34 protein-coding genes and 3 pseudogenes (1 of these 37 cut by a window edge) are annotated in these 47,668 nt (G+C 69.6%); 19 read left to right on the top strand and 18 right to left on the bottom strand.

Going from position 1 to position 47,668, the window contains the following annotated elements:
* Nucleotides 1-133 precede the first annotated feature (133 nt).
* Nucleotides 134-1,043, bottom strand: a pseudogene (locus tag ACGFU7_RS29040) (aldo/keto reductase).
* Between the two features lie 42 nt (nucleotides 1,044-1,085).
* On the bottom strand, nucleotides 1,086-3,701 hold the full coding sequence (locus ACGFU7_RS29035) for a SpoIIE family protein phosphatase (protein WP_393699550.1): 2,616 nt from the start codon (nucleotides 3,699-3,701) through the stop codon (nucleotides 1,086-1,088).
* 414 nt (nucleotides 3,702-4,115) lie between these two features.
* Between ACGFU7_RS29035 and ACGFU7_RS29030 the strand changes: the two genes are divergently transcribed.
* The 9 genes and pseudogenes from ACGFU7_RS29030 to ACGFU7_RS28990 all read left to right on the top strand — a co-directional run.
* On the top strand, nucleotides 4,116-9,545 hold the full coding sequence (locus tag ACGFU7_RS29030; protein ID WP_393699548.1) for a HAMP domain-containing protein: 5,430 nt from the start codon (nucleotides 4,116-4,118) through the stop codon (nucleotides 9,543-9,545).
* A gap of 244 nt (nucleotides 9,546-9,789) precedes the next feature.
* Nucleotides 9,790-10,467 (top strand): two-component system response regulator, encoded by a 678-nt coding sequence (locus ACGFU7_RS29025; RefSeq protein ID WP_393699547.1) that lies wholly within the window; start codon nucleotides 9,790-9,792, stop codon nucleotides 10,465-10,467.
* 252 nt (nucleotides 10,468-10,719) lie between these two features.
* Nucleotides 10,720-13,500, top strand: a complete 2,781-nt coding sequence (locus tag ACGFU7_RS29020) for a DNA translocase FtsK (RefSeq protein WP_393699546.1) — start codon at nucleotides 10,720-10,722, stop codon at nucleotides 13,498-13,500.
* Between the two features lie 204 nt (nucleotides 13,501-13,704).
* On the top strand, nucleotides 13,705-14,505 hold the full coding sequence (locus ACGFU7_RS29015) for a helix-turn-helix domain-containing protein (RefSeq protein ID WP_393699544.1): 801 nt from the start codon (nucleotides 13,705-13,707) through the stop codon (nucleotides 14,503-14,505).
* Nucleotides 14,506-14,651: 146 nt separating this feature from the next.
* Nucleotides 14,652-16,136 carry a 30S ribosomal protein S12 methylthiotransferase RimO gene (rimO, locus tag ACGFU7_RS29010; protein ID WP_393699543.1) on the top strand — a complete coding sequence of 495 codons (1,485 nt, stop codon included), beginning with the start codon at nucleotides 14,652-14,654 and terminating at the stop codon, nucleotides 16,134-16,136.
* Nucleotides 16,133-16,945 (top strand): CDP-diacylglycerol--glycerol-3-phosphate 3-phosphatidyltransferase, encoded by an 813-nt coding sequence (gene pgsA, locus ACGFU7_RS29005; RefSeq protein WP_393699541.1) that lies wholly within the window; start codon nucleotides 16,133-16,135, stop codon nucleotides 16,943-16,945. Before rimO ends, pgsA begins: the two co-directional genes overlap by 4 nt.
* Nucleotides 16,942-17,451 (top strand): CinA family protein, encoded by a 510-nt coding sequence (locus tag ACGFU7_RS29000; RefSeq protein ID WP_393699540.1) that lies wholly within the window; start codon nucleotides 16,942-16,944, stop codon nucleotides 17,449-17,451. Before pgsA ends, ACGFU7_RS29000 begins: the two co-directional genes overlap by 4 nt.
* A gap of 109 nt (nucleotides 17,452-17,560) precedes the next feature.
* Entirely contained in the window at nucleotides 17,561-17,944 is a 384-nt protein-coding gene (locus ACGFU7_RS28995) for a helix-turn-helix domain-containing protein (RefSeq protein ID WP_018105285.1), read from the top strand.
* 395 nt (nucleotides 17,945-18,339) lie between these two features.
* Nucleotides 18,340-18,540, top strand: a pseudogene (locus ACGFU7_RS28990) (hypothetical protein); the annotation flags it as partial.
* A 211-nt stretch (nucleotides 18,541-18,751) separates the two neighbouring features.
* On the opposite strand, the gene ACGFU7_RS28985 reads toward ACGFU7_RS28990, so the two are convergent.
* The 3 genes from ACGFU7_RS28985 to ACGFU7_RS28975 form a co-directional block, all read right to left on the bottom strand.
* Nucleotides 18,752-19,516 carry an SDR family NAD(P)-dependent oxidoreductase gene (locus ACGFU7_RS28985; protein WP_393699538.1) on the bottom strand — a complete coding sequence of 255 codons (765 nt, stop codon included), beginning with the start codon at nucleotides 19,514-19,516 and terminating at the stop codon, nucleotides 18,752-18,754.
* 36 nt (nucleotides 19,517-19,552) lie between these two features.
* A complete protein-coding gene (locus ACGFU7_RS28980) occupies nucleotides 19,553-20,353 on the bottom strand; it encodes a DNA-formamidopyrimidine glycosylase family protein (protein ID WP_393699536.1) in 801 nt (266 codons plus the stop codon).
* A gap of 145 nt (nucleotides 20,354-20,498) precedes the next feature.
* Complete coding sequence (locus ACGFU7_RS28975) at nucleotides 20,499-25,169, bottom strand: DEAD/DEAH box helicase (protein WP_393699535.1); 4,671 nt, start codon at nucleotides 25,167-25,169, stop codon at nucleotides 20,499-20,501.
* An 81-nt stretch (nucleotides 25,170-25,250) separates the two neighbouring features.
* Here ACGFU7_RS28975 and ACGFU7_RS28970 point away from each other — a divergent pair, with 81 nt between their 5' ends.
* From ACGFU7_RS28970 to ACGFU7_RS28960, 3 genes are read left to right on the top strand one after another with little or no spacing between them, the layout of a single operon-like run.
* Nucleotides 25,251-26,123 carry an AraC family transcriptional regulator gene (locus ACGFU7_RS28970; RefSeq protein ID WP_393699534.1) on the top strand — a complete coding sequence of 291 codons (873 nt, stop codon included), beginning with the start codon at nucleotides 25,251-25,253 and terminating at the stop codon, nucleotides 26,121-26,123.
* Nucleotides 26,124-26,133: 10 nt separating this feature from the next.
* Nucleotides 26,134-26,937, top strand: coding sequence for an AzlC family ABC transporter permease (locus ACGFU7_RS28965; protein WP_393699533.1), 804 nt, complete (start codon nucleotides 26,134-26,136; stop codon nucleotides 26,935-26,937).
* Nucleotides 26,934-27,239, top strand: a complete 306-nt coding sequence (locus ACGFU7_RS28960; RefSeq protein ID WP_393699532.1) for an AzlD domain-containing protein — start codon at nucleotides 26,934-26,936, stop codon at nucleotides 27,237-27,239. Before ACGFU7_RS28965 ends, ACGFU7_RS28960 begins: the two co-directional genes overlap by 4 nt.
* Before the next feature lie 63 nt (nucleotides 27,240-27,302).
* On the opposite strand, the gene ACGFU7_RS28955 is transcribed toward ACGFU7_RS28960, so the two are convergent.
* The gene (locus tag ACGFU7_RS28955) at nucleotides 27,303-28,640 is read right to left on the bottom strand and encodes an MFS transporter (RefSeq protein ID WP_393699530.1); all 1,338 of its coding nucleotides are present in this window, start codon (nucleotides 28,638-28,640) and stop codon (nucleotides 27,303-27,305) included.
* Entirely contained in the window at nucleotides 28,637-30,028 is a 1,392-nt protein-coding gene (locus ACGFU7_RS28950; protein WP_393699528.1) for an alkyl sulfatase dimerization domain-containing protein, read from the bottom strand. Before ACGFU7_RS28950 ends, ACGFU7_RS28955 begins: the two co-directional genes overlap by 4 nt.
* 149 nt (nucleotides 30,029-30,177) lie before the next feature.
* On the opposite strand from ACGFU7_RS28950, the gene ACGFU7_RS28945 reads away from it, so the two are divergent.
* On the top strand, nucleotides 30,178-31,410 hold the full coding sequence (locus ACGFU7_RS28945; protein WP_393699527.1) for a PucR family transcriptional regulator: 1,233 nt from the start codon (nucleotides 30,178-30,180) through the stop codon (nucleotides 31,408-31,410).
* A gap of 21 nt (nucleotides 31,411-31,431) precedes the next feature.
* Here ACGFU7_RS28945 and ACGFU7_RS28940 read toward each other — a convergent pair whose 3' ends face one another.
* Nucleotides 31,432-32,346: a hypothetical protein gene (locus tag ACGFU7_RS28940; RefSeq protein WP_393699525.1), complete on the bottom strand. Its 915-nt coding sequence runs from the start codon at nucleotides 32,344-32,346 to the stop codon at nucleotides 31,432-31,434.
* Between the two features lie 79 nt (nucleotides 32,347-32,425).
* Here ACGFU7_RS28940 and ACGFU7_RS28935 point away from each other — a divergent pair, with 79 nt between their 5' ends.
* Both ACGFU7_RS28935 and ACGFU7_RS28930 read left to right on the top strand, forming a co-directional pair.
* Nucleotides 32,426-32,620 (top strand): DUF3046 domain-containing protein, encoded by a 195-nt coding sequence (locus ACGFU7_RS28935; protein ID WP_383970450.1) that lies wholly within the window; start codon nucleotides 32,426-32,428, stop codon nucleotides 32,618-32,620.
* A gap of 181 nt (nucleotides 32,621-32,801) precedes the next feature.
* Complete coding sequence (locus ACGFU7_RS28930) at nucleotides 32,802-33,968, top strand: AI-2E family transporter (protein ID WP_393699563.1); 1,167 nt, start codon at nucleotides 32,802-32,804, stop codon at nucleotides 33,966-33,968.
* 24 nt (nucleotides 33,969-33,992) lie between these two features.
* Here ACGFU7_RS28930 and ACGFU7_RS28925 read toward each other — a convergent pair.
* A pseudogene (locus tag ACGFU7_RS28925) lies at nucleotides 33,993-34,361 on the bottom strand (short-chain dehydrogenase); the annotation flags it as partial.
* Nucleotides 34,362-34,712: 351 nt separating this feature from the next.
* Here ACGFU7_RS28925 and recA point away from each other — a divergent pair.
* Both recA and recX read left to right on the top strand, forming a co-directional pair.
* Nucleotides 34,713-35,840: a recombinase RecA gene (recA, locus tag ACGFU7_RS28920; protein ID WP_393699523.1), complete on the top strand. Its 1,128-nt coding sequence runs from the start codon at nucleotides 34,713-34,715 to the stop codon at nucleotides 35,838-35,840.
* A gap of 3 nt (nucleotides 35,841-35,843) precedes the next feature.
* Nucleotides 35,844-36,575 (top strand): recombination regulator RecX, encoded by a 732-nt coding sequence (recX, locus tag ACGFU7_RS28915; RefSeq protein WP_393699522.1) that lies wholly within the window; start codon nucleotides 35,844-35,846, stop codon nucleotides 36,573-36,575.
* Between the two features lie 32 nt (nucleotides 36,576-36,607).
* On the opposite strand, the gene ACGFU7_RS28910 is transcribed toward recX, so the two are convergent.
* Complete coding sequence (locus ACGFU7_RS28910; protein WP_393699520.1) at nucleotides 36,608-37,252, bottom strand: hypothetical protein; 645 nt, start codon at nucleotides 37,250-37,252, stop codon at nucleotides 36,608-36,610.
* Nucleotides 37,253-37,679: 427 nt separating this feature from the next.
* Here ACGFU7_RS28910 and ACGFU7_RS28905 point away from each other — a divergent pair, with 427 nt between their 5' ends.
* On the top strand, nucleotides 37,680-40,256 hold the full coding sequence (locus tag ACGFU7_RS28905; protein ID WP_393699518.1) for an FtsX-like permease family protein: 2,577 nt from the start codon (nucleotides 37,680-37,682) through the stop codon (nucleotides 40,254-40,256).
* 73 nt (nucleotides 40,257-40,329) lie between these two features.
* Here ACGFU7_RS28905 and ACGFU7_RS28900 read toward each other — a convergent pair whose 3' ends face one another.
* The 8 genes from ACGFU7_RS28900 to ACGFU7_RS28865 form a co-directional block, all read right to left on the bottom strand.
* Nucleotides 40,330-40,737, bottom strand: coding sequence for a rhodanese-like domain-containing protein (locus tag ACGFU7_RS28900; protein ID WP_393699517.1), 408 nt, complete (start codon nucleotides 40,735-40,737; stop codon nucleotides 40,330-40,332).
* Nucleotides 40,734-41,252: a cysteine dioxygenase gene (locus ACGFU7_RS28895; RefSeq protein WP_393699515.1), complete on the bottom strand. Its 519-nt coding sequence runs from the start codon at nucleotides 41,250-41,252 to the stop codon at nucleotides 40,734-40,736. Before ACGFU7_RS28895 ends, ACGFU7_RS28900 begins: the two co-directional genes overlap by 4 nt.
* Nucleotides 41,253-41,355: 103 nt before the next feature.
* Nucleotides 41,356-41,427 (bottom strand): putative leader peptide, encoded by a 72-nt coding sequence (locus ACGFU7_RS28890; protein ID WP_309544753.1) that lies wholly within the window; start codon nucleotides 41,425-41,427, stop codon nucleotides 41,356-41,358.
* Nucleotides 41,428-41,474: 47 nt separating this feature from the next.
* Nucleotides 41,475-43,088 (bottom strand): FAD-dependent monooxygenase, encoded by a 1,614-nt coding sequence (locus ACGFU7_RS28885; protein ID WP_393699514.1) that lies wholly within the window; start codon nucleotides 43,086-43,088, stop codon nucleotides 41,475-41,477.
* Between the two features lie 239 nt (nucleotides 43,089-43,327).
* Nucleotides 43,328-44,239 carry an amino acid ABC transporter permease gene (locus tag ACGFU7_RS28880; protein WP_393699513.1) on the bottom strand — a complete coding sequence of 304 codons (912 nt, stop codon included), beginning with the start codon at nucleotides 44,237-44,239 and terminating at the stop codon, nucleotides 43,328-43,330.
* Nucleotides 44,236-44,901, bottom strand: a complete 666-nt coding sequence (locus tag ACGFU7_RS28875; protein ID WP_393699511.1) for an amino acid ABC transporter permease — start codon at nucleotides 44,899-44,901, stop codon at nucleotides 44,236-44,238. The genes ACGFU7_RS28880 and ACGFU7_RS28875 overlap by 4 nt, the downstream gene beginning before the upstream one ends.
* A 74-nt stretch (nucleotides 44,902-44,975) precedes the next feature.
* Nucleotides 44,976-45,821 (bottom strand): glutamate ABC transporter substrate-binding protein, encoded by an 846-nt coding sequence (locus ACGFU7_RS28870; RefSeq protein WP_393699510.1) that lies wholly within the window; start codon nucleotides 45,819-45,821, stop codon nucleotides 44,976-44,978.
* A gap of 69 nt (nucleotides 45,822-45,890) precedes the next feature.
* Nucleotides 45,891-46,676, bottom strand: a complete 786-nt coding sequence (locus ACGFU7_RS28865; RefSeq protein ID WP_393699509.1) for an amino acid ABC transporter ATP-binding protein — start codon at nucleotides 46,674-46,676, stop codon at nucleotides 45,891-45,893.
* Nucleotides 46,677-46,993: 317 nt separating this feature from the next.
* Here ACGFU7_RS28865 and ACGFU7_RS28860 point away from each other — a divergent pair, with 317 nt between their 5' ends.
* A protein-coding gene (locus tag ACGFU7_RS28860) for a response regulator transcription factor (protein WP_393699508.1) crosses the window boundary here: on the top strand, nucleotides 46,994-47,668 show its 5' portion. It continues 18 nt past the right edge of the window; the window shows 675 of its 693 coding nt (coding positions 1-675); its start codon is at nucleotides 46,994-46,996; the stop codon falls past the right edge of the window.

Here is a 47,668-nt window from a genome sequence, read left to right as displayed (position 1 = left end):
AACGCTCGGCTGGGAAACCCCAGCCGAGCGCCTGTCTAAACTGCTCGCGGCCTGATCAACCGACCACGTGTTGCAACGACCCCTCGAATTCGCCCTCGGCGGGGGCCTTTCGCATGTCGCGATGCTTTCACGCTCACTGCCCGCCCGCGTGGTGCGAATCGAGACGGGCGAGCTCGTCTGCTGAGAGGCGCAAGGCACCTGCAGCCACATTCTCTACCAGGTGGTCCGGATTACCAGTGCCGGGGATGGCCAGCACGTGCGGGCCCTGATGCAGCGTCCATGCCAGCCGGACCTGTACTGCCGTTGCTCCGTGCGCGCGGGCGATGGCGAGCAGTTCGTCTTCTCTGGCGCCCATGGTGCTTGCGCCCTCCGCGCGTCCCTCGCCGGCGATGGCGAAGAAGGGGACGAACGCGATGCCCTGCTCTCCGCAGCTCCGCAGGATGTCGTCCGTGCCCGCGCTGCGGGAGTCGAGGCCGTAGCGGTTCTGCACACAGACCACCGGGGCGATGGCCTGGGCTTCGGCGAGGTGTTTGCCCTTGATTCCGGAGATGCCGAGGTGGCGGATGAGGCCGGCGTCACGGAGCTCGGACAGGGCGCCGAAATGTTCGGAGAGCGAGCCCTGGCCCATGAGGCGGAGGTTCACCAGGTCGAGGTGGTCGCGGCCCGGCTGGCGCAGGTTCTCCTCGACCTGGCCGCGCAGCTCGTCCGGTCTCGCGGGGGCGATCCAGGCGCCCGACGGGTCCCGTCGGGGACCGAGCTTGGTGGCGCTCACCAGGTCCTCGGGATACGGGGCGAGCGCCCGGTTGATCAGCTCGTTGGCGGACCGCAGCGACGAGAAGTAGAACGCGGCGGTGTCGATGTGGTTCACACCGAGCTCGATCGCGCGCCGGAGCACGCTGATGGACTGTTCGCGGTTGCTCGGGGTGCCGAGGTCGAAGGCGGCGCTGCCGGTCAGGCGCATCGCGCCGTAGCCGAGCGGTTGACTGTCAGGTCGCCGAGTCCCACGTACCCGCGGCCGCTGCGGTGATCGTCTCCGAGGTCATGGGCCGGAGTGTCGCAGAGGTTCCGGCCCCGATGAAGTGGGGTCAGGCGGTGGGCGGTTCGGGGACGCGCATGGCGAGGATGGCCATGTCGTCGGAGGCCGGCTCGGCGGCGAAGCGCTCGACCGCCCGCAGGATGCGTGCTGCCACCGCGCCGGCGGTGAGACCGGTACAGGTGGCCAGGACATCTGCCAGGCCGTCGTCGCCGAGCATGCGGGTGCCCTCACGGCGTTCCGTGACGCCGTCGGTCACGCACAGCAGGACATCGCCCGGGGCGAGGGTCACCGTCTGCTCGTACAGTTCGAGGTCCTCGATGACGCCCAGCAGGGGCTGGGGTTCGGCCGCTGCTTCCACCGAGCCGTCCTGGCGCAGACGCAACGGCAGCGGGTGTCCCGCGCAGACCACCTTCAGGAGTGCGCTGCCGTCCTCCTGGGGCCACAGTTCCCCGTACAGGAGGGTCAGGAAGCGGCTGCGGGCGCCCTCGTCCAGGATGGCGGCGTTGAGTCGCTCCAGAACGGCCGGGCCGCCGAAGCCTTCGCGGGCGAGGAGGCGCAGGGCGTGGCGGGCGAGGCCCGTGACGGCCGCGGCCTCCGGGCCCGTACCGCAGACGTCACCGATGGCGAAGCCGTAGGCGCCGTCGCGGATCGGGAAGACGTCGTAGAAGTCGCCGCCGACCTCGTTGCCCTCGCCCGCCGCGCGGTAGATGACCTCGATCTCGACATTGGGGACCTCGGGCAGTCCCGGCGGCAGCAGGCTGCGCTGCAGGGACTGGCTGATCGCCATGCGCTCCGAGTAGAGGCGGGCGTTGTCGAGGGCGAGGGCGGCACGGCGGGAGAGGTCCTCGGCCAGTTCCAGGATTTCCTGGCGGAAGTGGTCGTCGGAGGGCTTCCCGAGCGTGAGCATGCCGATGACACGGTTTCGCGCGACGAGTGGCAGGACCACCGTCTCTCCGCCCACCGCGGCCGCGGTGGCGAGCGTCGTACGGATGCCGGAGCCGAGCCCGCCGGGATCGCCGAGGCCGAGCGTACGCATCGAGGTGCGCAGGGCCGCCTGGTGGGCGGCCTCGGACGGGGCCGCCCAGACACGGGCCCCTGGGGTCGGTACGGGGTCCGGGGGAGCGATCTTGGAGAGCAGGGCCTTGAGGCCGTCGATGAGCTCCTCGTCCTCGTGCAGCACATAGGAGAGGTACGGCTCCGAGGACTGGTCGGCGATCGTGTAGACGGCGCACCAGGTGGCCAGGGTGGGGACCGTCATCTGGGCCATCAGCGCCAGGGTCTGGTCCCGGTCGAGGGTGCCGGCGAGCAGGTCGGAGGCCTCGACGAGGAAGGAGAGGGAACCGCGGCGCAGGCGTTCCAGCTCGCCCAGGCGGGCCGATTCGACGGCCAGCGCGATGCGGTCCGCGGCGAACTGGAGGCGCAGGGCCTCCTCGTTGGAGTAACGCCCGGATGCTTCCGCGGCGACACCCAGCGAGCCCGTGAGACGGCCTTCGACCTTCAGCGGGACGGTGACGACGGAGCGCATCCCCGTGCCGCCGAGCAGGGGGACGGCGCCGGGCACGTTGTCGAGGTCTTCGTGGACGGCGGGCATCCGGGCGGAGCCGTAACGTCCGGTACCGGCCTCCACCGGAACCCGGGCGAAACGCTGGCGGGCGGAGGGCAGACCGGTCGTGGCCCGCACCTCCAGTTCCGTTTCGTCGTCCGTCGCCAGGAGCAGGAAGGCCGAATCGGCGTCGAGCATGTCGCGCGCCCGCTCGACCGTGCGCTGGAGCAGGCCGTCGAGGTCGTCGGGGGCGGGGGAGCCGATGAAGATCTCGAACGGGTCCGTCTTGTGGCTCTCGGCGTTCGTGTCGGTCACCGGTGTGCGTACCGGGGACTGGAGTACGGCGCGTTCGTAGTCGCGGACGAGCAGACAGACCGTGGACGGTTCGCCGTGGGTGTCGCGGACCCGGAGATGTGAGGCGTAGACGGGGATGGTGCGGCCGTCGGCACCCCGGATTCCGTAGCTGCCCTCCCAGCGCGAGAGCTGCAGTGCGTCCACGATGCCCGTGTTGGTGCCGGGCGTCTGCGGCCAGGCGGTGAAGTCGGTGAGCTGTTTCCCGGTGACCTGGTCCGCGGCGTACCCGAAGAGGAACGCGGCGTCCTCGTTCCAGGCGGCGATGGAACCGGTGCTGTCGATCTGGACGACGGCCACCCGGACGCGCTCGTCGGTGACCGGGAGCAGGCCGACCGGGAGCAGGGGACCGGCGGAGCGGATGCCCACCGGGCGCTCGGGAAGATGGAGCTGGAACCAGACATGTTTGTGGGTGGGCGAATACTCGACGCCCCACCGGGAAGCGAGGGCCGCGCAGAGCAGCAGTCCGCGGCCGTTCTCACGGTCCGGGCTGCCGAAGTCCAGACCTGTGCTCTGGAGCGGGATCTCACGTTCCGGATAGTGGTCGGAGACCTCGATCCGGACGCCGTCCTCCGTACGCAGGCACAGCACGTCCGCGGCGGTGCCGGCGTGCACCACCGCGTTGGTCACGAGCTCGCTGGTGAGGACGACGGCGTCGTCGACGACATCCGTGTATCCCCACCCCTGGAGGGTGTCACGGACAAAGGCGCGGGCGGTCGCGACGGAGCGCCCGACCGGGTCGAAGGTGGCAGCCGCGCGCGCGGTGATCACAGCACTCCCCATATGGTGTCTCGTCGCTTCCCCGAGTCCTGTGCCCGTTTCTCGCCGCTTCGATTCGCCTGCCAGGCTAGACGCTCGGTCTCGGTGTCGGGTACACGAGGGCCGACTTCGGGCAGGAACGACCAGGAACGGGCAGGTGACCGGACAAGTGTGGGCTTTCCAACAGGGGGATGTGGGGCAACCGTTGGAGGCCGCACCCCGATTGGTTCGGGCCTGGTACGTTTCAACGATTTGACGTCCGCATGGTCACCCGTCGACGGTGGGCAGTGGCGGTGAGCCAATGAGGAACTGGGCAAGCTCCCAGATAAGGCCCGAGCGATACGGTCAACCCCTGCGGGAGGGATCACGGTGGAGTCTGGCGTGGCGGCGCGGGGAACAGGCACGCGCACAAAAGGCGGACAGTCCGTGAAAAAGCAGCGCAATGGAACCATCGACGTCGACGCGGCAGCGTTCAACAGACTGTTGGCAGGCCTGGTGGCGATGCGCGACGGGAACTTCCGCAGGCGCCTGACCGTCTCGGGCGACGGCGTGATGGCGGAGATCGCGGCAGTCTTCAACGAAGTCGCCGACCGCAATCTCCATCTCACCGGTGAGCTGGCCCGCGTGAGGCGGGTGGTCGGACGCGAGGGGAAGCTCACCGAGCGGCTGGAGACGGGCGCCTGTGAGGGCTCCTGGGCCGCCGCGATCGACGCCTCCAACGAGCTGGTCGACGATCTGGCACGTCCGGTCTCAGAGGTCGGGCGGGTGCTGTCGGCGGTGGCCGACGGTGATCTCGAACAGCGGATGGAGCTGCGGTCGCACACGGCCGACGAGACGGTTCGGCCGCTGCGTGGCGAGTTCCTGAAGGTGGCCCGTACGGTCAACAACCTGGTCGACCAGCTGTCGGCGTTCACCGAGCAGGTGACGCGGGTCGCGGTCGAGGTGGGTACCGAGGGCAAGCTGGGCGGGCAGGCCCAGGTGCGCGGGATGTCCGGGTCGTGGAAGGACCTCACGGACTCCGTGAACACCATGGCGTACCGGTTGACCGCGCAGGTGCGGGACATCGCCCTGGTGACGACGGCGGTCGCCAAGGGTGATCTGTCGCGGAAGGTCACCGTCCATGTGGCCGGCGAGATGCTCCAGCTGAAGAACACCGTCAACACGATGGTCGACCAGCTGTCGTCGTTCTCCTCCGAAGTGACCAGGGTCGCCCGTGAGGTGGGTACGGAGGGCGAGCTGGGCGGGCAGGCGACCGTGCCCGGTGTGGCCGGGGTATGGAAGGACCTCACCGACTCCGTCAACACGATGGCCGGGAACCTGACCTCCCAGGTGCGCGGGATCGCCGAGGTGACCACGGCCGTCGCCAACGGTGACCTGTCCCAGAAGGTCACGGTGAGCGCCCGCGGCGAGGTCGCGCAGCTGGCCGAGACCATCAACCAGATGACGGAGACGCTGCGGACCTTCGCGGACGAAGTGACCCGGGTGGCCAGCGAGGTCGGTGGCGAGGGTCTGCTCGGCGGCCAGGCACAGGTGCCGGGTGCGGCGGGGACCTGGAAGGACCTCACCGACTCGGTGAACACGGTCTTCCGGAACCTGACGACGCAGGTGCGGGACATCGCGCAGGTGACCACGGCGGTGGCCAGCGGTGACATGACGCAGAAGGTCACCGTGGATGTGGCCGGCGAGATGCTGGAGCTGAAGAACACCGTCAACACGATGGTGGACCAGCTCCAGTCCTTCGGTTCGGAAGTGACCCGGGTGGCCCGGGAGGTCGGCGTCGAGGGCCGGCTGGGCGGTCAGGCCGAGGTGCCGGGTGCGGCGGGGACCTGGAAGGACCTCACGGACTCGGTGAACACGGCGTTCCGGAACCTGACGGGTCAGGTGCGCGACATCGCGCAGGTGACGACGGCGGTCGCCAATGGTGATCTGTCGCAGAAGGTCACCGTCGATGTCGCGGGCGAGATGCTGGAGCTGAAGAACACCGTCAACACGATGGTGGCGCAGCTGTCGTCCTTCGCCGACCAGGTCACGCGGATGGCGCGTGACGTGGGCACGGAGGGCCGCCTCGGTGGCCAGGCGCGGGTCGACGGCGTTTCCGGTACGTGGAAGGAGCTCACCGACTCCGTCAACTTCATGGCGGGGAACCTGACCTCCCAGGTGCGCCAGATCGCGCAGGTGACGACGGCGGTGGCGCGGGGCGACCTGTCGCAGAAGATCGATGTGGACGCGCGGGGCGAGATCCTGGAGCTGAAGAACACCATCAACACGATGGTCGACCAGCTCTCCGCATTCGCCGACCAGGTGACCCGGGTCGCCCGCGAGGTGGGCACCGACGGGCGGCTCGGCGGGCAGGCGCAGGTGCCCGGCGTGGCCGGTGTGTGGCGTGATCTGACCGATTCGGTCAACGGCATGGCAGGCAACCTCACCGATCAGGTCCGCAGCATCGCCCAGGTCGCGACTGCGGTGGCGCGGGGCGACCTGTCGCAGAAGATCGATGTGGACGCGCGGGGCGAGATCCTGGAGCTGAAGAACACCCTCAACACGATGGTCGACCAGCTCTCGAACTTCGCGGAGCAGGTGACCCGGGTCGCCCGCGAGGTGGGTACGGAAGGCATGCTCGGCGGCCAGGCCGAGGTGCAGGGTGTGTCCGGTACGTGGAAGGACCTCACCCAGTCCGTCAACGGCATGGCGAACAACCTGACCCTGCAGGTCCGTAACATCGCCGAAGTCACCACCGCGGTCGCCAAGGGTGATCTCTCCAAGAAGATCACGGTGGATGCCAAGGGCGAGATCCTCGAACTGGTCACGACCGTCAATACAATGGTCGACCAGCTGCTCAACTTCGCCGACGAGGTGACGCGGGTCGCGCGTGAGGTGGGTACCGAGGGCATCCTGGGCGGTCAGGCGCGGGTGCGTGGTGCGACCGGTATCTGGAAGGACCTCAGCGACAACGTCAACCTGATGGCCAACAACCTGACCAGTCAGGTGCGGAACATCTCCCGGGTCTCGTCCGCGGTCGCCAACGGTGATCTGACGAAGAAGGTCACCGTCGAGGCGCGCGGCGAGGTCGCCGAGCTCGCCGACACCGTCAACACGATGGTGACGACGCTGTCCTCGTTCGCCGACGAGGTGACTCGGGTCGCCCGCGAGGTGGGTACGGAAGGCGAGCTGGGCGGCCAGGCACGCGTTCCGGGGGTTTCCGGTACGTGGAAGGACCTCACCGAGTCCGTGAACTCGATGGCGTCCAATCTGACGGGTCAGGTGCGGCAGATCGCCACGGTCACCACGGCCATCGCCAAGGGCGACCTCACCAAGAAGATCGACATCGACGCACGCGGTGAGATCCAGGAGCTGAAGAACACCATCAATACGATGGTCGACCAGCTGTCCTCGTTCGCCGAGCAGGTCACCCGGGTCGCCCGCGAGGTGGGCACGGAGGGGCAGCTGGGCGGCCAGGCCAGGGTCCGGGACGTCGACGGCACCTGGCGCGACCTCACCGAGTCGGTGAACGAGATGGCCGGGAACCTCACCCGCCAGGTGCGGGCCATCGCGGCCGTCGCCACCGCGGTGACCCGCGGCGATCTCAACCTCAAGATCGATGTGGACGCGGCCGGCGAGATCCAGGCCCTGCAGGACAACATCAATACGATGATCGCCAACCTGCGCGACACCACGGCCACCAACAAGGAGCAGGACTGGCTCAAGGGCAACCTCGCCCGGATTTCCGGTCTGATGCAGGGGCGGCGCGATCTCGATGACGTGGCCTCGCTGATCATGAGTGAGCTGACCCCGGTCGTCTCCGCGCAGCACGGTGCGTTCTTCATGGCCATGCCGACCGGTGACGCCGACGCGGTGGGATCGGACAGCGACAAGGACAGCTCGTACGAACTCCGTATGAGGGGCAGCTACGGATACTCGGCGGGATCGATGCCGACATCCTTCCGGCCTGGTGAGACGCTCATCGGCACGGCTGCGGAGGAGAAGCGGACCATCCAGGTGGACAACGTTCCGCCGGGATATCTGAAGATTTCCTCCGGGCTCGGCGAGGCACCGCCCGCGCATGTGATCGTGTTGCCGGTGCTCTTCGAGGGGAAGGTTCTCGGCGTGATCGAGCTGGCCTCCTTCCAGCCGTTCACCCATATCCAGCGGGACTTCCTCAATCAGCTCGCCGAGATGATCGCGACGAGCGTCAACACCATCAGCGTCAACACGACGACCGAGAAGCTCCTTGAGCAGTCGCAGGAGCTGACCGAGCAATTGCGGGACCGTTCACAGGAGTTGGAGAACCGGCAGAAGGCGCTTCAGGCCTCCAATGCCGAACTGGAGGAGAAGGCCGAGCTGCTGGCCCAGCAGAACCGCGACATCGAGGTCAAGAACACCGAGATCGAGGATGCCCGGCAGGTCCTGGAGGAGCGCGCCGAGCAGCTCGCGGTCTCGATGCGTTACAAGTCGGAGTTCCTGGCGAACATGTCGCACGAGTTGCGTACTCCGCTCAACTCGCTGCTCATTTTGGCCAAGTTGCTGGCAGACAACGCCGAGGGAAATCTCTCGCCGAAGCAGGTTGAGTTCGCCGAGACGATCCATGGGGCCGGTTCCGATCTGCTTCAGCTGATCAATGACATTCTCGATCTGACGAAGGTCGAGGCGGGCAAGATGGACGTCAGCCCGACCCGAATCGCGCTTGTCCAGCTGGTCGACTATGTGGAGGCGACATTCCGGCCGCTCACCGCGGAGAAGGGACTCGATTTCTCCGTACGGGTCTCGCCGGAGCTGCCCGCGACACTGCACACGGACGAACAGAGGCTGCTGCAGGTGCTGCGCAACCTCCTTTCCAATGCGGTGAAGTTCACCGACAGCGGGGCGGTCGAGCTGGTGATCCGGCCCGCCAACGAGGATGTGCCGAACGCCATTCGTGAGCAGCTCCTGGAGGCCGGCTCGCTGCGTGACGCCGATGCCGATCTGATCGCCTTCTCGGTCACCGACACCGGTATCGGGATCGCGTCCAGCAAGATGCTGGTGATCTTCGAGGCGTTCAAGCAGGCGGACGGTACGACCAGTCGCAAGTACGGCGGTACGGGGCTCGGCCTGTCCATCAGCCGGGAGATCGCCCGGCTGCTGGGCGGCGAGATCCACGCGGCGAGCGAGCCGGGCCGCGGCTCGACGTTCACGCTGTATCTGCCGCTGCACCCGAGTGAGTTGCCGCCGCAGGGCTATCCGCAGATCGGTCCCGGGCCCATCGAGGCGCACGGTGCCGCAGTCGAGGAAGGTCTGCTTCCGGAGGCCGGTCCGGGCGTTGACTCGACAGCCACCGTGCACGATTCGGCCGGTGCCGCCGGGCTGATGCGGCGTCGCCGCAAGACCCTGGGGAGCACGGAGCGGCGCCCCGCGCTGCCGCCCCGCGCCGCCTTCCCGGCTGCTCCGCAGGAGCCGTGGACGCTCGGCGGGCAGGAGGAACCGGAGGTCCGCAGGATGTTCCGGTTCCACGGCGAGAAGGTGCTGATCGTCGACGACGACATCCGTAACGTCTTCGCGCTCACCAGCGTGCTGGAGCAGCACGGTCTTTCGGTGCTGTACGCGGAGAACGGACGTGTGGGCATCGAAGTCCTTGAGCAGCACGACGATGTGACGGTCGTACTGATGGACATCATGATGCCGGAGATGGACGGCTATGCCACGACGACGGCGATCCGCAGGATGCCGCAGTTCGCCGGGCTGCCGATCGTCGCGCTGACCGCGAAGGCCATGAAGGGTGACCGGGAGAAGGCGATCGAATCCGGCGCTTCCGACTATGTCACCAAGCCTGTCGATCCTGATCATCTCCTTTCCGTTATGGAGCAGTGGATGCGCGGAGAGTGATCATTAATTGTGAGAATCGCGATGAGTTGATGATCGGCTGTGCTCGCAGGAGTGTGAGAAGGCGCTGTACGGGGAACCTTCTGGTCCCCCACCGCGTTTCTGCTGTGTGCACAGTGACATCGCGGTGACAGGGTGTGGTGACGGGCGGGGTGCGGCTACCATGACCGGCACAAGGACGGACGGCGTAAGGGAGTCGTCCCCTGGGGCGGCGCCCGGTGCAATTCCGGGGCGAGGAGGACGGGCCATGGTGCAGAAGGCCAAGATCCTCCTGGTCGATGACCGGCCGGAGAATCTGCTGGCGCTGGAGGCCATCCTCTCTGCGCTCGATCAGACACTGGTACGGGCATCGTCAGGGGAGGAAGCGCTCAAAGCGCTGCTCACGGACGACTTTGCGGTCATTCTGCTGGACGTCCAGATGCCGGGCATGGACGGTTTCGAAACCGCCGCGCACATCAAGCGGCGGGAACGGACCCGGGACATCCCGATCATCTTCCTCACCGCGATCAATCACGGTCCGCATCACACCTTCAGGGGTTACGCGGCGGGCGCGGTGGACTACATCTCGAAGCCGTTCGACCCGTGGGTGCTGCGGGCCAAGGTCTCGGTCTTCGTCGAGCTCTACATGAAGAACTGCAAGCTGCGTGAGCAGGCGGCGCTGCTGCGGCTCCAGCTGGAGGGCGATACCAACGGCGGCGCGGGCCACGAGAAGGAGCCCGCAGGACTGCTGGCCGAGCTCTCGGCGCGACTCGCGGCCGTAGAGGAACAGGCCGAAGCGCTCTCCAAGCAGCTCGACGACGAGTCGGCGGACGCCGCGGCCGTGGCCACCGCCGCCCATCTGGAACGCAAGCTGACCGGCCTGCGCCGGGCACTGGATGCGCTGGAGCCCGGAACCGGAAGCGGCGCGGCCGTCCTTCCCTCGTAACGCCGCACTGCCGCACGACTCCATGGCGGGGTGCAGTCCGGAGGTACGACCTCCGGTCGAGGAGCGGGCGGTTGTCCGGACGCTCGGCCCAACTGCCCCGCCGTCTCGGCCGCTCGGCGGTTCGGCGGCAGAGGCATCCCGCGGTGCGGCGGCGTGAGGGCGCGTCAGTTTCCTGCCTCTGTACAGCGACACGGTCGGGTGAAGCGGCAGTCGCACGTGTTCACGGACGTCGACACCGGTAACCTCGGCACCATGGCCTCACGTACGTCCGGCAAGGGTTCCCAGGGCACGGCGGGCACCGCGAAGCGCGTCGGCCGTACCGCGGGGCCGGCCAAGAAAGCCACGCCCGCCAAGAAGACCGCTGCGAAGAAGACCGCGCCCGCGAAGAAGGCCCCTGCCAAGAAGGCGGTGGCCAAGAAGGCGGCCGCGCCCAGACCCGCTCCGTCGCCCACCGGCGGTGTGTACCGCGTGGTGCGCGCCGTCTGGCTCGGTGCGGCCCACGCCGTCGGCGCGATGTTCCGCGGCATAGGGCGCGGCGCCAAGGGACTCGATCCCGCGCACCGCAAGGACGGCATCGCGCTGCTGTTGCTCGGTCTCGCGCTGGTTGTCGCCGCGGGGACCTGGTCGAATCTGCGCGGGCCCGTCGGCGACCTCGTCGAGATGCTCGTCACCGGAGCCTTCGGCCGGCTCGATCTGCTCGTACCGATACTGCTCGGCGCCATCGCCGTACGGCTGATCCTCTACCCGGAGAAGCCCGAGGCCAACGGCCGCATCGTCATCGGGCTCTCCGCCCTGGTCATCGGGGTGCTCGGACAGGTTCACATCGCGTGCGGATCGCCCGGGCGGGGGGACGGCACCACGGCGATGCAGGACGCGGGCGGGCTCATCGGGTGGGCGGCCTCCAAGCCGCTGGTCTACACGATGGGCGAGGTCCTCGCCGTACCGCTGCTGTTGCTGCTCACCGTCTTCGGACTGCTGGTCGTCACCGCCACCCCGGTGAACGCCATTCCGCAACGGCTCCGGCTGCTCGGCACCAAGCTGGGCATCCTCGACCCGGTGTACGACCCCGAGGCGGACGAGGAGAACGACGACGAGCGCTACGACGACCAGTGGCGCGAGGCGCTGCCCGCCCGCTCCCGCCGCTCCTCCGCACGCCGCTCCGAAGCGCCCGCGGAGTACGACGCCGAGCAGGCGGAGGCCGACGCGCTCTCCAAGCGCCGCAGGCCGCGCAGGCCCTTCGTGCAGCCTGCGATGAACCGCACCATGGACGCGGTGGATGTCGCCGCCGCGGCGGCCGCCGCGCTCGACGGAGCCGTGCTCAACGGCATGCCGCCCTCGCCGATCGTCGCCGACCTCACCCAGGGCGTCTCCGTCGAGCGCGAACGCCCGGGCACGCCGGTGCCGGGCGCCAGGGAGAGCGAACCCGCCACCGGGGGAGGGAAGCCGGAGAAGGGGGCGGTGCCCTCGGGCGGCGTACCCGATCTGACGAAGCCCGCGCCCGACCGGTCACAGTCCCAGCCGCTGCCGGCCCGCGCCGAACAGCTGCAGCTCTCCGGCGACATCACCTACTCGCTGCCCTCGCTCGACCTGCTGGAACGCGGCGGGCCCGGCAAGACCCGCAGCGCCGCCAACGATGCGATCGTCGCGTCCCTGACGAACGTCTTCACCGAGTTCAAGGTCGACGCCGCCGTCACCGGCTTCACCCGCGGACCGACGGTCACGCGGTACGAGGTGGAGCTCGGCCCCGCAGTGAAGGTCGAGCGGATCACCGCGCTCGCCAAGAACATCGCGTACGCCGTCGCCAGTCCCGACGTCCGGATCATCTCCCCGATCCCGGGCAAGTCGGCGGTCGGCATCGAGATCCCCAACACCGACCGGGAGATGGTCAACCTCGGCGATGTGCTGCGCCTCGCGGACGCCGCCGAGGACGACCATCCGATGCTGGTCGCGCTCGGCAAGGACGTCGAGGGCGGCTATGTGATGGCCAACCTGGCGAAGATGCCGCATGTGCTGGTGGCCGGTGCGACCGGTTCCGGCAAGTCGTCCTGCATCAACTGTCTGATCACCTCGGTCATGGTGCGGGCGACGCCGGACGACGTACGGATGGTGCTGGTCGACCCCAAGCGCGTCGAGCTGACCGCGTACGAGGGAATCCCGCACCTGATCACGCCGATCATCACCAACCCCAAGCGCGCCGCCGAGGCCCTCCAGTGGGTCGTACGGGAGATGGACCTCCGGTACGACGACCTCGCCGCCTTCGGGTACCGGCACATCGACGACTTCAACCAGGCCGTCCGCAATGGCAAGGTCAAGCCGCCGGAGGGCAGCGGGCGCGAGCTCTCGCCGTACCCGTATCTGCTGGTGATCGTCGACGAGCTGGCTGACCTGATGATGGTCGCTCCGCGTGATGTGGAGGACTCCATCGTCCGTATCACCCAGCTGGCCCGCGCCGCCGGTATCCACCTGGTGCTCGCGACCCAGCGGCCCTCGGTCGACGTCGTCACCGGTCTGATCAAGGCGAATGTGCCCTCCCGGCTCGCCTTCGCGACCTCTTCGCTGGCCGACAGCCGCGTCATCCTCGACCAGCCCGGCGCCGAGAAGCTCATCGGAAAGGGTGACGGTCTGTTCCTGCCGATGGGGGCCAACAAGCCCACTCGTATGCAGGGTGCCTTCGTCACCGAGGACGAGGTCGCGGCCATCGTCCAGCACTGCAAGGATCAGATGGCGCCGGTCTTCCGTGAGGACGTGGTGGTCGGCACCGCCAAGAAGAAGGAGATCGACGAGGACATCGGCGACGACCTGGATCTGCTCTGCCAGGCTGCCGAACTGGTCGTCTCCACCCAGTTCGGGTCCACATCGATGCTTCAGCGCAAGCTGCGGGTCGGCTTCGCCAAGGCCGGCCGGCTGATGGACCTGATGGAGTCCAGGAACATCGTCGGGCCGAGCGAGGGATCCAAGGCGCGCGATGTCATGGTGAAACCGGACGAGCTGGACGGGGTGTTGGCACTGATCCGCGGGGAAACCGCTTCGTAGGAGAAGTGAGGGCAACCGTTTCGTCGGGTCGTACGTCAAGTTGAAGGGAGGGACGGCAGGATTGTCCTTCTCGGGGCAGCCCCGAGAATCGGACGGCGTTCGAGTCCGATGGCGTACAAAGTCCTTCCTCCCGGTTGCCCCACCCTTTCGTACCCCCCCTAGACTGAACACCCAGCAGGTGGCTCACGCTCGAAAGGCGCCCCCGTGTCCATCGGCAACTCCCCCGAAGACGACCGGCCTTTGATCGGTCGAGTGCTTCAGCAGGCTCGTATCGGCGCAGGTCTCACGGTCGAAGAAATCAGTTCGTCCACCCGGGTGCGCATCCCCATCGTGCACGCGATCGAAGAGGACGACTTCTCCCGCTGCGGCGGCGACGTGTATGCGCGCGGTCATATCCGTACCTTGGCGCGTGCCGTCGGGATCGATCCGGAACCGCTGGTTTCGCAGTACGACGCCGAGCACGGCGGCCGTCCCGCACCCACGCCCGCGGCGCCGCTGTTCGAGGCCGAGAGAATCCGTTCCGAACCCCGCCGGCCCAACTGGACGGCGGCCATGGTCGCGGCGATCGTCGCCGTCGTCGGTTTCGTCGGCTTCACATTCTTCAAGGGCGGCGACGACGGCTCCACGACCACACAGGTCGCGGAGGGCTCGACGCCCAACACGAAGAGCCCCAAGCCGAAGACCAGCAAACCCGTCGACCCCAAGCCGGCGCCTTCCGACAGTGCCATCGCCGCGGCACCCAGGGACAAGGTGACGGTGAAGCTCAGCGCCAGCCAGGGCAAGAGCTGGATCTCCGCCAAGGATCACAACGGTCGGCTGCTCTTCGACGGTCTGCTGTTGCAGGGCCAGTCCAAGACCTTCCAGGACCAGGAGCGGGTCGACCTCGTCCTCGGCGACGCCGGGTCCATCGAGCTCTTCGTGAACGGCAAGAAGGTCGAGGACAAGTTCCAGCCGGGCCAGGTCGAGCGGCTCTCGTACACGAAGGGCGACCCGGCGGTCGGCTGACCCGTACACGCACAGTTTCCCCAGCGGCATCAGCAACACGGCGAGCGCCCGGCAATCCTGCCGGGCGCTCGCCGCCTTTGTCACTCGGTGTGATGGTGGAACCCTGCACGGCAGGGCGAGTGCCGGGACAAAGTAGTCTTGAGCCCATGCCCGAACGCCGTACCGTCGCCCTTGTCACTCTTGGCTGCGCCCGTAACGAGGTGGACTCGGAGGAGCTCGCAGGCCGCTTGGCAGCGGACGGCTGGGAGCTCGTCGAGGATGCCTCCGACGCGGATGTCGCCGTCGTCAACACCTGTGGATTCGTCGAGGCCGCCAAGAAGGACTCCGTCGATGCCCTGCTCGAAGCCAATGATCTGAAGGACCACGGCAGGACCCAGGCCGTGGTCGCCGTCGGCTGCATGGCCGAGCGCTACGGCAAGGACCTCGCCGAGGCCCTGCCCGAGGCGGACGGTGTCCTCGGATTCGACGACTACGCCGACATCTCCGACCGCCTCCAGACCATCCTCAACGGCGGCATCCACGCCTCGCACACCCCGCGCGACCGCCGCAAGCTCCTGCCGATCAGCCCGGCCGAGCGGCAGGACGCCGCCGTGGCCCTTCCGGGGCACGCACAGGAGGCCGCACCGGCCCCCGCCCCCGAGGACCTCCCGGACGGAGTCGCTCCGGTCTCCGGGCCGCGGGCGCCCCTGCGCCGGCGGCTGGGCACCAGCCCCGTCGCCTCCGTGAAGCTCGCCTCCGGCTGCGACCGCCGCTGCTCCTTCTGCGCCATCCCGTCCTTCCGCGGCTCCTTCATCTCGCGCCGCCCCTCGGACGTGCTGGGGGAGACCCGCTGGCTGGCCGAGCAGGGCGTGAAGGAGGTCATGCTGGTCTCCGAGAACAACACCTCGTACGGCAAGGACCTCGGCGACATCCGGCTGCTGGAGACGCTGCTGCCGGAGCTCGCCGACGTCGAGGGGATCGAGCGGATCCGGGTCAGCTATCTGCAGCCGGCGGAGATGCGGCCGGGCCTCATCGACGTACTGACCTCGACCCCGAAGGTCGCCCCGTACTTCGACCTGTCCTTCCAGCACTCGGCACCCGGCGTGCTGCGGGCGATGCGCCGCTTCGGTGACACCGACCGCTTCCTGGAGCTCCTGGACACCATCCGCAGCAAGGCGCCGCAGGCCGGTGCCCGCTCCAACTTCATCGTGGGCTTCCCCGGCGAGACCGAGGCCGACCTGGCGGAGCTGGAGCGCTTCCTCACCGGCGCCCGGCTCGACGCCATCGGCGTCTTCGGCTACTCCGACGAGGAGGGCACCGAGGCGGTCGGTTACGAGAACAAGCTGGACGCCGACGTCATCGCGGAGCGGCTCGCGCACATCTCGCAGCTGGCCGAGGAGCTGACCTCGCAGCGTGCCGAGGAGCGCCTCGGGGAGTCCCTGCAGGTGCTGGTGGAGTCCGTGGACTCCACCGAGGACGAGCCGCGGGCGGTGGGGCGCGCGGCGCACCAGGCACCCGAAACGGACGGCCAGGTGCTCTTCACCGCACGCGAGGGCCTCGTGCCCGGCCGTATGGTCGAGGCAAAGGTTGTGGGCACCGAAGGAGTGGACCTGGTGGCCGAGTGTTCCGAGCTCGTGGAGGCGGCCAGATGACGGGAGTCCCGGCATCCGCGGCAGGCGGCTCCGGCGCGAAGCCGGTCCGCGGCGGCAAGCTGGGTACTGCGGCCGTCAATCAGGCCAGCCTGTGGAACATCGCCAATCTGCTCACCATGCTGCGGCTGGTGCTGGTGCCCGGGTTCGTGATGCTGCTGCTGCACAACGGCGGCTACGACCCGGCCTGGCGGTCGTTCGCCTGGGCGGCGTTCGCCATCGCCATGATCACCGACCTGTTCGACGGTCATCTCGCGCGCACTTACAACCTGGTCACCGACTTCGGGAAGATCGCCGACCCGATCGCGGACAAGGCGATCATGGGTGCGGCGCTGATCTGTCTCTCGTATCTCGGTGATCTGCCCTGGTGGGTCACGGGCGTGATCCTCTTCCGCGAGATCGGCATCACGCTGATGCGGTTCTGGGTGATACGGCATGCGGTGATCCCGGCCAGTCGCGGCGGGAAGATGAAGACCCTGGCACAGGGGACGGCCGTCGGGATGTACGTCCTGGCGCTGACCGGTCCACTTGCCACCCTGCGCTTCTGGGTGATGGCGGTGGCTGTCGTGCTGACGGTCGTCACGGGGCTCGACTATGTGCGCCAGGCCGTCGTGCTGCGCCGCAAGGGGCTCGCGGCCGAGCGGGCTGCTGCTGTTGCGGAGGCTGCTGGAGGGTCTGGGGTGTCTGAGGGGGCTGGATCGTCCGGGGCGCCTGGGGGGTCTGGAACGGCTGGGGCGTCCGGGGCTGCTGAGGGTGCGGGGCCGGTCTCCGGGGCCTCGGGTGCCCGTGGTTCGGCGGAGGCCGAGCGGTGACTGCCGCGGCCCGGGTGCTGGAGCTGCTCGTGGAGCGTGGTGAGACTCTCGCCGTCGCCGAGTCGCTGACCGGTGGTCTGGTCGCGGCGGAGCTGACTTCCGTACCGGGTGCCTCGAACTCCTTCCGCGGGTCCGTGACGGCGTACGCAACGCCCCTGAAGCGGGAATTGCTGGGGGTGGACGGCGCCCTCCTGGCGGAGCGCGGTGCGGTCGACCCGGAGGTGGCGCGGCAGATGGCGGCAGGTGTGCGCCGTGCTCTCGGGGCAGACTGGGGTATGGCCACCACCGGGGTCGCCGGCCCCGAGCCGCAGGACGGCAAGCCCGTCGGCACGGTCTATGTTGCGGTGGCCGGGCCGGACGGCGCGGAGAATGTGACCGCGCTGCGATTGAACGGCGGGCGTGCGGACATCCGTAGAGAGAGCGTACGGAGCGTGCTGGCATTGCTCGCCGCCGAACTCGGCAAGAATGCAAGCGCACAGGATACGGAACAGAACGGGGGGAATTGATGTTTGCAGCCCTGAGTGAACACGACATCGCTCCCCGCACGGCCGCGGCGCAAGGCGGTACGGTGGGGCGTGAAGGATGCGGCTACGCGGTCCGAGGAGGGAGCCACCGATGATTCTGCTCCGTCGCCTGCTTGGTGACGTGCTGCGTCGGCAGCGCCAGCGCCAAGGCCGTACTCTGCGCGAAGTCTCCTCGTCCGCCCGAGTCTCGCTCGGCTATCTCTCCGAGGTGGAGCGGGGGCAGAAGGAGGCATCCTCCGAACTGCTCTCCGCTATTTGCGACGCGCTTGACGTACGGATGTCCGAGCTCATGCGTGAAGTGAGCGATGAGCTGTCGCTGGCCGAACTGGCCGAGTCGGCAGCAGCCAGCGATCCGGTGCCTGTGCCGGTACGCCCAATGCTCAATTCCGTCTCCGTGACGTCGGTGGCAGGTGTGCCGACGGGACGGGTGACCATCAAGGCGCCCGCGGAAGCGGTGGATGTCGTCGCCGCCTGACCCGCGTGGTCCGGTGTGCAGCGGAGCCCCGGTCGGCCCCTCAGGGGGCGGCCGGGGCTTCTGCGTGGCCCGGGGCGGGTGGGCGTGGTCCGTTCTGGATGCGGCTCGGGAGTGTCTGGGCGAGACTGCGAGTAAGAGGCATCGATCAGGAAGATCACGGGGCCTGACACGGTCTGACGTGGCCTGATGTGTCTCGATGCGGCCTGATGAGGCCTGCGCTGGGGGTGCTCTGAGTGCCTCTGGCCCAAGGTGGAGCCGTGATCCGGAGCAAGCCCGGATGTCCCGGGCGGAGAGCGCACAACGGTCTGCGGCAGCGCACTGCGCGCCGGTGGTGCACCGGTGCGCCCTCCCGCCGGGCGAGCGGGCCGGACTAGGTTCGGCCGGAGGAGGCAGCCATGGTACGGCGATGGGTGCCGGCGCTCGTTCTCGGCGGGGTGTGGTGGTGGGCCGTGCTGCGGCTCGTGCTGGAACCGGCCCATGCGGGGCTTGTCGAGGGTGCGGTGGCGGCGGGCGGATGGGGGCTGAGCCTCCTGCCCGTGCATGCGGCCGCGACCGCCGGTCCGGCGGGAGTGAGCGGGGCGGATGCGGATACGGGGCGGTGGTCCGCTCTTGGGATGCGGTGGGCGGGCTGGTGCTCCAGCGTCGGGTTGCGGTGCGTGGGGCGGTGGTTCCCTGTTGTGACGCGCTGCGTGGAGCGGTGGTCCGCTGTTGTGACGCACCACGGGAGTCGGTGGTCTGCTGTTGTGACGCGTTGCGTGCGCGGGTGGTCAGTTGTCGGTATGCGGCGCGGTGGCCGGGCCTGGCGGACTACCAGGGCATGGCTACGCCGCCGTTCGGGCGGAGGATCTGACCGGTCATGAAGGCCGACGCATCGGATGCGAGATAGAGCAGGGTGTGGGCGACGTCCTCGGGCTCGCCGACCCGGCCGAGTGGGGAAATCCGCGCCATCGTGGCCTCCGCCCGGTGTTGCTGTTCCGCGTCGTGGCGAGCGGTCATGGGCGTACGGATCCAGCCCGGGGCGACGGCGTTGACGCGGATGGAATGAGGCCCCAGCTCGGTCGCGAGGGTCTTCGTCAGCTGGACGACCGCCGCTTTGGCCGCGCTGTAGCAGAGCAGCCCCGGGCTCGCGGCGTCGACGGCTCCCGAGGCCATGGTGATCAGCGAGCCGGGTGAGCCGCGCTCGATCATGCTGCGGGCCACTTCCTGACAGGCGTACAGAACGCCCTTGAAATTGACTGAGAGGACGCGGTCGAGATCGTTGTCCGCGGTCTCCAGGACGCTGCTCGTATGCATGATCCCGGCAACGGCGGCCAGGATGTCGAGGTCGCCCGCGGCGGCCACCGCGGCCCTGATCCGACTGCGGTCGGTGACATCGAGGGTGTGGATGTGGGATGTACCACCCGCTTCGGCAATCAGGTCCCGGGTCTCCAGCAGGCCCTTCTCGTCGCGGTCCGCGCAGTGCACGGTGGCGCCCGCCGCTGCGAGCAGGACGGCGCCTGCGCGGCCAATGCCAGCCGCCGCGCCGGTGATGAACGCGGAGCGGCCCGTGAGGTCGTACGCGGTGAGGGACATGACCGGACGGTACGTCCGGATCTGACGGACCGTCAACTAGCTTGTGGGGCCCGATTGGCAGCGCGGGCACCAGTAGGTGGGGCGGGCGTCCTGATCGGCCGTGCGGATGGGCGTGCCGCAGCGCAGGCAGGGCCGGTCGGTCCTGCCGTAGACCCAGAGCCGTTCGTTCGCGCCGTATCCGCGGGGCGCTGTGCTGGTGGTCGTGCGCATGGGGCGGTCGCGGTTGGCTTCGAGGAGCTGCTTGGCCGTGGTGACGAGGCGGGCGGTGGTGGTGGCGGCCAGGTCGCCGATGGGGAGCCAGGGGGTCGCGCGGGCGAGGAAGCAGAGCTCGGCCTTGTAGATGTTGCCGATTCCGGCCAGGTTGCGCTGGTCCAGGAGGGCCTCGCCGAGGGGGCGGGTGGGGTCGCAGAGCAGATTGTGCAGAGCGGTGCCGGGGTTCCAGTCGGGGCCCAGCAGATCGGGGCCGAGATGGCCGACGGCCTTCTCCTCGTCCCGGGTGCGGAGGAGTTCGAGGACGGGGAGCCGGTAGCCGACGGCGGTGTGCTCCGCGTTGGCGAGAACGGCGCGGATCTGGTGGGCGGGGCCGCCGCGCCAGCGCTCGCCCGGGGCGTAGACGCGCCAGGCGCCGTCCATCCGCAGATGGCTGTGGAGGGTCAGGCCGCCCTCGATACGGGTGAGGAGATGCTTGCCGCGCGAGACGGCGTCCAGAACCGTCCGGCCGGTGAGGTCGGCGGTGGCGAACCGTGGGACGCGCAGGTCGGAGCGGGTGAGGACCCGGCCGGCGAGTGCGGTGTGCAGACGCTTGGCGGTCTGCAGGACGGTGTCTCCTTCGGGCATGCCTCCATGATGCGTGGTCGGGTGGGGAGTGTGGCGTGCTCGGCGTGGGCGGTGGTGGGTGCGGGCGGGGTGGTTCGGGTGGTGCAGGTGGCGTGGTGTTGGGGGCGGGCGGTGTGATGTACGAGGTGTGAGGTGTACGGGTGGTTCAGGCGCGCAGGCGGAGTCCCCTCGGGGTGGCCAGGAATCCGGCCGCCTCCAGCGTGCGGCCGAGCGGGGAAGTCAGGGACGAGGCGCCGTTGGTGCGCTCCACCGTGACCGTGCCGAGCGCTCCCGCGCGGGCAGCTGCCGCCAGTGCCCCGGCTGCCGCGAGGAGTGCAGGGTCGTCCGGGTCGGTGGGCCAGGCCAGCAGCGTCTTGCCGCCACGCTCCATGTACATCGCCAGTTCGCCGTCGACCAGCACCACCAGGGCGCCCGCCTTGCGGCCCGGCTTGTGCCCGGCGCCGTCCGGCGGCTCGGGCCAGGGCAGGGCGGCGCCGTAGGCATTGGCCGGGTCCGCCGCGGCGAGGACCAGGGCGTGGGGTGCGGCGCCCGGTTCCGTACGGTCGCGGGCGGTGGACGTGGCACGCAGCCGGTCGACCGCGCCGTCCATCGCGAACTGGGCCGCTCCCAGGCCCTCGACGACATAGCCGCGCCGGGCCTGCCCGTTGTCCTCGAAGGCGGAGAGGACGCGGTACGCAGCGGAGAAGCCGCCCTCGACGCCTTCGGCCTGGACCGCGCCGCGGGTCACCACACCGTGGCGGTCGAGGAGCGTTCGGGCCAGGGCATGCGCACGGTGCGTGGGGTCGGGTTCGGCGGCGGGCAGCAGGGACCAACGGCCCGAGACGGTGGGCGGGCCGGTGCGGGACGCGGGCCGGGCGGCGGCGGTGAGTGAGCCGTAACGCCCGCGCGGGACGCTCCGTTTGGCGCGGTGGGCGGTCGACCCTGCCGTGCGACCGGAGCCGAGGAGCGAACGCAGCGGGGCGAGCGTGTCATTGGTGAGCCGGCCCGACCAGGCCAGGTCCCAGACGGCATCGGCCAGTTGCGGATCGGTGCAGTCCGGGTGGGTGGTGGCGCGGACCTGGTCGGCGATCTGCCGGAAGAAAAGTCCGTATCCACCGGTCAGGGCCGTCAGGACGGATTCGTGCAACGCGCTCGGTTCGAGCGGGTGCGGGGGCGGGAGGAGCAGGGGTGCGCTGTCGGCGAGGTAGAGGGACAGCCAGCCGTCCTTGCCGGGAAGGGCACCCGCCCCCGCCCAGACGACCTCGCCGGTGGTGGTCAGCTCGTCGAGCAGCGCGGGGGAGTAGCCGGTGACCCGGCTGGGCAGGATCAGCTTCTCCAGGGCCGACGCCGGGACGGGTGCACCCTGCAACTGCTCGATGGCGCGGGCCAGTCCGTCGATGCCGCGCAGGCTGTTGTTGCCCAGGTGCTGCCACTGCGGAAGGAAGCCGGCAAGGGCGGCGGGCGGGACCGGCTCCAGCTCATGGCGGAGCGCGGCGAGTGAGCGGCGGCGCAGTCGGCGCAGCACGGTGGCGTCGCACCACTCCTGGCCGATGCCGGCGGGGTGGAACTCGCCCTGGACGATCCCGCCGGTCGCGGCGAGCCGCTGCAGCGCGCCGTCCGTGACAGCGGTGCCGAGCCCGAAACGGGTGGCGGCCTCGGTGGAGGTGAACGGGCCGTGCGTACGCGCGTATCGGGCGAGGAGATCGCCGAGGGGGTCTTTCACCGGTTCGGTGAACGCCTCGGGGACGCCGACCGGGAGGGCGGTGCCCAGTGCGTCGCGCAGCCGTCCCGCGTCCTCGATCGCGGCCCAGTGGTCCGCTCCGCCGATCCGGACCCGGATGGCCCGGCGGGCAGCGGACAGCTCCGGAGCCCATGGCTGCTGGGCGCCGCGCTCGGCCAACTCCACGTCGGTGAGCGGGCCGAGAACCCGAAGGAGATCGGCGACCCCTTCGATGTCCTTGATCCGGCGGTCCTCGGTCAGCCACTGGAGTTCCTGCTCCAGCTCGGTCAGGACGTCGGCGTCGAGCAGCTCGCGCAGTTCTGCCTGGCCGAGGAGCTCGGCCAGGAGGTGGGAGTCGAGGGAGAGGGCGGCGGCCCGCCGTTCGGCGAGGGGCGAGTCGCCCTCGTACAGGAACTGGGCGACATAGCCGAACAGGAGCGAGCGGGCGAAGGGCGAGGGCTCCGGGGTCGTCACCTCGACCAGCCGGATACGGCGGGCTTCGAGGTCGCCCATGAGTTCCGTGAGCCCGGGGACGTCGAAGACATCCTGGAGGCATTCGCGGACCGCTTCCAGGACGATCGGGAAGGAGCCGAACTCGGAGGCGACCTGGAGGAGTTGCGCGGCGCGTTGGCGCTGCTGCCAGAGCGGGGTGCGCTTTCCGGGGCTGCGCCGCGGCAGCAGCAGGGCGCGCGCCGCACATTCGCGGAACCGGGAGGCGAACAGAGCTGATCCGCCTACCTGGTCGGTGACGATCTGACGGATCTCGCCCTGGTCGAAGGTCACGTCCGCAGCGCCGACGGGCGGTTGTCCGCTGTCGTACGAGGGATCAGGCAGCGGTGCCGGATCCTGGGCGGGGTCCTGCGCCGGATCGAAGTCCAGCAGGTCCAGGCCCATCAGGTCGGCGTCGGGCAGCCGCAGCACTATGCCGTCGTCGGCGTGCATCACCTGGGCGTCCATGCCGTACCGCTCGGCGAGGCGGGCGTTCAGCGCCAGCGCCCACGGGGCATGTACCTGCGCGCCGAACGGGGAGTGGACGACGACCCGCCAGTCGCCCAGCTCGTCACGGAAACGCTCGACGAGGATGGTCCGGTCGTCCGGTACGTGACCGCAGGCGCGGCGCTGTTCGTCGATGTACGACAGGGTGTTGTCGGCGGCCCAGGTGTCGAGACCGGCGGCGAGCAGACGCTGCCGGGCATCTTCCTGGGACAGTCCGCCGATCTCGCGGAGGAACGCGCCGAGCGCGCGGCCCAGCTCCAGCGGACGGCCCAGCTGGTCGCCCTTCCAGAACGGCAGCCGGCCGGGAACCCCGGGGGCGGGTGACACCAGGACCCGGTCGCGGGTGATGTCCTCGATCCGCCAGGACGTGGTGCCCAGCGTGAAGACGTCGCCGACGCGGGACTCATACACCATCTCCTCGTCCAGCTCACCGACCCGGCCGCCGCCCTTCTTGGGGTCGGCGCCCGCGAGGAAGACCCCGAAGAGCCCGCGGTCGGGGATGGTCCCGCCGGAGGTGACGGCGAGCCGCTGGGCGCCGGGACGGCCTGTGACCGTACCGGCCACCCGGTCCCAGACCACACGCGGGCGCAGCTCGGCGAAGGCGTCGGACGGATAGCGCCCGGCGAGCATGTCCAGCACGGCGGTGAACGCCGACTCGGGCAGGGAGGCGAAGGGGGCGGCGCGGCGGGTCACGGCCAGCAGATCGTCCACCTGCCAGCTGTCCAGGGCGACCATGGCGACGAGCTGCTGGGCCAGCACATCGAGGGGGTTGGACGGGATCCGGAGTGCCTCGATGGAGCCCTCGCGCATCCGCTCCGTGACCACGGCGGCCTGCACCAGATCGCCCCGGTACTTCGGGAAGACCACTCCGGTGGAGACGGCACCGACCTGGTGCCCGGCCCGGCCGACCCGTTGCAGCCCGGAGGCGACCGACGGCGGCGACTCCACCTGGATCACCAGATCGACCGCCCCCATGTCGATGCCCAGCTCCAGACTGGAGGTGGCGACCACGGCCGGCAGCCGGCCCGCCTTGAGGTCCTCCTCGACCTGGGCGCGCTGTTCCTTGGAGACCGAACCGTGGTGGGCGCGGGCGAGCAGAGCGGGGGCGCCCTTCGCGGCGCCCGACTGGGCCATGATCTCGGCCGGGGAGTGTGCCTCCGGCAGCGTCGGGGCGTCGAGCACAGTGCCGGTGGCCCGCTCGTACGCGATCTCGTTGAGCCGGTTGCAGAGCCGCTCCGCGAGGCGGCGGGAATTGGCGAAGACGATGGTGGAGCGATGCTCCTGGACGAGATCGACGATGCGTTCCTCGACATGGGGCCAGATCGACGGCTTGTCGGCCTGGGCCGCCTGGTCGGTGTCGGTGGCGGGGGAGCCGCCGAGCTCGCCCAGATCCTCGACCGGCACGACCACCGACAGGTCGAACCGCTTGGTGGACGGCGGCTGGACGATCTCCACCTTCCGCTGCGGTGAGAGGAAGCGCGCCACCTCGTCGACCGGACGGACCGTCGCCGACAGGCCGATCCGCCGTGCGGGCCGCGGCAGCAGCTCGTCCAGACGCTCCAGCGATACGGCGAGATGGGCGCCTCGCTTCGTACCCGCCACGGCGTGCACTTCGTCGAGAATCACCGTCTCGATGCCGGACAGCGCCTCCCGGGCCGATGAGGTCAGCATCAGGAAGAGCGATTCGGGCGTGGTGATCAGGATGTCCGGCGGCCGGGTCGCCATCGAGCGGCGCTCGGCGGGCGGGGTGTCACCGGAGCGGATTCCCACCCGGAGCTCGGGCTCGGGCAGCCCCAGACGCACCGACTCCTGGCGGATGCCGGTCAGCGGTGAGCGGAGATTGCGCTCGACATCGACGGCGAGGGCCTTGAGGGGTGACACGTACAGCACACGGCAGCGCTTCTTCGCCTCGGCGGGCGGCGGGACGGACGCCAGCCCGTCCAGCGCGGCGAGGAACGCGGCCAGGGTCTTGCCGGAGCCGGTCGGCGCGACGACCAGCACGTCCGAGCCTTCGCCGATCGCGCGCCAGGCGCCTTCCTGCGCGGCGGTGGGCGCGCTGAAGGCACCTGCGAACCAGCTGCGGGTCGCAGGGGAGAACGAGTCGAGCGCAGAGCCGGCCATGTCCCCCATCGTGCACCCCACCACTGACAACGGCCGTGACGGCCATCGGCGACCGGGCCCGGGAGCTGCGAGAATTCGTCCATGGTGGCAATACCGGAGTCGGGATCAGGAGAGTGGGCGAGGCACTGGCAGCACGCGGAGCTGCCCGATCTCGATCTGCTGCGTGCCCGGTACGTGCGCCACACCTTCCCGCGCCACAGCCACGAGGGCTATGTCTTCGGCACCATCACCCGCGGGGTGGAGGATGTCGGACTACCCGGCGGCACGGTCGTACACGCGGGCCCCGGCGCCGTAGTCATGATCAATCCGGAGGTGCCGCACACCGCCCGCGCGGGTGTTCCGGAGGGCTGGGTGTACGCCACGCTGTACCCGTCCGCGCAGGTGATCAACGACATCGCGGCCGATACGACGAGTCTGCGCGGTACGGTCGGCTTCACCGAGAGCAGCGTCATGGATCCGTACGCGGCCCGGCTGATCGGCGAGGTCCACCGGGCCGCAGAGGAGGGCAACGCACTCGCCGCGGACACCGTGCTGCGGGTGATGGTCGCACGGCTGCTCAGCCGGCACGGCAGCGTGCTGCCCGCCCGCGCGCCCCGGTCGGCGGGTGCCCGCGACGCGGCGCGTGCCCGTGCGGTGCTGGAGGGCAGGATGGCGGAGCCGCCCACCCTGGAGGCGCTGGCCGCGGAGCTCGGCACCAGTCCGTTCGCGCTGCTGAGGGCCTTCAAGAAGCAGTACGGGATGCCGCCGCACGCCTGGCTCACCGATGCCCGGGTGCGGGCCGCGCGCCGGATGCTCGACGAGGGAACGGCACCCGCGGAGGCGGCCGCCGAGGTCGGCTTCACCGATCAGCCGCATCTCAACCGTCACTTCACCCGGATCGTGGGGGTGCCGCCCGGCGCGTACCGGCGCGAACGTGCAAGAACGTACAAGACCGGTCGCAACCTGCTCACGTAGCGTTCCGGTCGTGGCAGAACAGACAACACTCCCAGAGGGCATCGGCGAAGCAGCCGGCGCACCCCACGGCAGCGCGACCGCCCCCGGCGTGCGGCCGGACGCGGCCGGGGCGAAGTCGGACGCGGCCGTCGTACGCGATGCACTCGGTGTCGGCATAGCCGTCGGACTTTCCGGCTTCGCCTTCGGCGTGACCTCGGCCGGCTCCGGACTGAGCCTGCTGCAGACCTGCGTGCTCAGCCTCGCCGTCTTCACCGGCGCCTCGCAGTTTGCCCTCGTGGGCGCTCTCGCGGCGGGCGGTAATCCGTACACCGCGGCTGCCGGGGCCTTCTTCCTCGGCGTGCGCAACTCGTTCTACGGCCTGCGGCTGTCGCAGCTGCTCGCCCTTCCGCGCGCGCTCCGTCCCTTCGCCGCCCAGTGGGTCATCGACGAGACGACCGCCGTGACATTGCCGCAGCCCACCCGACGGGCCGCACGGATCGGGTTCGCCGTCACCGGACTCACCCTCTATGTGCTGTGGAACCTGACCACGCTGCTGGGGGCCCTCGGCGCCAAGGCGCTCGGAGACACCGACGCCTGGGGGCTGGACGCGGCATCGCCCGCGGTCTTCCTCGCTCTGCTCGCGCCGATGCTGAAAAGCACGACGGAACGCATCACCGCCGCAGTCGCGGTCCTGCTCGCGCTCGGACTGCTGCCCGTACTGCCCGCAGGCGTCCCTGTCCTGCTGTCCGCTCTCGCCGCACCCGCCGTCCTCTTCCTGAGCGGACGCCGGAAGGGAACGAGCCGGGGCACTGTCACGACGGAGGAGAACCGATGAACATCTGGATCGCCATCGCGCTGACCGCCGTCGGCTGCTACCTCGCCAAACTGCTCGGACTGCTGGTGCCCGCCGGTGTGCTGGAACGTCCGCTCACGCAGCGTCTCGCCGCGCTCCTGCCCGTGGCGCTCCTGGCCGCCCTGACCGCGCAGCAGACGTTCGGCGACGGGCAGCACTTGACGCTGGACGCCAGGGGCGCGGGGCTCGCCGCGGCAGCGCTCGCACTGGTCCTGCGCGCGCCCTTCCTCGTGGTCGTAGGGGCCGCCGTGGTCGTCACAGCAGGGGTACGTGCCCTCGGTTAGACACATCGGTAAGGGGCTCGGCCCTATGGACCGAGCCCCTTACACACGTACCCGTCGACCCGTTCAGTGCACTGCGAGGCCCATCGGCGCGGTCTCCGCCATGTCCAGCCGTGCCGCGTCCTTCTCCGGGCGCAGGAAGCAGACGGCGAACGCACCGGCCACCGCCACCAGCCCCGCCATCAGCAGATACGCCGAGTGGTAGCCCGTGGGCACGGAGGCCGCCGCATCCACCATCCGGCCCGTGACGAGCGGCGACAGGATCCCGGCAAGGGCATAGACGAAGGCCAGGGCGCCCAGCGCCACCCCGCGCTGCCCGGCCGGTGCGATCCGGGCGACGGCCGTCTGCGAGACGGTGAGGATCACATTCGTCAGCGCCATCGGCCCGACCATCAGCGCGATCTTCACGCCCACCGGGTCCACCTCGGCGAACACCGTGATCGACAGGGCGGCCACACACATCAGGAGACCGCCGCCGAGTCCGGCGGGCAGCCTGGGCGCGGTTCCGTTCCGGGCCGTCCGACGCGCCAGCAGCCCATGCCCCAGCAGCACCACGGAGTTACCGACGGCCGTAGCCGTCACCACCGCCCCCGACTGCTTCAGCGTCAGCCCCGACACCTCGTGCAGATAGTCCGGCGCCCAGGTCAGACCCGCCGAGAGTATCCAGTAGGCGGCGAACGCCCCGAAGGCCGCCGTCAGCCAGGTGCCGGAGAGCAGCAGCCTGCGATACGGAACGGACGGACCGGCCCCGTCGGAGCCGGCCGAGGAGCCCCTTCCCAGGGGAGGCGCGAGCGGCCCCTCCTCACCCCGTACATACCAGCACACCGCCCACACCAGGCCGACCAGCCCCACGGCGCCGAAGGCCCAGCGCCATCCCCACACATCGATCACCACGGTCAGCAGTGGAGCGGACAGTGCCACTCCGCCCGCCGCACCGACCATCAGCACGGCGGTCGGCAGCGTCCGTTCCTTCTGCCCGAACCAGCCGTGCAGATGGTGCACCGCCACCGGCGCAGCAGGCCCCTCGGCAGCCCCGAGCAGTACCCGGGTGGCGATCAGCGTCCCGAACCCGGCGGCGCCGAGCAGCATCGGCAGCTGCGCCACCGACCACAGCAGCGCCATCCCGAGCAGCAGCACGGTGGTGCGGATGCGACGGGTCAGGAACGACACCCCCAGCGCGGCCAGGCTGAACAGGGCGAAGAACGAGGACTGCGCCGTGCCGAACTCACCCCGGGTCAGTCCCAGCTCGTCGCGGATCGGGTCGGCGGCCAGGCCCATCACGGTCTTGTCGGCGAAGTTCACCAGCATGAAGGTGAGCAGCAGCCAGGTGGTGCCCCATGCGCCCTTGCGCACCTGTTCCTCCGCCGCGGTCCCGTCCCTCGTACGGAGGCGGTCCGCGGTCACCCGTCCTCCCCGCCGCAGCCGCACTCGTCCTCGTCCGAGACTCCGACGCTGATCATTCCGGCGGCCCGCTTCCGGCCCTCCGGGGAGCGCGTCAGCTCGGTCTCCAGATCGGTCCCTTCAGCCACCGCCGCCGACTCCGCGGCCGCCCAGTTGAACACCCCGCGGGCCATGGTCGACGTCTCGGACCCCGCCCGCTGCGCGTACACCCGGGCGCGTATCCGTGCCACTTCCACATCGGCAGGGGCCGCCAGCGCGGCGGTCTCCGCCAGATGCGAGGCGAGCCTCAGCTCACCCTCCTCCAGCAGCTTCAGCGCCCGCTGAGCCAGTACGGAAGCGCCGCCCGCGGCGCCAGCGAACTCGGTGGCGACCGCGGCGTCCGGGGCCGGCTTGAGATGGGCCGGGTTCTGGTCGTACCAACCGCCCCAGAGCCGCCAGAGGTTACGTACGACGAACTCCGGCTCGTCGTAGGCGGGATGCAGATAGGGCTTTGCCAGTAGCTCCTGCGGCACCTGTACGCCGTGCAGCACGGCATCGAGGCGGTGACCCGCGTTCATCAGGGCCCTGGTCTGCTCGCAGAGCGACTCCAGGAGCCGCGCTGTGTCGTCGAGCGCCCGGTGCACGCGCTCCCTGCCGACGATCGGCACACCGTGGCCGGGGAGCAGCAGTTCGGCGCCGAGCTCCTGCATGGCGCGCAATGCCCGCGCCCAGTCCTCCGGGTACCGCTGCACCTTCTGGGGGTTGCCCGCGTTCGGGGTGTTCCAGATGAAGAGGTCACCGGTGCACAGCGTCTTGAGTTCGGGAACCCACACATAGGTGCTGTCGTCCGTCTCACCCTTGGCATGCACCAGCTCGAAGGTCAGATCACCGCGCTCGACGGTCATCCGGTCGCGGTAGGTGGTGTCGGGGTAGCGGTAGGTGGACGGCCAGTCCAGCGACGGTACGCCGAACTGCCTGCGGTTGATCCAGGAGTTGTAGCCCGCTGTGCTGATGTACCGGTCGAAGCGCGCCGTGACCGCCTCGTGCGCGATGACCTCGGGCCGTGTACGCCCCTCGCTGTCCGCCTGCGCGTCGAACGGCGCGACACCGAAGACATGGTCGACATGGCCGTGCGTATAGACGACGGTACTGACCGGCTGTTCACTGAAGGCGCGCACCGCCTCGTGCAGCGGACGCGCCGTGCGGATGTCGCCGGAGTCCACCAGCACCAGCCCGTCACCGGTGTCGAACACCGCCACATTGGCGAAGGCGGGCAGGAAACCGACCCGCTCGCGCACGGTCACCAGCTCCGCGCCAGAGTAGGCCCCGGACAGATGCGCCAGCAGTGTGTCCTCCCCCTGCCACACCCGGTCGATATAGCTGAGATAGTCCGTCGACTTGTGCTCGGTCATACCTGCGGCTCCTTCGGTGCTGTACGGCGGATCGCCCGGAACCCGAGTCTCGGCCCAAGAAGTGACCTGCAACACCCGCCCTCGTCACACTGCGATGAGCTGCGTACTGTGACGCATCACAAGGACCGCAGGGGAGAGGGAGCGCTGCCATGCCACTGTCCGACGCGGCCAGGGTCCTCGCCCTGCGCTGCGAGCCCAAGGTCAATGAGCTGGCGCGGCGCATGACCCGCCAGTCCTTCGAGCAGCTCCCCGGATACACCGGACTCCCGGACGACGTGAAGGACCTGGAGATCGCCGCGACCATCCGGCACGGCGTACGTCTCTTCCTTCGCCGCGCCACGGAACCACACCCCGGTCCCGGCGGGCTCCGCCTCTTCCGCGAACGGGCGGCGCAGCGTGCCGAGGAGGGCATGCCGCTGCATCTGCTGCTGCGCAGTCACGCGCTCGGCATGTACGTCCTGTGGCAGTCGCTGCGCGAGACCGCGGAGCCCGGTGAGGAGGGCGCGCTCATCGAACTGGTCGATCTGCTGCTCCAGTCGCACCACTTTCTGGTCGGCGCAGTGGCCGAGACCTATATGGACGAGCGATCCGCACTGGAGGCGGAACAGCGTGAGCAGCGCCGCTCTTTGGTACGCGGGTTTCTCGACGGGACGCTGGAACCCGGCCGTGCACTGCTGGAGGAGCTCGGCCTCGACGGGCCCGTGCTCGTGCTCGCCGTCGTCCTGGAACCGTTGGCCGACGCCGATCCGGAATCGGGCGGTTCGGAACTCGGGAGCGCGGTGACCGTACGGCGTCGGATGCGGCGCATCCAGACCGTTCTCGACCAGCGATTCGGCACGGAACTGCTCTTCCTCTTCGACGCGGGAACAGGACGGGCCGTCGTACCGCAGGACTGCGAGCCACCCGGCGACCTGGCCGAGCGGCTGACCCGTGCCTGCGGGGGCGAGGTCCGGATCGCCGCCGTCCCGGCAGCGGCACCCGAGGCGGTCCCCGAGGCGTCCCGCACGGCCGTGGAGATCCTTCGGGTCGCCCGCACGTGCGGGCTGCCGCCCGGGCTGCACCGCCTCGACGACGTACTCCTCGAATTCCATCTGTCGCGCCCCGGCCCCAGCAGCCACCGCATCGCCGCCCTGCTGGACCCCGTCGCAGGCCGTCCGGAACTGCTGCAGACCCTCCGCATCCACCTGGCACAGCACCAGGACAGGCGCCTCACCGCGGCGCTGCTGGGACTGCATCCCAACACCGTCGACAACCGGCTGGCCAAGCTCACCGAGCTGACCGGACTCGATCCGTCGTCGCCACGTGGCGCCGCGCTGGCCATCGCGGCCCTGCTGCTGCGTGACACCGTTGCCGGGGCCGATGGCGTATCCGCAGCCGGCTGACCGCCGGCCTGCCCGCCGGTCTCAGTCGAGGCTGCGTCCATGGGCCCGCAGTGTCAGGAGTGCCTTGAGCGTCACGATGGGCCGTCCCTCCAGAGCCGTCCCCGGCGCCCACTGCCGCCAGTTCACCGGCCAGCCGCCATCCGCCTGCTGCTCGGCCGCAAGATGGTCGAGCGAGCGGGTCAGCTCCTCGTCGGTGAACCAGCGGCGGGCGAGCGAATCGGGAGTACGGGCGTAGTCGTACGGGAAGTGCTGCTCGCCCGGTGCGTATCCGGCCGCCACCGGGTACTCCGTGCGCCGCTCCGGATCCAGCACGGCGAGCCGCTGTTCCCGCACCAGCCGCCCGAGCCGGTCGGCCGCCGCCTCCGCGCGGGCCCGGTCCGGAGCGCCGTCCAGAAAGGCGAGCGCCGCCTCGATCTCGTACGGATGCGACCGGTCCAGAGCGTCGACCGACGCCCAGCAGAAATCGGTGGCCCGGAACAGCCAGGCATGCCACACCGCGTTGCGGTGCAGGAGCCCGACGACGGGTCCGGTGGTCAGCAGCTCCGCGGGCGGGTCGTCGACGATCGGGATGAACGGTGCGGCCGGATAGCCGCGCTGCGACGGCAGGAGAGCGGGCAGCGCCCCTTCCTTGGTGGACACCTCGGTCAGGAAGCGGCAGATCCGCTCCACCCGCGGCCCGCTGCAGCGGCCGATGGAGTCGAGGACGTTGAGTGCGTGCGCGGTGTGCAGTGGCTGACTGACGGGGCCACGCAGATCGGGTTCGAGCGCGTGCCCGTATCCGCCGTCCTCATTCAGATAGGCGGCGAGTGCGGTCTCCACGGCGTCCGCACTTCCTTTCAGGAAGTGATGGGCGAACCGCCGCTGTTCCAGGACACGGGCCGTGAGCCAGATGAACTGCTCGGCACGGTTGAGGGGACTTGTTCCGGTTGCAGCCATGGACCGACCGTAGGGCGGTAAGCGCTCTCGGCAAGGCATAGCGGCCCGGCTGCACTCTCAGGAGCGGGATACTGAGGTCATGCGGTTGACGATTTTCTGGGAACGGATGGCGGACCACTTCGGCGCGGGATACGCCGATTCCTTCGCGCGCGATCATGTGATGGCCGAGCTCGGCGGGCAGACGGTGCACCAGGCGCTGGCCGCGGGCTGGGATGCCAAGGACGTCTGGCGCGGTGTCTGTACGGCGGTCGGCATCCCTGCCGACAAGCGCTGACCACCGGCTCGTCAACGGCCGGACCTGTGATGTTGTCCGGGGCGGGCGGCTGTTTGTCACAGCGGTAGGCGAGACTGGAGCCGTGTCACCGACAGACGAGACAGCCCAGACCCAGACGCCTCCCACTCAGCCTGCCCCGTCCGCCCCGCCGGCCGCGCCGTCCGGCACCGGGCCGGCCCGTATGCCCGCGTGGCTGCCGCGTGCCATGGTGCTCGCTCTGGCGCTCTACGCCTGTTTCCAGCTCGGCAGCTGGGCGTTCGACCAGCTCATCGGGCTGCTGATCAATGTGCTGATCGCGTTCTTCCTCGCACTTGCCATCGAGCCGGCGGTGAGCCGGATGTCGGCCCGCGGCATGCGTCGCGGCCTCGCCACCTTCCTGGTCTTCCTGGCCGTGCTGATAGCCGCGGCCGGTTTCGTCGTGCTGCTCGGCTCGATGCTCGCGGGCCAGATCGTCGACATGGTCGAGGAATTCCCGAAGTATCTGGACTCGGTGATCAACTGGGTCAACCAGAACTTCCACACCGAGCTCTCCCGGGTCGAGGTCCAGGACAGCGTGCTGCACTCCGACTGGCTGCAGAAGTACGTCCAGAACAGCGCGACCGGAGTGCTCGACATCTCCACCACCGTGCTCGGCGGGCTGTTCCGTCTTCTGACGATCTTCCTGTTCTCGTTCTACTTCGCCGCCGACGGTCCCAGGCTGCGGCGCGCCCTGTGCTCCGTACTGCCGCCCGCCAAGCAGGCCGAGGTCCTGCGGGCCTGGGAGATCGCGGTCGACAAGACCGGCGGTTACCTCTACTCGCGCGGCCTGATGGCACTCATCTCCGGGGTCGCGCACTACATCCTGCTGGTGATCCTCGGTGTTCCGTACGCGCCCGCGCTCGCTATCTGGGTCGGACTGGTCTCCCAGTTCATCCCCACGATCGGTACGTATCTGGCAGGCGCCCTGCCCATGCTGATCGCGTTCACCATCGACCCCTGGTACGCGCTGTGGGTGCTCGGGTTCGTCGTGGTCTACCAGCAGTTCGAGAACTATGCGCTGCAGCCCAAGCTCACCTCCAAGACCGTCGACATCCATCCGGCGGTCGCCTTCGGATCGGTCATCGCGGGCACGGCGTTCATGGGTGCCGTGGGTGCGGTGATCGCGATCCCGGCCGTCGCCACGCTCCAGGCGTTCCTCGGCGCCTATGTGAAGCGGTACGACGTGACGGACGACCCGCGGGTGCACGGCCGCCGCCAGCAACGTGGTGAGCCGGTGCTCACGCGGCTGCGCCGGTCCTGGCGGACTGCCGAGAGCAATGAGGGCCGGGGCGGACAGGACGGGGCCGGGGAGTATCCGGAACGTGCCTGACTGCCTCGGTGATGGGGGCTCGTTTCAGCGATAGCCCGTCACGTCGGCCGGCCCGCCCTGGTCCTGGACCTCGGTGACATATCTCCAGGCATCGGGCCGACTGCCGTCGAGGTCGGTGAAGCCGTAGACCTTCGCCAATTGCCCGCTGGACAGCGACCCGCCGTTCCAGCGCGACACCCGGGGGTCCTGCGCGAGCGCGGCCACTGCCCGGCCGACGAAGGCCGGGCTCTCGGAGATGGCGAAGTGGGGCGAGTGCGTGATCGCGTCACGCCAGTTCGCCTCGGTGACGCCGTGGGCCTCCAGCATGGCTTCGGACCGCAGCCAGCCGGGCGTGAGGGACACGGCGGTCGCGCCGTGCGGCTCCAGCTCGTGCGCCAGCGCGAACGCCATTCGCACCCAGCTGAACAGCGATGCCACGGCCCGCACCCCGCGTCGCCCCGGCCACCAGAGCCACTTTTCCTGAGGGTTCTGTCCCCATACGGCCGGAATTCAGCACGGTGTCGATCGTTGATCTTGACTCCCCGAGAGCGGAGTGCTAGGGCGCTACTCTGGGGGCAGTTCGGTCCGGCGTGGTGCGCTTGACACCAAAATCGAACATCCATTCTCATGGGATTCCGGCCGGGTTTTCCCGGGCCCGACCGTGGAGTTGTCCACAGGCCGGGAGGACGTCGAGGCCCATTGTCAGTGGCAGGGGTTAGCGTCTTTGACGTGAAGCGATCGACTCAAGCAAATCGGGTGGAACCCATGGCAGGAACCGACCGCGAGAAGGCGCTGGACGCCGCACTCGCACAGATTGAACGGCAATTCGGCAAGGGCGCGGTGATGCGCCTCGGTGAGCGGCCGAACGAGCCCATCGAGGTGATCCCCACCGGGTCGACTGCCCTCGACGTGGCCCTCGGCGTCGGCGGCCTGCCGCGCGGCCGTGTGGTGGAGGTGTACGGACCGGAGTCCTCCGGTAAGACGACGCTGACGCTGCACGCGGTGGCCAATGCGCAGAAGCTCGGCGGCTCGGTGGCCTTCATCGACGCGGAGCACGCCCTCGACCCCGAGTACGCGAAGAAGCTCGGCGTCGACATCGACAACCTCATCCTGTCCCAGCCGGACAACGGCGAGCAGGCCCTCGAAATCGTGGACATGCTGGTCCGCTCCGGCGCCCTCGACCTGATCGTCATCGACTCCGTCGCGGCGCTCGTGCCGCGCGCGGAGATCGAGGGCGAGATGGGCGACTCGCATGTGGGTCTGCAGGCCCGACTGATGAGCCAGGCACTCCGCAAGATCACCAGCGCGCTCAACCAGTCCAAGACCACCGCGATCTTCATCAACCAGCTCCGCGAGAAGATCGGTGTGATGTTCGGCTCGCCGGAGACCACGACCGGTGGCCGGGCGCTCAAGTTCTACGCCTCGGTGCGCCTCGACATCCGCCGGATCGAGACGCTGAAGGACGGCACCGATGCCGTCGGTAACCGCACCCGCGTCAAGGTCGTGAAGAACAAGGTCGCGCCGCCCTTCAAGCAGGCCGAGTTCGACATCCTCTACGGCCAGGGCATCAGCCGCGAGGGCGGTCTGATCGACATGGGCGTGGAGCACGGCTTCGTTCGCAAGGCGGGCGCCTGGTACACGTACGAGGGCGACCAGCTCGGCCAGGGCAAGGAGAACGCCCGTAACTTCCTCAAGGACAACCCCGATCTCGCCAATGAGATCGAGAAGAAGATCCTTGAGAAGCTGGGCATCGGCGTCAGGCCGGATGCCAACGCCGCCGAGCCCGGTGCGGACGCGGCGGGCGGCGCCGCGGCTCCGGCCGACAGCACGAAGTCGGTGCCCGCTCCGGCCGGCAAGGCCAAGCCGGTCAAGACTGCGGCGGCCAAGAGCTAGGCCGTGACGCGTCGTACGGAGTGGCCGGTCAGCGCCACTGATCATGTCGCCGGTCCCGGCCCCGAATTCGCCGCCGGACACACGGCCGAGTCCGAGGGCGCGTACGAGCCGGAGGCCGGTCCGGGTCCCGGCACCGGCTCGGGCGCCGGATTCGGTGAGGGGGCGGGTCGTCGTGCCCGCTCCCGCTCCAGGAGCAGCGGCTCCCCTTCCTCGTCGAGGGCCGAGAAGGGGGAGCCGCGAGACCCGGTCGAGCAGGCGCGCAACATCTGTCTGCGGCTGCTCACCGGGACCCCGCGCACCCGAAAGCAGCTCGCGGACGCCCTGCGCAAGCGGGAGATCCCGGATGAGGCGGCCGAAGAAGTGCTGTCGCGATTCGAGGATGTCGGCTTGATCGACGATGCCGCGTTCGCGGACGCCTGGGTGGAGTCCCGGCACCACGGCCGAGGGCTGGCTCGCCGTGCTCTCGTCCGTGAGCTGCGCACCAAAGGGGTGGACTCCGCAGTGATCGACGAGGCCGTCGGACAGCTCGACTCCGAGCAGGAGGAGGCGACCGCCCGAGAGCTGGTCGCGCGCAAGCTGCGCTCCACTCGCGGCCTGGACCGCGACAAACGGCTGCGCCGCCTTGCGGGCATGCTCGCCCGCAAGGGGTACGGGGAAGGCATGGCCCTGCGCGTGGTGCGGCAGGCGCTGGAAGAAGAAGGCGAGGACACGGAAGGCCTGGACGAGCCCTTCTGACCCGGGCCTACTGGGCGGGGCGGTTGTACTGGTTACTGCCCGGCGCGGGCGGCGCGGCTGATGGTGGCGTCGATCAGGGCGAGCGCATCTGCGGCGGTGCGGCCGGGGTGCCGGTTCCAGGGGCCGATCAGCCCGGTCCAGCCCTGGGAGCGGAGCTCGGCGATGAGCCAGGCGCCCGCCCGGTCCACGGTGTCGCGGGAGCCGTAGCCCAGGCGGTGTGCGGTGAGAAGGGCGCCGCAGACGCACCGCGCGCCGCGGGCGTTGCGCAACCGGTACGGGGTGTTCTGCCAGCCCCACTCGGTCAGGATCTGCCGTGCGTAGGCGAGATGGGTGGAGGGCCGCACCTCGGGCTGCCCGATGCGCCGCCAGGAGTGGAGCCGGTCGGGGAGGACCGCGCCCAGGCGCCCGGGGAGGGGCCGTTCGCGCGGCGCGGTCGCCGGCAGGGCGCGGACGGAGTCGGCGATGAGCTGGTCGACCGGTACGGACAGCAGGTCGCGCCAGTCGGCCGGGTGGCAGTCCGGCAGTTGTTCCGCGGTGCCGGGGGAGGAGGGGAGCGCGGGGTCGGGGGTGGTGAGGCCCCAGCCGGAGACGATCTGCTGCCACGCCTCGGTGTCATGGAGACGAGCGGCCTGAACGTCGAGCTGGTCGGGGGTGAGGGTGGGGGCGGGGGTCGGCATGGGTGCGAGGTCTCCGTCACGTCGGTCCTTGGCGTTGAGGCGAATGTCCGTCGGGTACGGGGATTGCTCCACCGGAGCGTGGCGTTCGGGTGTGTCGGGGCGGATTCGGGGGATGGGCGAACGGTGTGCGGGGGGTAGCCCCAGCACGAAGACGCAGGCGCGCTCCAGTGCACGGACATCTCTGCACAGAGCACTGTGTGACGCATGGCAGAGAGGCGCGCAAGGCGGAGAAGGCGCGCATGACGGAGACGCCGTGCACGTCACAGACGCTGCGCACGCCACCAACCACCACCGGCGTGAACTGGCCCTCCGCGCCGACCTCGCCCTCTCCGAGCCGCTCTGACGCGGAAGCGACCCGGCTTCGGCCCCAGACCCGCCCCCGACCGTGATCCCGGCGGACAACTAACAGAAAAGAGACGGACGCACCATGATGCTGCGCTATGCCCTGCAGACCATCCGGGACCGCAAGGGCGGATTCCTCGGTGCCTTCCTGGCCCTCATGTGCGCTGCCGCCCTCATCACCGCCTGCGGCACGCTGTTGGAGACCGGCCTGCGCGGAAGGATCGCCACCGAACGCTATGCCGCCGCGCCACTCGTGGTCTCCGCCGACCAGAACGTCCACCGCACCACCGTCAAGCACAAGGGCAACGGAAAGACCAAGGTCAAACACAAGGCGAAGCCGGTTGCCGAGCGCGCCTGGCTGCCTGCGGCCATCGCCGACCGGATCAGCACCCTGGAAGGCGTACAGAAGGTTGTTCCCGAACTGACCTTCCTGGCCCAGCCAGTGACCCAGCCCGTGACTCGGTCCGCGACCCAGCCCGTGTCACAGTCCGCCGCCCATCCCTCGTACGGCCACTCCTGGGCCTCCGCCCCGCTCACCCCCTTCGTTCTCGTCTCAGGCCGCGCCCCCGCCTCCGAGGACGACGTGGTGATCGACCGCGGCCTCGCCGAACAGAAGGGACTGACGCCCGGGGACCGGCTCGTCGTCCAGTCCACCAGCACCCCCCGCCCGTACCGCATCAGTGGCATTGCGGCCCCGGCAGGCCGGGGCGACCTCCGGCAGCAGTCCTCGCTGTTCTTCTCCACTGCCGAGGCCGAGCGCCTTGCCGCCCGCCCCGGCCGTATCACTGCCCTCGGCGTGATGCCTGCGCCCGGCACCGACCCCACCCGGCTGAAGCATCAGGTCGAGCAGGCGCTCAAGGGCACCACCGCGCAGGTCGTCACCGGTGACGACCGCGGGCCCGTCGAGTTCCTGGATGCCGCGGGAGCCCGTATCAAGCTGGTCTCCATGGGCGGCGCCATGGGCGGCACGTCCCTCTTGGTCGCGATCCTCGTCGTGGTCGGCACCTTCGCGCTCTCCATCCAGCAGCGCCACCGCGAACTGGCCCTGCTCCGCGCCATCGCTGCCACTCCGCGTCAGATCCGGCGCCTCCTCGGCCGTGAGGCCCTGGTCGTCGGAGCCGTTGCCGGTGTGTTCGGCGTGCTCGCGGGACTGCCCCTCGCCGGCTGGCTGCACAGTCGATTCATCGACATGGGTGTGATCCCGGCGACCCTGGAGCGCACCGCAGGCATCTTCCCGGCCTGCGCGGCCCTGGCCGTCACCCTCCTCGGCGCCGGGGCGGCGGCGAGGATCTCCGGTCGCCGTATCGCCCGTATCCGTCCTGCCGAGGCCATGGCCGAGTCCGCTGTCGAGCGCGGCCCGGCCCGGGGCCGGATCGTCGCGGGTCTCGTGCTGCTCGCGGGCGGCGCCGCTCTCGTCGCCGTACTGAGCGTCCTGCGTACCGAGGCCGCCGCGACCCCTGTCACGTTCCTGGCCGTCGCCGTGTCGGCCACGGCCGTGTCACTGCTGGGCCCGATCCTCGTACGAATGGCTTCCGTACTGCTCGCGGGACCACTTCGACTGGCCGGTTCCGGGGGACCCCTCGCGACGGCGAACATCCGCGGGAACTCCACCCGGATGGCCTCCGTCGTCACCCCGCTCACCCTGCTCATCGGGATGACCTGCACGGTTCTCTTCGTCCAGCCGACGCTCGGCGATGCCGCCCGCGCCCAGGCCCGCGAAGGCGTCCGCGCCACCTGGGTACTGGCCGCGCAGGGGCCGGGTGTCCCGTCCGCGGCCGCCGAGACCATCCGCAGGACGCCGGGTGTCACGGCCGCCACCGAGGTCGTACGGACCACCGTGCGCGTCGGCCTCGACAAGTACCCGGCCCAGGGCGTCACCCAGGCAGGTCTCGCCCGCACCTGGGATCCGGACGTGACGCGCGGATCGCTCGCCGCGTTCACCACCGGCCCCGGCACCGCCGCGATCAGTGAACTCGCTGCCGACCGGCTCGGCCTCCACCCCGGCAGCAAGCTGAAACTCCACCTCGGCGACGGCACCCCTGCCACCCTCACCGTGGCCGCCGTCTACAGCCGCGGCCTGGGATTCGGCGACCTGACCCTGCCCCATGACCTGCTCGCCCGCCACATGGACAACCCTCTTGCCGCCACCGTCCTGGTCGCCGGGGACAGCGGCCGCGACGAACTCGCCGCCGCACTCGAGCAGTTCCCCGGCGTCTCCGTACTCGCCCCGGCGACTGCCGACCGGCTCCAGGCGGACCGACAGCAGGAGAATGCGGCGGTCAACCATCTCGCCATGGGCCTGGTCCTGGCGTTCACCGCCATCGCCGTCGTCAACACCCTCGCCATGTCCGTGTCCGAGCGCATCAGGGAGTTCGCCATGCTCAGGCTGGCCGGCGCGACCCGGCGTCAGGTCCTGCGGATGCTCCGCATCGAGGCCCTGTCGGTCCTGCTGATCGCTGCTGCCCTCGGCAGCGGTATCGCACTGGCTGTGCTGACCGCCTTCAGCATCGGCATGACCGGCAGTGCGGCGCCCGCCGTTCTGCCGCTGGTGTACGCGACGGTGGTGGGCGGCGCGGCACTGCTGGCACTGACCGCCACGGCGCTGCCCGGCCGACTGGCACTCCGGGTCCGCCCGGTGGAGGTCGCGACGTCCAGGCAGTGAACCGCCGACAAGATCCGGTGCCGGCGTCGCACAGCAGACCGCCGGCACCCAGCCCCCGCCCCCACCCCGTCCGTCAGGCCTCGACCGGAAGCCCCGCCGCACGCCACGCCTGGAACCCGCCGATCAGATCGGTCGCCCGGTGCAGCCCCAGCTGTCGCAGGGACTCGACGGCGAGACTCGACGCATAGCCCTCGTTGCAGACCACCACGATCTGGAGATCGTGGCTCACCGCCTCCGGGGCCCGATGGCTGCCCTGCGGGTCGAGCCGCCACTCCAGCTCATTGCGCTCGACGACCAGCGCCCCCGGAATCAGCCCGTCCCGTTCCCGCAGCTCCGCATAGCGGATGTCCACGAGCAGCGCCCCGTCCGCAGCGGCGGCGACCGCCTCCTGTGGGCCGACCCGGACGAACCCGGCTCGGACCCGTTCCAGTAGTTCGTCGATCCCGACCGGCCCCGTACCACCCCGACGGCTGTCGCTCACTGCCAGTCCTCCGGCCGTTCGACCTGCTCAAGACGGAGCACCGCACCGTTACGGCTGTAGCGCCGGATCTGCGGCAGCGGCGGGTAGTACGCATGGACGGAGACGGCGTGCTCCGTGCCGGACTCGTTCAGCACCTCGTGGACGTGGTGGCGGCCGAATGCCCTGCCCTGGCCGGTGGCCAACTGCCGGGAACGGTCGATGCCCTCGGCGAGTTCGAGGGTCTTCCAGCCGTCGGTGGGCAGCCGGGCGGCGAGCGACAGCTCCTTGAGGGTGCCGACCGCGGTGGTGAAGGCGCCGATCGAGTCGGCGTGGTCGTGCCAGCCGGTGCCGGTACCCGGCGGCCAGCCGATCAGCCAGGCCTCACTGCCGCCCGGTCCTTCGAGCTGGACCCAGGTGCGGCCTTCGGGATCGAGGGGGAGCGAGGCGATGCTCTCGGCGTCGGCTGCGACACGGCGGACGAAATCGAGCAGTTCCCCGGCCGTCGGACCGGAAGCCTCATCGGCGGCGGAGGACATGCGTACAGAGGGTGACGAAGGGGCAGACACAGAGACCGTCCTGAGGGTTCGCGCGGATGCACGGCCGCACGACAGAGCGCACAGCACGGCAGGAAGAGGCGATTCAGCAGGACGGGCGACACACGCAGCCCGCATAGCGGACGAGGTCCATATGGACCCTCCGCCACAGGCGCACATCGGTGTCGGTCACGTTTCGGAGTACACCATGTGCGCCTGCGATGGTCAATTGATGTCCGCCGTCTGGTCGGAGCGCACGGAGGTGCGTGCCGCGCCGCCGCGCGTCGCGTCGGCCGCCGCGAAGAGCTCCCGGGGCCGTACCCCGCCGAACGACGCCACCAGGTGGCCGTCCGGCCTGATCAGCAGCACGGTGTGGGCCGACGCCCCTGGATAGCTCTCGGTCACCAGCAGCTCGCCCTTCACCGGCAGCGCGTCGACAGCCGCGACGAGGCGGGGCATGACGCCCGCGGTCATCCAGTGACGCCGGTCCCACACCCCGGTACCGGGCGCCACCAGGACCACCAGCAGATGCCCCTGCGCCAGACGCTCGCGCAGCCGCACGGTCGTGCCGTCGGGCGCCGTCACCCGTACATCGGTGACCGGCGCACCGGGGGGCGTACCCACAGATGTGTGCGCCTCGGCGCGTGGGGGCGCAAGGGGCGAGTGCGAGTACGAGGGGGGCGCACCGAGAGGGCCGCACCCCAGATGTCCGTCGGTGAGCAGCGAGTCGTGCCCCCGTGCGCTCCCCGGGACCAGGGTCCGCAGACCTCCGCCGCCGCGCAGTATCGGCAGCGACTGGTCCGCGGCGCGCAGCCGTGCGGCGACCGCGGCCCGGCGCTCCGCCTGGTAGCTGTCGAGCAGTACGTCGGAGGCGCCGTGGTGCCAGGCCTGGGCCAGCTTCCAGGCCAGGTTCTCGGCGTCCCGCAGCCCCTCGTCGAGCCCCTGTGTGCCGAGTGCGCCCAGCAGATGGGCGGCATCCCCCGCCAGGAAGGCCCGGTCGACCCGCCAGCGCAGGGCGAGCCGGTGGTGCAGCGTGTACACGCCCGTGTCCAGCAGTTCGTACGGCGGTGTCTCGCCGCACCAGCCCGCCAGGGTGTCCCGGATCCGGGTGATCAGGGCGTCCGGGGTGACGAGCTCACCACGCGGCGGCAGCAGCCAGTCCAGCCGCCAGACGCCGTCCGGCAGCGGCCGTGCGGTCACCTCGGCACCGCCGGTGCGCCACGGCGGCAGCCGGTGCAGCACGGCCTGCCCCGGCCAGGGAAGCTCGGTGCGCAGCGCCGCGACGGCATGCCGCTCCACCGCCGTACGCCCGGGGAAACGGATGTCGAGGAGCTTGCGCACGGTGGACCTGGCGCCGTCGCAGCCCACCAGATAACTCCCCCGCCACCAGGTCGCGTTCGGCTCCCTGGTGTGGACCGTGACTCCGGCCGGGTCCTGCTCCAGCGTGTCGATCCGGCTGTACGGAGCCACCTGCACCAGCTCCTGTGCGGCCACCGCGTCCCGCAGCCCGCGCGTCAGGGCATGCTGCGGCAGATGGATGGGGGCCGGCAACGGATCACTGTCGGGGGAGTCCTCGCCGAGCGGCAGCTCCCGCACCAGCTGCCTGCGTCGCATGGACCGCCAGCCGGACCACCGCATGCCCTCGTGCCGGAGCGCTTTGCAGCCGAGCCGCTCCACCAGGGCCGCTGTGTCCTCGCGCAGCACAACCGTACGGGCGGGCCGCGTCTCGTCCTTGGCCGGATCCTCGTCGAGAAGGACGGAAGGGACGCCTTGTGCCGCGAGGGCGAGCGACAGCACCAGGCCGACGGGCCCGGCGCCGACGACGATCACCGGGTCCACGACGTGGCTCCTCGAAGAATCCGTGCAGACGATGCAGACGATGCAGATGATGCAGACGAAAGGAGCGAACAGTGCGAAAGGGGTGTAGGAGGCGGAGGACGTGTGGCGGCGGGGGCTCGGTGCGCGATCACAGAACGTATGCAACCTACTGCCGGTGCGTGCGTCAAGTGACACCGGAACGCGGCGAGGGGCGGTGGCAGATGTGCCACCGCCCCTCGCGGACGTCTGTCGACGAGCCGTCAGACGGCGCGTCCGTCATCGATGTGGAGCGACGGCGCACCGATGGTCTCCGGCTCACCCCCGGGGCCGGCGCCGACCACCGCGCCCGTGCTCTTCTTCGCGCGCCGGAGCCGACGCTCCAGCCAGCTCGCGAACGAGGTGAGGGCGAAGTTCACCACGAGGTAGATGACCGCGACGATGGTGAAGCACGCGATGGTGTTCGCACCGTAGTTCGCACTCATCGGCCGGATCGATGCCAGCAGTTCGGGGAAGGTCAGCACCCCACCACCGAGCGCGGTGTCCTTCACGATCACGACGAGCTGGCTGACGATCGCGGGCAGCATCGCGGTCACCGCCTGCGGCAGCAGCACGAAGACCATGGTCTGGCCCTTGCGCATGCCGATCGCCTTGGCCGCGTCGGTCTGTCCCTGCGGGAGGGACAGGATGCCGGCGCGCACGATCTCGGCCAGCACCGAGGCGTTGTAAAGCACCAGGCCCGTGACCACGGCGTACAGCGGACGCACATCGGTGCTGATATTGGTGTACTCGGAGTACGCCGCGTTGGCGGTGATCATCAGGATCAGCACCGGGATGGCGCGGAAGAACTCCACAACCACGCCGGACGGCATCCGCGTCCACCGGTGGTCCGAGAGCCGGCCGATCCCGAACAGCGCGCCCAGTGGCAGCGCGATGATCAGGGCGAAGAACGCGGCCTTGAGCGTGTTCTGGAGGCCCGGCCAGATGTACGTCTCCCAGGGCTGGGAGCTGGTGAAGAAGGGCTTCCACTTGATCCAGTCGAGCTGGTGCTTGGCGGCGAGGCCGTCGTACACCCACCACACCACGACCGCTGCGACGAGCACGAACAGGACCGTGTACAGGATATTGCGCTGCTTGGCGCGCGGTCCCTGTGCGTCGTAGAGGACGGAGGTCATCGCTTCACCGCCACCTTCTTGCTCACCCAGCCGAGGACGAGGCCGGTCGGGAGGGTCAGGACAATGAAGCCGAACGCGAAGACGGCCGAGATCAGGATCAGCTGGGCCTCCTTCTCGATCATGCCCTTCATCAGGTACGAGGCTTCCGCGACCCCGATCGCGGAAGCGACGGTGGTGTTCTTCGTCAGCGCGATCAGTACGTTGGACAGCGGGTTGACCACCGCCCGGAACGCCTGGGGGAGAACGATCAGCCGCAGTACCTGGGTGAAGCTCAGACCGAGCGCACGCGCGGCCTCGGCCTGGCCGACAGGAACGGTGTTGATGCCGGACCGGAGTGCCTCACACACGAAGGCCGACGTGTAGGCGATCAGGGCGAGCACCGCGAGTCGGAAGTTGATGTCGGTGAAGTCGCTGGCGCCGAGCTTGATGTTGAGCGTCGAGAACAGGCCCAGCGACGAGAAGACCATGATCACGGTCAGCGGAATGTTCCGGACCACGTTCACGTAGGAGGTGGCGAAGCCACGCAGCAGGGGGACCGGGCTGACCTTCATGCCGGCCAGCAGCGTTCCCCATATGAGGGAGCCGAGGGCGGAGTAGACGGTGAGCTGCACCGTCACCCAGAACGCCCCAAGCAGGTCGTAACCATCAAGAAAGTCGAACACGATCTCCCGCGCTTCCGCGTGTAGGAGGGCACGGCGCGCCGCCGTCAGTGACGGCGCGCCCGGTCAGCCCTGCTTCACTTGACGATGTTGCCGATCTTCGGGGCGAGCTCGTTCTTGTAGTTCGCCGGGCCGAAGTTGGCCTTCACGGCCTTCTCCCAGGAACCGTCCGAGACCATCTTGGTGAGCGCGTCGTTGATCTTCTTCTTGAGATCGGCGTCGCCCTTCTTCAGACCGATGCCGTAGTTCTCGTTGCTCATCTTGAAGCCGGCCAGCTTGAACTTGCCCTGGAAGTCCTTCTGCGCGGCGAAACCGGCCAGGATGCTGTCGTCGGTGGTCAGCGCGTCGACGACCTTGTTCTCCAGGCCGGTCAGGCACTCCGAGTAACCACCGAACTCCTGGAGGTCGGCCTTCGGCGCCAGCTTGTCATGGACGTTCTGCGCCGAGGTCGAGCCGGCGACCGAACACAGCTTCTTGTTGTTCAGGTCGGCCGGGGACTTGATCGAGTCGTCGTCGGCCCGGACCAGGATGTCCTGGTGCGCCAGCAGGTACGGGCCCGCGAAGTCGACCTTCTGCAGACGCTCGTCGTTGATCGAGTAGGAGGCGGCGATGAACTTCACGTCACCGCGCTCGATCGCCGTCTCGCGGTCGGCGCTCTTGGTCTCCTTGAAGTTGATGTCCTTGGCGTCGTAGCCGAGTTCCTTGGCGACGTACGTGGCGACATCGACGTCGAAGCCGGTGTACTTGCCGTCGGGCGTCTTCAGGCCGATACCGGGCTGGTCGATCTTGATGCCGATCGAGATCTTCTTGCCGCCGCCCGAACCGTCCGAGCCGCTGTCCTTGTCGTCGGAACCACAGGCGGTGGCGGTCAGGGCGAGGGCGAGCACGGCGGCCGAGGCGGCGGTGACCTTACGAAGCTGCATGGTGAAATTCCCTAGAGTTGACGCGATGTGAGTGATCAGCCGGTCCGGAAACCGGCACTGAAGGCTCCATCAGTGGTGAAGGATCTTCGACAGGAAGTCCTTGGCCCGGTCACTGCGCGGGTTGCTGAAGAACTGGTCGGGCGTGGCCTCTTCGACGATCTTCCCGTCCGCCATGAAAACAACCCGGTTCGCTGCCGAGCGGGCGAAACCCATCTCATGGGTGACGACGACCATGGTCATGCCGTCGCGGGCGAGCTGCTGCATGACCTCCAGCACCTCGTTGATCATCTCCGGGTCGAGCGCGGAGGTCGGCTCGTCGAAGAGCATGACCTTGGGGTCCATCGCCAACGCCCGTGCGATCGCCACACGTTGCTGCTGGCCGCCGGAGAGCTGGGCGGGGTACTTGTCGGCCTGGGTCGCGACGCCCACCCGGTCGAGCAGCGAGCGCGCCTTGTCCTCGGCAGCCTTCTTGTCCGTCTTGCGGACCTTGAGCTGGCCGAGCATCACGTTCTCGAGCACCGTCTTGTGGGCGAAGAGATTGAACGACTGGAAGACCATGCCGACGTCGGCGCGCAGCCTCGCCAGCTCCTTGCCCTCCTGGGGCAAAGGCTTTCCGTCGATCGAGATCGCGCCCGAGTCGATCGTCTCCAAGCGGTTGATCGTGCGGCACAGCGTGGACTTCCCGGACCCGGAGGGCCCGATGACGACCACGACCTCGCCACGGGCGATCGTCAGGTCGATGTCCTGGAGCACATGCAGCGCGCCGAAGTGCTTGTTGACGTTGCTCAGCACAACCAGGTCGCCGGCCGCGGGTGCAGCGTCCTCGGCGCCCTTGGTTACTGAAACTCCGCTCATCGGCTTCTTGCTCCGTCCTCCTCGGTTGGGAAGGACCTTAGTGACGCAGTGCGACCAGCGTCATTACATCTGAGCGGAAATTGAGCATAACGATCCGGCGGCAACCGGACACTCCGCGTGAACGGGACGTCCTGCGAGACGGTCCGGGCGTACCGGGTGCATAACGGAAACCTGGATGCAACGGGCGGGCACTTGACTGGCCCACCGGTCATCGGAGTGGATGCCCTGGTACACCCTGATGTGAAACACCTCGGTACGGGGAAGTAACCGGGGGAGTACGCGACCGCACCGACACCGCACCTTCGGAGAGGGAGGCCATGAGACTGCTGCTCGTCGAGGACGACAACCACGTCGCCGCCGCCTTGTCCGCGATCCTCGCCCGGCACGGCTTCCAGGTGGTGCATGCCCGCAGCGGCGAGGAGGCCCTTCAGGCGCTCCTCCCCGCTGACACGGAACCCTTCGGGGCCGTGCTCCTCGACCTCGGGCTGCCCGACCAGGACGGCTACGAGGTGTGCGGGAAGATCCGCAAGCGCAGCTCCGTACCGGTGATCATGGTGACCGCGCGGGCCGATGTCCGCTCGCGGATCCACGGCCTCAACCTCGGGGCCGACGACTATGTGGTCAAGCCGTACGACACCGGCGAGCTCCTCGCCCGTATCCACGCCGTCAGCCGACGCAAATCGGCCGGCGAGGACACCGTGCCCACGCCCGTCGCCGCGCTGCGCCTGGGGCATGTGCACATCGAGCTGCCGACCCGCCGGGTCAGCGTCGACGGGAGCGAAGTCCAGCTCACCCGAAAGGAGTTCGACCTGCTCGCGCTGCTCGCCCAGCGGCCCGGCGTGGTCTTCCGCCGGGAACAGATCATCAGCGAGGTGTGGCGCACGAGCTGGGAGGGGACGGGGCGCACGCTGGAGGTGCACGTCGCTTCCCTGCGCTCCAAGCTGCGGCTGCCCGCACTGATCGAGACGGTGCGCGGGGTCGGCTACCGCCTC

Source organism: Streptomyces sp. NPDC048473 (assembly GCF_043200155.1).
GTDB lineage: Bacteria > Actinomycetota > Actinomycetes > Streptomycetales > Streptomycetaceae > Streptomyces.
This window is presented reverse-complemented; position numbering and strand designations above follow the sequence as displayed.

What these genes read in the sequence shown, in the direction of transcription:
- ACGFU7_RS29025 (WP_393699547.1), top strand. Translation starts at nt 9,790, where the DNA reads ATGGTGCAGAAGGCCAAGATCCTCCTGGTCGATGACCGGCCGGAGAAT.
- ACGFU7_RS29020 (WP_393699546.1), top strand. Translation starts at nt 10,720, where the DNA reads ATGGCCTCACGTACGTCCGGCAAGGGTTCCCAGGGCACGGCGGGCACC.
- rimO (WP_393699543.1), top strand. Translation starts at nt 14,652, where the DNA reads ATGCCCGAACGCCGTACCGTCGCCCTTGTCACTCTTGGCTGCGCCCGT.
- pgsA (WP_393699541.1), top strand. Translation starts at nt 16,133, where the DNA reads ATGACGGGAGTCCCGGCATCCGCGGCAGGCGGCTCCGGCGCGAAGCCG.
- ACGFU7_RS28995 (WP_018105285.1), top strand. Translation starts at nt 17,561, where the DNA reads ATGATTCTGCTCCGTCGCCTGCTTGGTGACGTGCTGCGTCGGCAGCGC.
- ACGFU7_RS28985 (WP_393699538.1), bottom strand. Translation starts at nt 19,516, where the DNA reads ATGTCCCTCACCGCGTACGACCTCACGGGCCGCTCCGCGTTCATCACC.
- ACGFU7_RS28980 (WP_393699536.1), bottom strand. Translation starts at nt 20,353, where the DNA reads ATGCCCGAAGGAGACACCGTCCTGCAGACCGCCAAGCGTCTGCACACC.
- ACGFU7_RS28975 (WP_393699535.1), bottom strand. Translation starts at nt 25,169, where the DNA reads ATGGCCGGCTCTGCGCTCGACTCGTTCTCCCCTGCGACCCGCAGCTGG.
- ACGFU7_RS28970 (WP_393699534.1), top strand. Translation starts at nt 25,251, where the DNA reads ATGGTGGCAATACCGGAGTCGGGATCAGGAGAGTGGGCGAGGCACTGG.
- ACGFU7_RS28960 (WP_393699532.1), top strand. Translation starts at nt 26,934, where the DNA reads ATGAACATCTGGATCGCCATCGCGCTGACCGCCGTCGGCTGCTACCTC.
- ACGFU7_RS28950 (WP_393699528.1), bottom strand. Translation starts at nt 30,028, where the DNA reads ATGACCGAGCACAAGTCGACGGACTATCTCAGCTATATCGACCGGGTG.
- ACGFU7_RS28945 (WP_393699527.1), top strand. Translation starts at nt 30,178, where the DNA reads ATGCCACTGTCCGACGCGGCCAGGGTCCTCGCCCTGCGCTGCGAGCCC.
- ACGFU7_RS28940 (WP_393699525.1), bottom strand. Translation starts at nt 32,346, where the DNA reads ATGGCTGCAACCGGAACAAGTCCCCTCAACCGTGCCGAGCAGTTCATC.
- ACGFU7_RS28935 (WP_383970450.1), top strand. Translation starts at nt 32,426, where the DNA reads ATGCGGTTGACGATTTTCTGGGAACGGATGGCGGACCACTTCGGCGCG.
- ACGFU7_RS28930 (WP_393699563.1), top strand. Translation starts at nt 32,802, where the DNA reads ATGCCCGCGTGGCTGCCGCGTGCCATGGTGCTCGCTCTGGCGCTCTAC.
- recA (WP_393699523.1), top strand. Translation starts at nt 34,713, where the DNA reads ATGGCAGGAACCGACCGCGAGAAGGCGCTGGACGCCGCACTCGCACAG.
- ACGFU7_RS28910 (WP_393699520.1), bottom strand. Translation starts at nt 37,252, where the DNA reads ATGCCGACCCCCGCCCCCACCCTCACCCCCGACCAGCTCGACGTTCAG.
- ACGFU7_RS28905 (WP_393699518.1), top strand. Translation starts at nt 37,680, where the DNA reads ATGATGCTGCGCTATGCCCTGCAGACCATCCGGGACCGCAAGGGCGGA.
- ACGFU7_RS28895 (WP_393699515.1), bottom strand. Translation starts at nt 41,252, where the DNA reads ATGTCCTCCGCCGCCGATGAGGCTTCCGGTCCGACGGCCGGGGAACTG.
- ACGFU7_RS28880 (WP_393699513.1), bottom strand. Translation starts at nt 44,239, where the DNA reads ATGACCTCCGTCCTCTACGACGCACAGGGACCGCGCGCCAAGCAGCGC.
- ACGFU7_RS28870 (WP_393699510.1), bottom strand. Translation starts at nt 45,821, where the DNA reads ATGCAGCTTCGTAAGGTCACCGCCGCCTCGGCCGCCGTGCTCGCCCTC.
- ACGFU7_RS28865 (WP_393699509.1), bottom strand. Translation starts at nt 46,676, where the DNA reads ATGAGCGGAGTTTCAGTAACCAAGGGCGCCGAGGACGCTGCACCCGCG.